Source organism: Treponema parvum, assembly GCF_017893945.1.
GTDB classification, from domain to species: Bacteria; Spirochaetota; Spirochaetia; order Treponematales; family Treponemataceae; genus Treponema_D; species Treponema_D parvum_A.
Window position 1 is genome coordinate 1,960,832 of sequence record NZ_CP054257.1, and the last position, 57,671, is coordinate 2,018,502.

Below are 57,671 nucleotides of genomic sequence, written 5' to 3' on the forward strand. Positions count from 1 at the left end.
CAAGATGCGGAGTAAAAATTATGTTTACTTCTTTGTTTGCGGCAAAAGAACAATTACGCTCGATTTCAGGCTTGTGCCGGTGAGAGCCTATTTTATAAGCGCTTAGCGATTCGCCGCAGGATGAAAAATTATTCGTATCCGTAGGAGTCCGTCCTGAACCGGTAACCCCGCTCTTGCTGTCAACAATTACGGCCGAAGTATCGATAATACCCGCCTTTAAAGCGGGTAGCAGAGCCAGCGTGGCCGACGTTACATAACAGCCCGGATTGCCGATGATCCTGGCGTTTTTTATTTCCTCCCTGTTCATTTCGGGAAGTCCGTAAACGCTTTCTTTATGCACTTCAGGAAATTTCCAGTCTTCTTTATACCATTTTTTAAAAGTCGCTTCATCAGTTCCGAATCTGAAATCGGCGCTGAGATCTATAAGTTTTTTTCCGTTTTTCACACAGTAGTCGGCATGTTTTTCGGCAATTCCGTGCGGCAAGGCCGTAAACACTACGTCGGATCTTTCCGCAACTTCTTCGGGAGTGAGCAAAAGTCCGTCCGTCTTATTCTTATACTGCCTTATAAGCGCCGGATACACATCCGTTAAATTTTTGCCTTCAAAGTTCACGGAACCCGTAAATATTTTTTCAACTTCAGGATGGCCTAAAAGAATACGGACAAGTTCTATTCCCGCATAGCCTGTTGCTCCGATAACGCCTGCCTTTATCATTGTTTCCCCTTCGCTTCAAACATATCATGCATATTGGAAAAATCAATATCACCTTGAAACGGAAGCAGGGTAATGTTACACTACCGTCATGAAACTTGCAATATTTAACAAAAAAATCACTATGTGCATTGCGGCGGCCGCGGCGTTTTTTCTGACCGCAGCGTGCAGATCGACGCCCGTTATCATAGACAGTTCGATGACTTCGCAAGAATTGATACAAAAAGGTCAGGATTCTTATCAAAACGGAAAGTACAAGGCCGCATTTAAATATTACCAGGCCGTTATCGACATGTACGGCAGCGACAGCGCTTCCTATGTGGAAGCCAGATACGAAATAGGTCACCTTTATATGAAGAAAAAGGATTACAAGTCGGCAAAACCTATATTTGAAGAGATAGTAGAGATTTTTAAAAACTCTATTCCGGGCACGCTCCCTGCGGCGTATAACAAACTTGCCGAAATCGAGCTTGCAAAAATCCCGGTTAAAGCCGCTCCTTCGGAAAAAACACAATAAGAATAATATGTCCGATCTGTTCGACAGCGCAAAAAAAAGCAAAGAACCGCTTGCATCCCGCATGAGGCCGCGGAATCTTGACGAATATATCGGACAAGATCACATCGTAGGCAAGGGAAGGCTTTTACGAAGAGCGATAGCGGCGGATCAGCTTTCGTCGGTAATATTTTACGGCCCTCCCGGATCGGGAAAGACGACTCTCGCGCGGGTCATAGCAAATCACACGAAAAGCAATTTTATCACACTCAACGCGGTTCTTACGGGAGTTCAGGATATTCGGGTCGCGATAAAACAGGCGGAAGAGTATTACAGATTGTACAACCGCCGCACGATCTTATTCGTCGACGAAGTTCACCGCTGGAACAAATCTCAGCAAGACGCTCTTTTGCCTTGGGTTGAAAACGGCACTATAATACTCGTGGGAGCGACGACGGAAAATCCTTTTTTTGAAGTGAATAAGGCGCTCGTAAGCAGAAGCCGAGTGTTTCAGCTAAAGCCTTTGACAAAGGAAGATCTTACACACGCGGCGAAAATGGCGCTCGAAGATGCGGAACGTGGTTACGGCCACTGGAAGATTCAATTTGAACAGGGAGCATTGGAGCATCTTATCGATACGGCGAACGGAGACGCAAGAAGCCTTCTCAATGCTCTTGAACTTGCGGTAGAGACCACTCCCGAAAAATGGCAGCCTGAAGCCGATCCTCCGGTTCCGGCATGGGGTTCTACAATATATATCAGCAAAGAAGCGGCGGAAGAATCCATACAAAAAAAGGTCGTATTGTATGACCGGGACGGGGACTACCACTACGACATAATAAGCGCCTTTATAAAAAGCCTTCGCGGGCGCGACCCCGACGGCGCCATGTACTGGCTTGCGCGCATGGTAAGAGCGGGAGAAGATCCTGCTTTCATTTTCAGGCGCATGCTTATTTCCGCCTGCGAAGATACGGGACTCGCCGATCCTAACGCGATTACCGTAGTGGTAAGCTCTGCCGAAGCTTTCGACCGGGTAGGACTTCCTGAAGGGCGGTACCATTTGGCGCACGCGGCCTTGTATTTGGCAACCGCGCCGAAGTCAAACAGCAGCATGGCGTTCTTTGACGCTCTGGCTTCCGTAGAAAAAGACGGAGCGGAAATTCCCAATCACTTAAAAGATCCCAGCAGAGACGAAGAGGGCTTCGGACACGGCAAAGGATATTTATATCCGCACGCATACCGCGACCACTGGGTTGCCCAGCAATACTTACCCGACGCGCTTGTAGGCCGGATATTTTACACACCGAGCGATCAGGGCTATGAAAAAATAATAAAAAATGACGTGCTTTCGAGGAGGGAACTTCAGATCGCTTCGATTTTGGGCACAAGCAATGCGCAAAACGCGCCGGCCGCCGATGCGCACACAGAATCTGCATCAGATCATTCCGGCAGGAAATCCGGCGGAGAAAAAGAAAAACTTTTTAAAGCCGATTTGAACGAATGGTGGATATCAGGTCAGCCTAAAAACGTCAGAAGCAAGAGCGAAGAAAATCTTACATATACCCCGCCTGACAGCCACAAAGAAACGGCTTTGGACAAGGCCGATATGGCATGGCGGCAGCGGCTGGATTCAAACCGCGCCGAAAACCTGCTCGGTATCCGCGACACAATGACGTCTCTTGCAGACCTGTCGCGCCATCACCGCTGCCTGATTTGGGACGCCGACGACGGACTTTTACTTTGGGAAATAGCGCGCAAAACCCCTGAAGGCGTTACCTGCGGAGTTTGCAGAAATAAAAAAGGAAAGGAAATTCTTGAACAATACGCGCGAACCCTGGACAATCTTGACAAGCCCGTTTTGGAATACCGCCCGGAAACGGATCCCCGCGATCCTATAGATCCGAAAGCGTTTAAAGACATTTTTTTACGCTTCCAATACAACGGAGCTATTTTTGACAGAGTTTTTTTTAGGGATCCTTTTACAAGCGTAAAGGCGATAAAATCCCTTGCGGACTCGTTAAAAGCGCTTTTATCCGGTTCGTCAGATGCCACGGCTTCGCTGAATGCCCCGGATGCGTTGAATTCACCGCCGAACGCTTCATCGGGCGGAGAAAAAACGGAAAGTCCGCTGGCGCCCATGTGGAAGGCGATCGTCGCACAGCGTATTCCCTGCAGCTCGCAGCACATAGGGAAACTTGTGGAAAGACAGGTTCTCACCTCGTCCGGCGCGGAATCGTTCAGGGAAATTCTTACAAAAATGGAAAAGGCCGAGACGGAATTCTTTAGCGACAAAGAAAATCCTCTTTTTAACTGGAACGCAGGCACGGTTTCACAGATATTCGGCGAAAGGGGATTCCGCGTAACTTCGGATTCCCGCATCATAAGCGAAAAACGCCGCGTTTCACAGCAGGAAATACAAAGCTGGTTTAACGCCGAAAATTCGGCTTACGGTTCTTACATATCAAATGCAATAGGAAAAGTTGAAGCGGATAAAATAAAAAATCTTCTGGAAACGGCGGCGAAAACGACAATTTTTAACTGGGAAACGGAGACCGCGTTTTTTACGATAAGCTCGGATCAATGAACCTTTGCCGCTTGATTAACCGCCGCGTCCATGCCGCAAAAATTTCCCAGGCCAAGTTTGCCCAATCCGCCGCTTCATAAAGCTCGACCGCGGCATACACAGCAAGTTTGCGGCGAAAACTCGTTAATGAGCGCAGCGAACGGCGTTCCCGCAGAAAACATAACATCATTAGCCGATATTTTCAAAAGTCGATATTCGGCCTGATTGAAATTTCAGCCTGAAATTTTTACTTGAATTTTCCATTACAAGGCTTATACTTAAATTTATGTCAATAATAAGCAATTCAAATAATTTTATCTGTGAATTCCGTTTTATTTTCCGTGAAAACAACATACTGCTTGAAACGCAAAAAGACGTTCCCCTGCAGGAGCAAATAGCAGACGGCTCCATTATGCCGTCGGAAAAGATTTTCAGAAAATGCATTGAATTTCAGGCGGCGGAGGACTGGTTCAGCGAGCCGGAATATGACTTTTCCGCCATGCAGCTTGAAAGCTCATCCCCCGCTCCAGCCGGCTGCGAGTTTATTCCGCTGAGAGATTTTTTCAACATGAGCGACGAAAAATCCGTACTGCTTTCCACCCGAGCGAAGGGACTTCTTGCATGGCGCGAAAAGATGCGTTTTTGCCCGCGCTGTTCTACAAAACTTGCCGACGATCAAGCGATGAGCGCAAAAATTTGCCCGAAGTGCGGCCACCAGTATTTCCCTCAGATCGAACCTGCCGTCATAGTCTTAGTGAGCGACAAGAATAAATACCTTCTTGTACGGCACGCGCAGCGCATCCAAAATCTTTATGCGTGTATTTCAGGTTTTGTTGAAATCGGCGAAACCGCAGAACAAAGCGTCGTACGTGAAGTAAAAGAAGAAAGCGGAGTGGACATAAAAAATATACGGTATGTAGGAAGCCAGTCGTGGCCGTTTCCCGATCAGCTTATGCTTGCATTCCGCGCCGAATATGCCGGCGGAGAAATAAAAATACAACCGGAAGAAATAAGCGAAGCCGCGTGGTTTGACAAAGACGATTTGCCGACCATTCCGAAGCCCGGCTCAGTTGCGCACAATCTCATAACGGGCGTGTTCGGATAACCGGGAACCTTCGCGGCATCTGCCGGCCGAGCGCCTGCCGGCCACACATTCTCCCGCGGCAGCTTTCAATATCTGTTGCCTCGCACGGCCGACTAGATGCCTGTCGCCCGCCGCTATCTATCCGCGCGATATCCGCCGCTATCTTGCAACTTTTTGCAAAATTCGCTAGATTATTATGCATAAATATACAATTTTAACGGCAACGCATTTATTTAGGGATTATGCGCTCACGCGTATGAATTGCCCAGTTCCTAAATCTGAAGATTTATTCGCTGTGCAATTTTAAGGAAGGAATTTTATGGCGAAAGACAAGGTAGTATTGGCGTATTCCGGCGGACTTGACACAACGGTTATCATTCCGTGGCTTAAAGAAAATTATAATTACGACGTAATAGCCGTATGCATAGACGTCGGTCAAGGAGACGACTGGAAGGCGATTAAAGACCGCGCGCTTCGTACGGGAGCCGCAGCCTGTTATGTAGTAGACGCAAGAGAAGAATATATCGAAGAATATATATGGCCTGCCCTCAAGGGTAACGCCGTTTACGAAGACAGGTATCTCTTGGGCACTTCCACCGCCCGTCCGCTCATAGGAAAGATTTTAGTCGAATATGCACGGCAGGAAAAAGCCATAGCGATCTGCCACGGGGCTACGGGAAAAGGTAACGACCAGGTTCGTTTTGAACTTGCCATAAAAGCCTTCGCTCCGGATCTCAAAGTTATCGCCGCATGGAGAGACGACAAGTGGACTCTAAAAAGCCGAGAAGATGAAATCAAATACCTTGAAGACCGTAATATTCCGGTTCCGGTAAAAAAATCTTCTTCTTACAGTGCGGATGAAAATATCTGGCACATAAGCCACGAAGGGCTTGAACTTGAAGAAACAAAGAACGAGCCGGATTGGCAAAACATGCTTAAAAACACCGTCCGCCCCGAAGACGCTCCCGATAAGGCCGAATACGTAAAAATCGAATTTGAAAAAGGAATTCCCGTAGCTTTAAACGATAAAAAAATGAACGGCCTTGAAATCATAACGGAACTCAATAAGATCGGCGGAAAAAACGGCATAGGCCTCGTGGATCTCGTTGAAAACCGCTGCGTGGGAATGAAAAGCAGGGGCATTTACGAAACTCCGGGCGGAACGATTTTATATTACGCTCACGAGCAGATGGATCATCTTTGCCTCGACCGAGACACATATCACTTTAAACAGCAAGTCGCGCTTAAACAGGCGGAACTTATTTACAACGGGCTTTGGTTTACCGCGCTCATGGACGGAATCAAAGCTTTCAACGACAAGATCGAAGAAAACGTTACGGGCTGGGTAAGGTTAAAACTGTACAAGGGGACTATACACGGCGCGGGAGCGGATTCAAAATACAGTCTGTATAATGAAAGCATTGCAAGTTTTACTACGGGGGAATTGTACGATCACAAGGACGCACAAGGCTTTATAACGCTTTTCGGATTGCCGCTTAAAGTGCGTGCCATGATGGAACAAAGCACGGGCAAGGGACAGGCGGTTCTCGACAGCAAAAGCTTAAAAAAACGTCCGACAGAATAAGTTTTTCGGTTGCAATAAAAAATGCCGGAGCCCAATGTCCTATAAAGGCAGGAGCCCGGCAGTAAATCAATTTTCGCAGCGCTGCCTCCGCCCTGCGGAATAAGTCATTCCTACAAGATCATATCCACATATTCTTGCGAGGCAAGCAATTTATCCAAATCGGAAGAAATTTTTTCCCTGTCAAGCTTTGTGCCTATGATTACAAGTTTAACCATTCGGTCGCCGTATTTTTCATCCCAATTACTGCGCATTTTAGGGTCACGGCTTAAAACCCGTTCCTGAACTTCTTTATCTTCCGAGGCAAGCCAGTTTCCGCTGTATCCGGCGGAAATTTGGTTTCCGGAAGTTTCAAACACCCATGCCATAGCGGGTTCGTCGGCAAACCACATAACGCCCTTGCAGCGTATGATGTTCTTAGGCCAAGTGTCGGCATATTTATCGAGCTTTTCACGGTCGAACGGAAGCCTTCGAGAATAAACGAAGGAACCTATTCCGTATTCATCTTCATCCGCGCCTTCATGGCGATGTTCGTGATGGTGATGTCCTTCTTCATGGTGATGATGGCCGCCTTTATGGTGATGCTCGTGATCATCATCGTGATCGTGGTGATGACCGTGTTCATCGTGATCATGACGGTCGTGTTCATGCTCTTCTTCCTCATGATCTTCATCGTCTCTATTCAATATCGAAACCCAGCCTGCGCTTTCGTACACTTTTTCAAAATCAAACGAATCCGTACCGATAATGTCGCTTACAGGCACATTGCCTTTCGTGGTTTCAATGATTCTCGCATTAGGCTGAAGAATTTTAACTATTGCGCGGATCTTTTTAAGCTGTTCTTCGTTCACAAGGTCAGTTTTATTTATGATCAAAATATTGCAGAACTCAATCTGCTGAACGAGAAGAGATTCTATATCTTCTTCTTTCATATCTTTTTTTAAAAGTTTATTGCCGTAATCAAATTCCGTTGCAAGCCGCATGGCGTCAACTACGGCGACTACGGCATCGATCTTTCCGCCTTCGACGGTGGTCACCGCCTGCGCGATCGGCATAGGTTCGCAGACTCCGCTGGCTTCTATCAAAATATAGTCGAATTTTCCGGTACGGATCAGTTTTTCAATTTGAAGAACCATATCGGACTTTAGCGAACAGCAAATGCATCCGTTTGTGAGCGGAATAAGGCTGCTCGAGTCGGTTATATTTGCATCTTTTGCGATAAGATCGGCGTCGACATTTATTTCGCCTATATCGTTTACGATTACGGCGACCTTGTATCCTTGCTGGTTGTTCAAAATGTGATTAAGCAGCGTTGTTTTTCCGGCGCCGAGATAACCGGTCAACAGCGTGATGGGTATAGTTTTTTTTGCAGACATTATAAAACCTCTTTTAAATAACATAATGAAAAAACGATAAAAAGAAAAGCCGCAACGTTTTTCACTTACGGCTCTTGAAAAGTGCTTTATCCGTTTTCCTCGTTGTGTCTTTTGGCAACGTTTTGCGATTGTCTCTTCCCTACCTCTTTTTGCTTTCGGCGATGACGCCCGAACGGACCCACGCGGCAAAAACTTCAGGCCATATGACGCATTCTTTTTGAATACGCGGAGGATCGCCGGCAGTTTCTTCATTGGCAAGGCTTAACCCGTGCAAACCTTTGGTAAATATATGATATTCCAGAGGGATATTATGTTTTTTAAGTTCGGCTGCGAACAGTAAAGAATTTTCAACGGGAACAAGTTCATCCTCATAAGTGTGCCACATAAATACGGGCGGAACGTCGTCGTTTACATGTTTTTCAAGCGACACAAAATCCCGCATATTTTGATCATCGGCTTGAGAGCCCAAAAGGCAGCGGATAGAATCGTCATGTCTGAATTTCCCCGAAGTAATTACGGGGTAGCACAAACAAAGCGCGTCGGGCCTTATTTGAGCAGGCGTCAGAGGTACGTATTTTTGAATAAAATCCTTATTCCACAATACGCCGAGATTAGCCGCCAAATGTCCCGCAGCCGAAAAGCCAAGCACTATGACATTTTTAGGATCGACGAACCATTCGTCACAGTGCCCGCGGATATAGGCGACGGCCTCGCACAGATCAAGAAGCGCGGCAGGATAGTCCATAGGAGCGATGCTGTAATCAAGCACGCACGCGTGAAATCCGAGCGCGTTCATGCGGATCGCAATCGGTTCCGCGCCTCGCGGACTTCTCCATGAATACCCGCCGCCGGGGCATACGATAATAAGCGGACGCCTTCGGTTCGGGTCGATATATTCGCTGTTGTCAATCAAATAAGTCGTTAAATACGGGATAAAACCGTTATTTTTAATTCCTTTGGAAGCGTACCTAACCGGCAGCTCAATTTTTATGTGTTTCATATGCGTAAATTGTATCGAAGAGCCCTCATCCGGTCAACATAGCGCATTGCCTCACGTAAAATCTAACCGAAAAAAAAGCGGTGAATCACGTAAAAATCTAACCCAAATCTGAGTCACAATAGAAGCCCGAAGGAAGGGCAAAATGGGGTTAGACATGAAAACGAAACAGAAATTAACCGAAGAAACGGCAAAACGCTACTGTACGGCAAGCAAAAAGCACAAGACGAAAATCATCGATGAGTTCATTGCGACCACCGGCTACAACCGAAAGTATGCCATCCACATTTTGAAAAACACGGCGTACATAAAAATAACACACTTTAACAACGTTGAAAAAAAGAGCGTGCAGGTCATTACGAAAGTACGCAAAAAGCGGCGCTATGAAAAATACTACTGTCAAGACGTACAACAGGAAGTTATTCGCCTGTGGATTTTATCGATGTATCTGTGTGCAAAACGCCTTGTTCCGTTCATCCGCGACAACATCGACTACTTTGCTCAAAAGGCAGGCTATGATGAACAACTCAAGCTTAAACTAAGCGCCATATCAAGCGCAACGGTCGCAAGGATTCTCAAGCCGGAAATCCCAAAACATTCAATCCGCGGTATTTCGACCACACGTCCTGCAAAAAATCTGAATAAGCTTATTCCCATACGCACCTATTTCAATTGGGACGAGAAAAAACCAGGCTTTTTTGAAGCCGACACGGTCGCTCATTGCGGTATGAGGAGCGAAGGTCAGTATGTTTGTACGCTCACACTCACCGACGTGCATTCAGGATGGACGGAAAACAGAGCTCTTTTGAACAAAGCCCAACGCTGGACAAAAGAAGCGGTCGATGATGTAAAAGAAAAATTACCGTTTAAGATGAAAGGCATCGACAGTGATAACGGAGGTGAGTTCAAAAATACTCAGCTGTTGCAATGGTGCCAAGAGCATAAGGTTGTATTTACCAGAGGTAGAGAATACAAAAAGAATGACAATTGCTTTGTCGAGCAGAAAAATGACAGTGTGGTACGAAGAATTGTCGGCTATTACCGCTTTGAAGGAGAAGAAACACGAGAAGTCATGGCAGAACTGTATGAATACTATAACAAGCTCGTCAACTTTTTTTTCCCTTCGATGAAGATTATCGCTAAGGCACGAATAGACGCAAAGGTTATAAAAAAATATGATACTGCTAAGACTCCTTACCGAAGGCTTATGGAAAGCAAGGAACTGAGCCCTGCTGAAAAAGAGGAACTGAGACGGAGAATGGTCAACTTGGATTTGCAACTGCTGCTTGAGAAAACACAACAGCTCCAAAGTACGCTTATCTCTATGGCTGTCCCTTGGTCAAAATAGCTACGGTTAGATTTTTACTTGAGGAACCTAAATCATTTGGGTTAGATTTTTATTTGAGGAAATACGCATAGCGGACAATACGGCGACATCTGTGCTATACTTTTTCGAAGGTCGTCATAACATGAATAAAACCGAACTTCACAATTCCATAATTCAAAATATAAGGTTCTCTTTTTCCCGATCGGGAGGAGCCGGCGGACAAAACGTAAACAAGGTAAACACTAAGGTCAGCGCGTCGCTTCCTTTGGCAGATCTTCAAGGCCTTTCAGAGTCGGAATTCTTTGCGCTCAGAAAAAATTTACACAATATAATAAATTCCAACGGCGAATTGTTCGTAAGCGTTCAAGACGAAAGAAGCCAGTCGTTAAACCGTGAAAACGCAATCGTAAGGATCGAAGCAAAAATCGCCGCAGCGGCACGAATCCGTAAAAAAAGACATAAGACCAAACCTACCCAAGCGTCGCGCGAAAAGCGGCTCAAAGCAAAAAAACTTCATTCCAAACTAAAAAGCATGCGCTCGCACTCATCGGAATTTGACACACTATAAAAACACACTTTAAATAAGATTGATATTCCGTTAAATTCTTCTTGTAATTTTGTTTCACAGCGTTTATTTTTATTATAAGAGTCATTATCTGTGCGCAAAGAGCGCACAAAATTACAGGAGTTACGAATGGCACAGAGCAATGTCGTCGATCTGAAAAAACTTTCAAATTTTTTTTTAAAGCCTTCAAGGATCTTATGGATAACAGCGGCGCTCATAGCGCTTTGGGCCGCAGGCAGCTGTTTTTTTAAAGTTGATGAAACGGAACAAGCCGTTATAACGCGCTTCGGAAAGTATTACGCGACGCTCGGGCCGGGACTGCAACTGAAGCTGCCGTTCGGGATCGACAAAAACTACAACGTCCCCGTAAAAGTCGTCCAAACCGAACAGTTCGGTTTTCAGACTATAAATTCCGGTATCAGAAACGAATACAAAAACAATATCACAGACGAATCCACAATGCTTACCGGCGATCTTAACATAGTCGACGTAGAGTGGATAATCCAATACAGGATAACGGATCCCCGCGCTTGGCTTTTTAACGTGCAGGACAAACGGCAGACAATCCGCGATATTTCGCGTTCCGCAATAAACGTTTTGGTAGGCGACCGCGCTATTTTGGACATAATGGGGCAGGAGCGCACGGCAATCGAAAATCTTGCAACGGAATCAATGAACCAAAAATTTAAAGATTTAGGCTTGGGAATAAACGTAAACGCCGTAAAGCTTCAGAACATCGTTCCGCCCAAAGGAGTTCAAGATGCGTTTGAAGATGTGAACAAGGCCATACAGGACATGAACAGATTTATAAACGAAGGAAAAGAAGCATACAATTCCGAAATTCCCAAAACGCAGGGGCAGGCCGATCAGCAGGTGCAGATTGCGGAAGGCTATGCGTCGGAACGCGTCAACCGCGCGCGCGGCGATACCGCCCGTTTTAACTCAGTGTATTCGGAATACAGCCGCTCTCCCGTGATAACAAGGAACCGGCTCTATCTTGAAACTATGGAAGATCTTTTCGGCAGCGAAGACAAATCGCCTTCTCTCATAGATAAAAGACTTCAAAACGTTCTGCCCGTAAAAACGCTGACTTCCGGCGCAGGCACCGTAAAATCAGGAGAATAATATGAAAAAGATAAAAACCGCATACAAAATCCTAATCGGGTTTGCAGTCCTTGTGCTTCTGATCTTAAAAACAGGCCCCGTCTTTATAGTAAACGAAGGAGAACAAGTCGTAGTGACAAGATTCGGCCAAATCGTAAAAACTTACACGGAAGCGGGCTTGCACGTTAAAATGCCTGTCATAGACACAGTCGTCACATATCCGAAATTGATCTTGTCACTCGACGGAGATTCTCAGAGAATTCCAACAAAAGAAAATCAATTCATAATCGTCGACACCACGAGCCGCTGGAAGATCACAGAGCCGGATAAATTCTACCGCAGTTTTAAAACGCTCGAAGCGGCTTACAACCGCTTAAGCGACATAATAGATTCGTCCACAAGAACGGTAATAACGCAAAACAGACTCAGCGAAATCGTCCGCTCGTCAAACATAATCAACGAAAAACCCAACGGGTATGATAAAACCGAAAATGCTCAGGAAATCGCCGAAATAGAATCTCTCGTAAATGTAAGCACGGTAAACGAGTCCGTTTTACGCGGAAGAAACGACCTATGTTTGCAGATGACGGAAGAAGCCAACAAGTCGCTGCTTGAATACGGAATAAATCTTTTAGACATTGTGCCGCGGCAGATCAAATATTCAAACGAGCTTACGGAAAGCGTTTATAACAGAATGATAAAAGAAAGAAACCAAGTCGCGCAGGCTTACCGCTCTTTGGGCGAAGGGAAAAAAGCCGAATGGCTCGGGCGCCTTGAAAATGAAAAACGCCGCATCCGCTCGGAAGCTTACCGCAAATCCGAAGAAACAAAGGGAAAAGCGGACGCCGAAGCCGCGCGCATCTATACGGAATCATATTCAAAAGATCCGGAATTTTATGAGTTCTGGAAGAGTATGGAATCTTATAAAAACACGATGAAAAATTTTGACGCGACTTACAGCACGGACATGGAATATTTCAAATACCTGTACGCGCCGAACGGCAGACGCTGATGTCAACCTTTATTTCGATAAGTTCAAGCGAATTGCGCATGGATTCGGGACTCACCGAATCCGCATTCGGTAAGACAAACCTTGCGCAGTTTTTAACGACCGACAAAGGCCTTCTCGTAAAATTCCGCCCGAAAGCTTTGAAAAACGGCGGCAAGTGCGGCGATGCCGACAAGTACGGCGGCAAACATAGCGGCGGTGAGTGCGGCGACTTTTATCGAACAAATAAAGCTCTCAGCGCATCTTCTGCAGAACCTGCAGCCGCTTCAGGGCTTTTTCAGGAATCGCCGGAGTTCGTAGAATTCAGTCCGTGGACGTTTTCGCACATAGAGGCGGATAAGGATTCAGGCCATGCGATATTCTGCGGACAAATTCCTTCATCGAACGAGAATCCTTTACGCAAAAATCACAATATTTTTTTGATCGTTGCCGCCATGACGGAAGCGTTGAAAAGATCGATAGACGTGCCTGCGGTAGGGCTCGGCGGTATATTGGCTGGCGACGACTACGTTCTTTTTTTGCCGGAAATCACATTTGAAAACTGCACGAACGCGCTCTCCAAAGAAGAAAAAGCGTTGACGGACGGGGTTTATAAATTTAAAGGACTTTCAGGAGCGAAGGCGGTACATTTTACAAGAGCCGTAATAGTTTACGAGGCCTTGGCGAAAAAACTTCCGTTCGCACGGACGGAAGAAGAGAAAAGGCAAAAAGACATCATCGACGGACTTTTCTTGCCGCTGGAATATGCGGTTTTCAACATAGATAAAACGCTCGCAGCCGCAGTGGATGAAGCTCTGTCGCCTGATAAAGTCAAAAGCGCGGAATTTCAAGAAAATTTTCCTATTGAAATTTTAAAAAAGGAATTGGAAACGAACGGCGGTCACGGCAAACCGGACGGAAAAATCACGGAAAGCGCAAACGGCAACCGCAAACAAGAAACCGGCTCCTCAGTTTTTTCCCGCGATGATGCAGGAAACGCAGAAAGCATGGAACGCGAAAAATTTGAGCGCGACGGCAAACTTTTTTTTGAAAAACTTAACAAAAAAATAAAATTCAAGCGTGCCGTACACAAAAATAAGGGACTTATCGCAGCAACCGCAATTGCGCTCATAGTCACGGTGTTCGCATCCGCCGATTACGCAAAAAGGCTTAGCGGTCTTCCTACAACAAAGGGGCTTACCGCTGCAGAAACCGTAAATCAGTTCTACGCAGGAATTCATTCGCTCGATTCCGAACTTATTAAGCAAAGCTGCAGAGGCGCCGAACCTGCGGCCGTCCTTAATTCCGTGAGCACTATTTACGTTACCGTAAAGGCGCGCACGGCTTACGACGGCGGTGACACTTATACGCCCGAACGCTGGGTAAACGTCGTCCTTAATCCGAAATACAAAGGTCACGATTGGATGTACGGGCTTTCACACTTAGCCATGCATAACAGTAACGGCGATACGCTTCCAACGGATATTTATCCTAAAATAATAAAAAGGAATGAAAAACCCGGCCCCGTAAAAGAAGACAGCGCTATTCCGCAGGAAGGCGATCAAAAAAACTTCATAGTCAGCTATTATAAGATCATCACATCGGGAGAAAATCCGGTTATCAACGTGGATAAAACCGAAGACCTCGTTCAGTGTTCTTTTATAAAAGACAGATGGCTAGTAACGGGAATAAAAACTGAAATTCTGGAGTCAAGCAAATTTGAAATGGCGCCGGTCGTCGAAGATCTTAAATATTCGCTTTCAAAAACGGACGGCGGCGGCGTAATCGCCGGCGGACAAAAAAAATATCCTTGGCTTCCGGATGAAAAAATCGTAAACGCCGAAAAAGAAAGAATGAAGGTTTAAAAGGCGCCGCCGAATAGGCACGATTATAAACCGACGTACATCCGTGTGCATTGATTTATGACAGGGACAAAGCCAAACTATCGCTTTTACATATTTTGCCGCCGTCCATGGCGAACTTGAACGGCGGATTTCGGATAAAGCTGAAACACCGCAAATTATATGTGCGCAGCTTGCGCAGAATTTTTGCTTACTCCCCTACCCCGCTCCGCCGCCATATCTCTTAACAGACAAAAATACAATTTTTGTCATATTGACAAACAAAGATAAACGCCGTAAAATAAAATCGTTGAGGTTTGATATGAAATACAATATTGAAAAACAGCATGAAAAAGGAAAACTGCACGCCATAGAGCGTATCAATGCAATATGCGACAAAGACTCGTTCAAGGAGATTTATTCCGGGGTACGCCATAATTGTACCAGCTTCGGTATGGAAAACAAGGATATTCCTTATGACGGCGTCATCACCGGATTCGGAAAGATCAACGGAAGAAAGGTCGCCCTTTACGCGCAGGACTTTACGGTTCAAGGCGGTTCGCTCGGATTAAAACACGGGCAAAAAATTGCGGAACTTATCGATATGGCGATAGAGGCGCGTTGTCCCGTGATAGGAATAAATGATTCCGGCGGAGCGCGCATTCAAGAAGGCGTAGACGCGTTGTGCGGATACGGAGATCTGTTTTATCAGAACGTACGCGCCTCAGGTTCCATTCCGCAGATTTCAATTGTAGCGGGGCCTTGCGCAGGCGGCGCCGTTTATTCCCCTGGAATTACGGACTTTATTTTTACCGTCGACAAAGTAAGTCAGCTTTTTATAACGGGTCCTAAGGTCGTAAAATCCGTCATGTTCCTCGACATAAGCACTGAAGATCTCGGCGGAGCGGCGATTCACTCAAAAAAATCGGGCGTAGCGCACTTCCGCTGTGAAAATGAAAACGACTGCTACGCAAAGGTCAGACAGTTGCTGGATTACATTCCGCATTATTACGGCGACAAGCTTAAAAGCGACGAAAAACCCAAATACAATGCAAAAAAAATGCAAAAACAGATAACTGAAATCTTGCCCGACAATTCCAAAAAAGGATACGATATCCGCGAAGTTATCAAGTGCGTTGTCGACGAAGATACTTTTTTTGAAGTTATGGAAGAATTTGCGGCAAACGCAAGCGTAGGCTTCGGAAAGATCGAAGGACGGACGGTAGGAATAGTCGCAAACAATCCGGCCGGTTTAGGCGGAGTTCTCAACTGCGATGCAAGCGATAAAATCGCCCGTTTCGTCCGCTACTGCGATTCTTTTAATATTCCGCTTTTGACCTTTGTCGATGTTCCGGGCTTTATTCCCGGGCCGGAAGAAGAACAAAAGGGAATTATCCGCCACGGTGCGAAGGTTATTTTTGCATACAGCGAAGCTTCGGTTCCCAAGGTGACGGTCATAACGCGAAAAGCTTACGGCGGAGCATACATAGCGATGTGTTCCAAACACCTCGGCGCGGACTTTGTCTACGCGTGGCCGGCTTCGGAAATAGCGGTCATGGGGGCGGAAGGCGCGCTCGGTATCTTATATGCAAAAGAAATGAGCGATCCGGCAAAAGCGGCCTTCGTCGCCGAAAAATCTCAGGAATATAAAGATACTATAATGACGCCTACGATAGCGGCCCAGCGCGGGTATATAAGCGAAGTAATCAATCCTGAAGAAACGCGCTCCCGTGTGGCGGAAAGCTTTGCCGTTCTTGAAAACAAAACCGCGATGGATCATCCGTTAAAAAAACACGGAAATATTCCTTTATAAAAACAGGCGCGCGCTATAGACATAGGCCGGCGGATTTTGCGATCGCTCGCAAAATCCGCCGGTCATTTTTTATCCCATAAATCCTCACATATGAACAACCCCCTCACCCGTAAACGCAAGAAAAACGAAAATTCGCATAAAAAAAACTTTAAAAGCATAGCGAAATAAACGTAAGAGGCTTATACTTAGCTATCGTTGTCATAAAAAGTTTCTTCATAAATAAAATTTTAAATCGGAGAATAGGTTAAATGAAAAAGATAATTTTAATTCCTGACTCTTTCAAAGGCACCATGAGTTCCGCCGAAATATGCGAAATAATGAAAAAAAGCATTGAAAAATTCCGCCCCGAAACGCCTGTCGTGAGCATTCCCGTAGCGGACGGCGGAGAAGGCAGCGTAGAAGCCTTTCTCGCGGCCTGCGGCGGCCAAAAGAAAAACATAAGGGTAAAGGGTCCGTTTTTTGAAGACGTGCCTTCGTTTTACGGTATTTTGGCCGATAAAAAAACCGCCGTCATCGAAATGGCCGCATGCGCGGGACTTCCGCTCGTAGGAGACGCTCTCGCGCCTGAAAAGACTACTACGTACGGGGTCGGCCAATTGATCATAGATGCGGTCAACAGCGGCTGTTCCAAAATAATCATGGGGCTTGGCGGAAGCGCTACAAACGACGGCGGCTGCGGTGCGGCGGCAGCCTTGGGCGTAAAATTCTTTGATAAGGACAATAAAGAATTCGTTCCCACAGGAGGAAGCCTGCACGATATCTGCAGGATAGACATGTCGTCTCTCGCGCCGGAATTGAAAAAGTGTTCGATAGTTACGATGTGCGATATCGACAATCCTCTGTACGGCGAAAACGGAGCCGCCTATGTTTTCGGACCGCAAAAAGGGGCGGATCCTGACGCTGTAAAGCGGCTGGATAAGGGGCTTAGGCATATGGCACAAATCGTACAAAGCGCTTCAGGCGCCGACGCGGCTCTCACGCCGGGAGCGGGAGCGGCGGGCGGTATGGGCTACGGAATGAACGTATTCCTTAAATCTAAACTGCAGATGGGCATTGAAACCGTTTTGGACACCGTTAATTTCGATTCCATTCTTAAAGACGCCGAATGTGTTTTTTCGGGCGAAGGGAAAATAGACACGCAAAGCCTTCGCGGTAAGGTGGTCATAGGTATAGCCAAAAGGACAAAAAAGGCGGACGTACCGCTCATAGCCGTGGTCGGCGATATAGGAGACGACATTGAAGAGGCGTACACAAAAGGCGTTTCCGCAATATTCAGCACGAACAGAGTCGCGGTGGATTATTCAAAAGCGAAGCTCAGAGCAAAAAAGGATATGGCGCTGACGATGGAAAATATAATGCGTTTTTCAGACTGTGTTTTACAGATGAGAAAAAGATGAGTTCCCTCCGAAAACGCATCTTATAACTGTGCGCAAAGAGCGCACGAATGCGGCATTTTCGAAAATTGATATTTTCTGCAATGCCGCATTTTAAGGTATGCAAAGAATTCAGAACGCATAGGTTCCGTATTTATCCTGCCAAACGCTTCCGTCCGAGTACTTAATTTCGGACACATATAAAAAATCGATGCTGTAAGGTTCTTCGGGCACGGCGGAAATAAAATCGTCAAGGCTTACCGCAATATCGCTCACCGATCTGGCGCCGATAATTTCCTTATTCACGGCGACGACTTGATTTGTTCCGATAAACGGATTTTCGCCGTCGGCGTCGTACAGCCTGAACGAAACGGTAAATTCCGAAACGGTTTTAGGACCGGCGTTGTAGAATGTAAAAAGGATGCCGGCAAAATGATATTTTCCGGAAGATTCTCCGCATTCGACTGAAACGTCGCCGATCACATAAGGACAATTCCTTTCAAGAAGGGTTTTACACGACGGAAAAATCAAAAATAAAAACAAAAAGCATAAAAAATGCCGGACATTCAGAACGCCTTTTCCGATACTTTTCAAGAATGCCGAAATTGTTCCCTTTGCCCTGTGCACCGGCGCATTATGTTCAGAAAACCCGTCCGAAACTGCTTTGCCTCTTAAAGTTGCATATCGCACTAAATCCGGCACCGCAGATTCTGCCGTTTCTTCCGTATTCGAAACCGTTTCTGCTTTATCATTGCCGTAAGATGATGCCGGAAGCCGATTTTTCTTCGCTTTCTTTTTTATCATAGTCCGGTAAAATAATGACAGAGGGGATATTGCGCGGAGTCCTGTCGGGAACGGAAGGATTCGGCTCCTGCATGCAGACCGATCCAACGCCCCAAGCGGCTTTCGATATTTTTCTTCCCGTATACGCTCCGCTTCGGTTATAGGGAACGGAATACAATCAAGGTTTTTGCCACAAAGCCTAAATCGCTGCAAGCTTTTCCGCCCGCCGAAACCGCCGTAAAATATCCTGAAAACCTTACCCGGTCTTTTTATTTTCATAAAAGAACTCCTTGCGCAGCGGCGCCGCAAGACAGCAGGGCTGAGCTACAGTAAGGTTTACAAGGGAAGAATCTGTCTGTTCGTAAAGATACAAAACATAGCGTAAAAGCTGCTGCCGGGACAAAATGGTAAAACTGATCTTAGGAGCCGAAGGATTTTTTTTATCGCGAAGATACGACGAAAACGCGTGGAATAAACGTATTCTGAGCAGAGTATCCTCCGGCCTGGTCAGTCCGAAATGAATCCTGTTTCCGTCTTGGCTGATGATAGCGACTCCGTTATACATACAAAAGGCGGGCGGCAGCATAAACGCGTGAATTTCAGCCATCGACACCTCCGTTAAAATTGCACAGTGAGTAAATCGTCAGATTTAGGAGCCGGGCAATTAGTGCGCTCTTTGCGCATACGTTAATAAGCGACGTTTCGGCTTTGGCCGAAACTCGAAGTTAAATTGAACGGCGATATTTCAGACGTTCAATTTAAACTCTCCCTTAAAATTCAACAGCCGAACAAAATGTCAATTTTTGGAGGCTGTTGAATTAGTGCGCTCTTTGCGCATATTTCAATCTCATAATCTTTAATTGCACAGATAATAAAAAAACTGCAACTTTTGCCCGTCAGTCTGCAACTTTTGCCCGCGCAATCCGCCCTTCTTGCCTTAAAAGTCTCTACAATTTTTATTGCCCTTAAATCGTTTTTTTGCTAAAATAAATAGAAACACATATCTAAAAAACATGTCCGCTTTTGCGGATAAAAATTCCACAAAGGAGGTTCGTTTTATGGACAGCGGCGGTAGTCGTAGTTCAGATTATCATTTATGCAGCTTAAATTGCATAAAAGCCTCTGCAGGACTAAGCCGGAATTAAATACCGCAATGTTCTGCACGCTAATCTTCGCGTAAAAGGACATTTTTATGATCACATATTGGCAGCAAGTCCACGGCAAACTCATCCGTGTGAAAAAAGAAGATCTGGATCCTAAGCTGAAAACGTGGGTCGACGCCCGTTCCGTGACGACCGACGACATAAGCGAACTTGAAAACGATTACCTGATCGAAAACGAACACATCCTTGACATTCTCGACCCGGACGAATTGTCGCGAATAGAAGCGGCCGACGAATACATTCTTGTCATAATGCGTCTTCCGATTTTTGAAATAAACGCCGAAATCCCGTACTTTACGATTCCTTTGGGCGTTATAATAAAAGATAATTTTATCATAACAATATGCTGGACGGATTGCGAAGTGTTAAAAGATTTTTCCGCAAACAGAGTAAAAGGCGCTAGGCTTGAAGATTTTCCCGCTTTTATGATCCAAATTCTAAGCCGCTCGGACATATTATTCTTGCGTTATCTGAAAGAGATAAACCGCAGGTCTGCAAGCATACAAAAGGAACTGCAGGTTTCCATCGAAAATAAAGAAATAATCCAGCTTTTAAACCTTGAAAAATCCCTAGAATTCTTTACGACCTCTTTGAGCAACAATCAGGTTCTGCTTGAAAAATTCAGGAAGACCAAGCTTCTTAAGTTGGACGAAGACGATCAGGACTGGCTTGACGACGTGGACGTGGACAACAGACAGGCCATAGACATGGCGGACACTTACAGCAACATCCTTTCAGGCATGATGGACGCCTTTGCTTCAGTAATTTCAAACAATCTGAATATAGTGATGAAAAAACTAACGATCATAAACATAATTCTTATGATTCCTACTTTTATAGTAAGTTTTTTCGGAATGAACATTCCGCTGCCCTTCCAAAATTCCGGCGGACTCGGAATAATCGTGATCATTTTTATCTGTATAGTCTCAACCATGTTTGCGCGGATTCTTTTCGGCGACAGGTCTTCGCTCCAGCAAGTTTCTCCGGCGCTCAGAAAAAAAGCAAAAGAGCGTAAAAATAAAAAAAGACAGCGCGGAGATTCCAAATGAAAAAACGACGCCCGTTTTTTGTTACAATTATTCTTTTATTCTTTACGTTTTCCGCAGGAGCGCAGGCAAATATTTTCATACAGGATTTCGTCCAAATCGACATGGTAAGGCTCGGCCCGGATGCGAACGCCGTTTACGATGTTTACACGATCGGGGATAACACGCAGTCTTACACAGCCGTCCGCTGGATAACGCCGTTTTTAATGAACAAGTATGAAACGTGCTATGAATTATGGTATACGGTAAGAATTTGGGCGGAAAATAACGGCTATCAATTTCAAAATCTCGGGCAGGAAGGCTCCGGCGGACGGCGCGGACAGGCGCCCACTGAAAAAAACCGTTTTCAGCCGGTCACAATGATAAGCTGGCATGATGCGGCCGTATGGTGCAACGCTTTAAGCGAAATATACGGCAAAACTCCCTGCTACACATACAAGGGCGAGGTTATCAGGGATTCGTGCGATACGGCCGTGCTGGATCTGGCGCAGTGCGACTGGGAAGCGGACGGGTTCCGGCTTCCGTCCGAAGCTGAATGGGAATATGCCGCCCGCCGGACTCAGGCAGGATTTCAGCGCGGCGACTCGGCCAGCGGACAGATCGACCGCTACGGCAATAACGACGAAAGCGTGCTCCAGGACACTGTTGCTTGGTACGACGGCAATTCAGACGGAACAAGAACCGTAGGAACCGCGGGAACGCCTTTTTCGCCAGACGCGCTCCCCGTCCCCGGAAGCGGAAATGCAAACGGATCGGGCATTTTTGACATGAGCGGAAACGTGCTTGAGTTTTGCTGGGACTGGATGGATACGTACAAGGACATGTCTCCGGGAGAGCGCGCCACAGGCCCAGTATACGGATTTGAGCGGACGGCAAGAGGGGGAAGCTGGTCGCCTTATACGGGCTTTATATTCTGCGGAGACCGCTATTCCTACGATCCGAATGCAATATACAACTATCTGGGATTCAGATTTTGCTCGAGCGGCGAAAATCTTTCGAAAAATTTTTCGCACGATTTTTCGGAGTATTTAAAACAGCAGTAGAATTTCCTTAAAGCGTGGCATTGCAGAAAATATCAATTTTCAAGAATGCCTTTGCATTTGCCTAAAAATTACCGCTAAAACTCCGCCTACAGATCTTCCATGGATCTTTGCAAGGCAAGCATTTGAGCCGGAGTTCCTATGGAAATTCTTAAAAAGTCTTCTATCCCCGGCGTAGAAAATATCCTGACTAAAATTCCGTCTTCTTTTATCTTCCGGTAGGCTTCTTGCCCGCTTACCCCGCTTTTTTTTGCAAATACAAAATTTGTCTGCGAAGGAAGAACTTCCCAGCCGCAATCTTGCAAGAACCTAGTGAATTTTTCACGTTCTTCAACTAGGGCTTTTGCGCAATTCACATAATATGCGGCGGATCTGCATGCGGCGCGGCAGGCAACCTGCGTTACCGCATCCACAGGAAAATGATTCAGCGAATTTTTTACGGTCGTTACGGCTCTTACAACTTCCGGGCTTGCAACTATATAACCGCTCCTCATTCCCGCTCCGCAAAGGCTTTTGCTGAATGTACGCACTATTATGAGGTTTTTAAATTCCTGAAGCAAAGGAATGCAGCTTTCTCCTCCGAAATCCGCATAGGCTTCGTCTACGACAAAGGCCTTATCCTTGGGAGCGGCTAAAAGCATCTGTCTTATAAGCGAACGGGGCAATCCTATTCCCGTAGGAGCGTTCGGGTTTGCAAAAATCATTCCTGAATTTGTTTTATTCGCCTCAAAAACCATCTTTTCGCCGTCAACGCTCCAGTCTTTCTTTAACGGAACGGGGCAAAACGGAATATTGTAAAACCCGCAGTAAACAGGATAAAAACTGTAAGAAAATTTCGGAACTATAAGAGGTCTGTCTTCGTCAAAAAAAGCGAAAAATATAAAAGAAAGCACTTCGTCGCTGCCGTTTCCCGTGTAGATCATATCGGGAAAGACGGTAAAAGGTATTTTGTCTTTTTCGGAAGGAACACAGGAAGCGCATTCGATTGAACCGGCGCCAATGCTGTGTTCGTCAGAACCGGAAGAAAAAGACGTTAGCGTCCTTGAAAGAACGCCTCCCGTTTTGTTTATCATAGCGGCTATTTCGGCTCTTAAATCGCCGGAATCGGGGTCGGGATACAGTCCCAATTTTTCAGGGTTTTCGGATAAAAATTTATTTACGGCGGCCGTCACTTCAGGCGACGGGGGATAAGGGTTTTCATTTGCATTCAGTTTTATATAATCCCTGTCTTTAGGCTGTTCGCCCGGAACATAAGGGTGCAAAAAGCTCATACGTTTTGACAGCATATTTTTTCCTCTTGTGTATTTTAAATATTCGGAGGAAGGCCGTCAATGCGCTTTCAAGGCTGCCGGCGCGCTTTCAATGAAAAAATAATTAAATTCCAATCATATGTGAATTTCAGCCGTTAATCGGCCGTCATCCTCTTCCCTAACTCATAGTTTACTGCTATATTAAATTTGACTTATGGCGAAAAAATCTATAATTAATATATTGTTAAAATTTTACGCAAACCGTTTAAACACATACACTGTAGATTACGATGAATTTATCAGTTATGTAAAAAAATATGCACAGATCCACGTTGAAGAGCAGCCCGATCTGGTCATGTATTTAGGGAATGCGGACGCTCAGATTGAAAAAGATCTTGAAGAACTTGAAGCGGACCGCAAAGTACTGATCATTAACAACGATAAAAAACGCACAATTTTCGTCATAACAATGTACGTTCAAAAATTCGAAAAACTGTATCAGGAAATTGTAATAAAACCGACGACTCCTTTTCCAACAATATCCGACCTGCCTAAATCCGTGCCGACCGATATTTTGTACAAAAAAAATGCGTCGGACTATCTTCACGGGGCGCTGAAAAAACAAGAAACTGACGACAAAATCTTGTATTGTCTTTCCTTGCCGCATGAAATTCCGCCTATAATAGTTCCTTCGTCTTTAAAAGTTTCTACGCTCGGAGAAATTTGTATGGCGAAGATCCGCCTTCCTCTTCAAAAAGAAGAATACCGCGGTTATTTTGCAAAAAAACTGCACATTTCAAATCAAGGAAAAGAACTGGCTACAAAAAACTTTTTTGATAAATTTGTAAATTTTTCCAATGACATCATAGACGATCTAAAAGAACCCGGCGATAATTTTTATTTTTGGACACAGTTGTGCTATTTTATCAGGCAGGATTATGAAAGCATAAAAGACCGCACCCCCGAAGACATAAACGTTTTACAGGCGATATACATAGCGGAAATAATCATTTCCTTTTATAAGGATAAGATAAAACAGGAAAATCAAAAGAGGGAAGCGCTTGAATATTTAAAAAAAGCGCTGCAGAAACCTCCTTACTATTTTACGATAAACGACATTACGGGAATCGTAAATGCAAAGGGAGTGCCGCTCACAAAATTATATACTGACGACGATCTTAAAGCATTCCTTGAAAAAGAGACTTCAAATAACGCCGACGAAGGATCGTCTCACCTTCCGGATCTTTTGGTATTTAAAGTACAATCTAAAACGCTCTTTTTTATTTACAAGGACAAGATCTTGCCTCTTATTGTCAGGCTTTGTAACGAAGCTCACGATACTGTAGGAAAGATTATCACCGAAAATTGGATAGAATTGCTTAGGAATTTCACAAAGGTGCCTGAAATGTACAATCAGGCAAAATACGAAGAAATTTTACGCTCGAAGACTGAAAAGATGGCTCCTATTTTGTATGCCCTGCTTAATGCGAATTTTTTGCTTACCCTCACATACGAACTGCGCGCAAAAAGTGCGGAAATTCCTCTTCCCTTATTTGAACACGACCGGTTAGCGCCTTACAGCTCCCTGCTTTTATTAAAACAGCAGGATCTTTTGGCAAGCGCAAAGTTCGCGCTGCCCTTTTGGTATTCGATTCCCATCGTCAGCTGGCTCATATCGCTGTTTACAAAAAAGCCTGAAAAGCACAAGCAAAATCCTTCTGGAACGGCATTTCAAAAAGTCAATTACGATCAGGAACTCGCCCACAGCATAAAACAGCCGGTAAGCAAGGGCAAGGCTTTGGCGCAGGCAGCGCAGGCGCTTGAACGGCACTTTGTTCAGGAAGGTTCTACGGTCGAACGCGATATGGATTCCTATGCCAAAATATGGAACAAGATGATAGACAAAAAAAATCGTGTGAATCTGGAAGAAGACGTAAACGCCTTGATCAGGGACTATATACGAAACGTATTCAACACGCTTAACGGCGTTACGTTCGATGAAAATCGGCTGGAAAATCTTGCAAATACGCTGTGCAATACTCCCAATATGAAACGGATCGGAGAGCCTGAAGCTCTTAACATGTATGTAAGAATGTACATACTGCATCTTTTAAAGGGACTTACATAAGCGACCCTAAAACTTATCCGCTTTAGCAAATATAATTCGCCGTTTCTCTCAGCCGCGCTATTTCGGTAACACAAAATTTTTACAGGTTTAAAGCGTAAATTTATGCAGTCTTGTATCCAAAGCAAAAAAAACACTACCTGAAAGCTGGTCTTTTTAGGCGCTCAGCCGGCGCCTTGCCGGCGATTTTTTGCGTTTTTTTTAAATTCCTGCAATTTTATTTTCCGAAATTCAACTTCGCCGCAATTAATAACAGTGGGAACATTAGGCGCTCGCTGTTATTTTGCGTAAACTGCCGCGGATTGATACACACGGTGAACGGCGTAAGACGCACGGTCGACGGCCGTATGTTTTACTCGAAAGCGCAGCTTTTATTCGTGTCGCATATTGCCGCGCATCGAATATGCGCAAAATGTGCACGAATGTTGCCAATCAACTTACGCAGGAGTTTTTTTATCAGGAGGAAATATGAATAAACTCAATTCGACTATTTTGGAAGGGAATGCCGTAAAAAAGCCCGAACTTAAACTCTCGCCTAAGGGCACAAGCATCTGCGTGCTACCTCTGGCAGTAGACCGTTATTATAAAAACGCAAGCGGCGGGTACGATACGGAAGTTTCATACTTCGACGTGGAAAGTTACGGTAAACTTGCGGAATTTTGCGCCGGCGCAGCCGAAAAAGGCAGAGGGGTTCGTGTAGTAGGAAGGTTAAAACAAAACAGATGGAAGACGCCCGAAGGCGAAAACAGAAGCAAGATCATAGTGATCGCCGAACACATCGAGATGAAACCGCTCAAAAAGACCGACGAAATATCAAAAAACACGGAAAATAATTCGGAAGTTACGGAAGCTGAAGAAGACGATCCGGAAATAATGCAGCTTAAAGAGTCTGCGACGGTTACTCAGCCGGTGTTTTAGCGCGTTATAATCGACAACCTCGCCTCAGATTCAAAGCGAGCCTTCAAGCGGGGCGAGGTATTGAAATCTCCGCACGAATACCAGACAGCCGGCAGCAAGAATACCGACCGGCTGTGCGTTGCGCATTCCGCCCGGACGAAGCGCAATTAGAGGTTACAGGCGGCACAAGGAAATCGGCGCCTGCCGCTTTCAGTTTTTGGACAGCCCGCGTTTTCTCACAATTCTTCACCTTTTGCCAAACCGCGTCTTTTTTTTCTTTGCGGCGCCGTATTCAGGGCGGAAGGTGCCTGCCGCATAAGCGGCCGCGACAGCCTTGCGCTCGTCTATCTTTTCTTGGGAATAAAATCCGTCTTTCCAGTTAAAGCGCGACGTTCCCGGCAAAACCAGATGTTTCAAATATGCGTTTACGATCTGCTTAAAATCGCTTTTAGAAACCTTTGTCTTAGAAAGATCGATGAGCAAACTCTTAAAGCCCGCCGCTCTGATGATTTCCGTCTTATCCAAAATTGAAAAAGGTTCTTCCGGCATGACGAACGAGCCGTCGTTCGTAGAATTCACTTTAAATTCCTTTTCTTCTTTGTCGGTAAAATATGTAAAATCATAGTCGCCGGGAAGTTTAAAGCGCATTCTAAACAAGGCCGGATAGGCAAAGACCGGAACCAAAACCCTCTGTCTGAACTGCCTGTCGTAAGTAGCTTCAAGATTTTTACGGGAATTTTCATAAGGACTTATAAAAGCGCCGATATTTTGATTTTCAAGCCAAGATACGGCCCACCTGTTAAACGTGTAAAGATAAGGCCCCGCCACGATATTTACATTTTTCCCTCTGAGCATGGAAATGTGGGCGATATTATTGACGACCCAAGCGTGAAAACCGTCGTTTACAAGAGAGTCTACCGTTTCTTTTAGAGCGTCGTACGTTCCTTCGGGAACAAACGGATCCAGCGACAAAAAAATCTGCTTTTTTGAAAACGGCGGAATTATCTTCTTTTCTTTAAGAGCGGACGCCGTTTCGCCGTTCAATTCCAATATAACCCTGACAGGACGGGCCGATTGAACAACAAACAAGTCTTCCAATGTAGAAACTTGAACGTACAATCCTTCAGGGAAGTACGACAACTCGTCCTTTTTTATCGGAGTCAAATCAAGGATAGGAAGCCTTCCCGCTCCCGGCTGGCGCCTGAACGATGAAATATCGTTGGGCAAAACGCGGGGATAATGTTTTGACATGGCTTTCGTCTGAAGCAGGTAGACGCTGTCCCCCTTTGAAAAATCCGGAGGAATATCTATCCAGCGGCGCCCGTTTTTGTCTACCGTAACCGCACGGACCTTATGGCTTTTTCTGCCGGAATCGTCTTTTTTATGAAGACGGATGGAATCGCCTATTTCAGGGTCATAGGTTCCCCCGCTTAACAGGGCTGCGTATATATCGCCTTTTTTATCATCAGCAAAAAAGTCTATGTCTTCTCCCGATTCTCTTTCGCCCTCGTCCCCGGAATAAGGAGCGTTAAGTCTAATCGTATTTTTAATAACCTTGAAAGATTCTATGGTCCCAAGAAATATCCCCGTTCCGCCGGCCTGATCGGGATTCAGTATCGCCTTTCCGGCGTTTTCCATTCCTTCTTCGATGCTTTTAAACCCGTACCAGTAAGAAGTTTTGCTGCGCGCAAAATCGGTTGCGAGCATGCGCTTTGCCGCTGCGACGGTTTCTTTTTTATTGTCCTTGTAATGATCGATCACATACCTGTAAGCGGAAACGACGCTTCCGACATATTCGGCGCTCTTCATCCGCCCTTCAATTTTAAACGAATCTACTCCGGCTTCTATAAGTTCGGGTATCCGGTCTATAAGCTGAAGGTCATACGGTGAAAAATAATACCCCTGCTTGTATCCGCCCGGAACATCGGCCGTGTAAAACCTTCTGCAGGCCTGAGTGCACATTCCCCTGTTAGCGGATTTTCCGCCGAGAAAACTTGAAAAAAGACAGAGCCCCGACTCGCTTACGCACAAGGCTCCGTGAACGAACATTTCGAGTTCTGCGTTAGTCCTTGCCTTTATCGCGCGAATTTCTTCAAGTCCCAGCTCGCGGGCGACTACTACGCGTTTTACGCCTTCCTTGCTCAAAAGGTTTACGGCGGCGGCGCTTTCGACGTTCATCTGTGTTGAAGCGTGTAAAACCATACCGGGAAAAAACTGTCTTGCCATGCGCAGCACGGCAAAGTCCTGAACGATAAGACCGTCCGGCCCGACGCGATTTAAATATTCCAAAAAGCGATAAAGGCGCTCAGTTTCTCTGTCTTCGACAACGGTGTTAACCGCCACATATATTTTTTTCCCCAAGCGGTGCAGCGAATACACGGCGGCTTCAAACTGATTCCATGCAAAATTTGAAGAGCGGAGCCTTGCGTTAAAACTTTTTAATCCCAAATATACCGCGTCGGCCCCTTCGCCTATCGCAGCGTCCAACGCTTCGACGTTTCCGGCGGGCGCCAATAATTCAACCATGCCGCAAAATATATCACAATAACGAAGAATTTTCTACCTGTATTTCCGCCTGTGCGCAATCGATTATCTTTCGTCTACCTTCCGGGAGTTACCGAAGAAGCCGTCTTTCTTTCCCAGTCTTCGGGAACGACGCTTATTCCCCCTGCAGGCAGTGTTCCGGATTCTGCGGCCGAATCCAACGCAGATAAATTCTTTCGCGCAAAAATACACTGCATGGAATCGCCCGCTACTTTAAAAGCATTGTCTATAGAAAATCCGCTTTTCCATACGCCGCTTTCATACGCTCTTCGGGCGGCTTCTTCCAAAGGCGCTTTCATCCACTGTGTCTTTGAGTTTTTGGTATATAAAAACGCATCGATCAATAAAGAGCGGTTGCTGTCTTCGAGCAAAAGCACATCCTGCGTGGAACCCAACCGGCTGTCGGTATTAACGATCCAGATGTCGCGTGAAGAGCTGCTTCCCTGAGCCGTTGAAAGCTCCAGATCATCTCCATACTCCGAAATACAACCGTCCCCCGAATTTCTTAAATGCACGACAACAAAATCTCCGGCATCGACTTCTACGGGCGGAAGGCAGACGTCATAGTCTTTTCCGTCGTTTGCGCTTGAAATTACAAGCCCCGACAGATTGCCCGGTTCCAACACGTAAAGCTCTATAAATTCCACACCGCCTTTTTCGGTAGATCTGTCTTGAATTTCACTGAACACGACTCTCGCCGCACGGGGATTAAATCCTATGACCGGTGAAGAAAAGGTAAGCGTATTGCCGTTTTTATCTTCTATTTCTCCGTATAAAACATATTTTCGCCCTATTTCGGTGGGCATAGCGAGATTGCATATTATGAGCCTTCCGCCTTCTTCGCTTTCTATAGAAATCGGTATCGAATTTTCAACGCCGCACGCAGCGTAAAGCGACGCAGGGAAAACGTCCTTGCCGGATTCGCCCCCGGACATAGGAACCGAAGCGTCGGACAAAACGGCGGACTGTCTGCTTAAAGTTAAGCCTATCACGTTCACTTCTTCGGAAAGACTGACCGTTATCTTTTTTTCGGATTCCGCAACTATTGAAAGGATCTTTGGAGATTCGTAATCGCCTGAAAGAATTTGTATTCCCTCGGCTGAGATGCGGCACGAGATATTATAAACCGAAGACAGTACCGCTGAACTCCAAAACAGGGTTTGAAAAAAGATCGAAAAGGATCTTTTTAAAAATGATTTGAAATCTACCGCTTTTGCCGTCTTTTGCATAAGACCTCCGCAATAATAATTGCAAAGAAATGCAAAAACGGAAAAAAATCACCGCAAAAAGCACAAAAATGTGCAAAATATGCGGCGGATCAAGTTTCGCTTACAAGACGGTCAAAATATTTTAGAGCTTTAGAGTTTCAACCATGTATCTTATGGAAATTCCGTTTTTATCTTCGATGATCTTTTCAATTACAAAGACAAGACTTTTTTGATAATCGTCCCGTAGGATTTTTTCGATATTGTATCCCGATACGCCTTTACGTTTTATGTCGGGTGAACCGGCCTTGTATTCTTTTATTACACGCCCTAAAGCGTCCTGCATTTTTACGGAAATATAAAATGAGGAACTCACGTTATCGGCGCGACCTGAAACGGAAGGAATCAGCTCCACAGACCATTTAACCTGATCCGCAAGGGTGGACGCTTCAAAATCTGAAAAAACGATCTTTTCAGAGCCTTTTTTGTTTTCATCGGATGAAAGATACAACAGATTATCCGCATTTGTCTTTTTAAGATCGTATTTTTTTAGTTTAAGAAAATTTTTTGCTTCCAGTTTTTCAAACACGCTCAAGGCGCTTTCGGATACCGAGATCTGTCCCGGTTCGCTTTTAAATATTCCGCCTGAAACAAAATCGTTTTTAGCGACGTCAACGACGAAAATTTCCGCATAAGGTTCAAACGAACGGTCTTTTTTACCGTATTGACCGAAAACATATACCGAACCGTCTTTTGAAAAACCTTCATCTACAAAAACGGCGGCATCTCCCGCAAATATGTAAGTTCCTAAAACGAAAAATAAAAAAGCAAACGGAATGAATTTTTTCATACATCCTCCAATATACTGAAGCGAAAAATTCGGTCATAAACATTATAAAACGTCTATTGTCAGGCGTTTTTACGTTCTCTTTTATTTTCGGAATTTATGAGTAAGTCTTTACTAAAATAAGGCTAACTATTATGATTTTTACATGACTATAGCGACAAGAGATCGTATGTTTTTATTACTCAGGCTGGCTTCGATTATAAGCTGCGTCGCCCTCACCGTTGTTTTTTTCCTTTTTAATTTCAAGGGAAATATTCTGCTCCCTCCAGAAAGGCAGGGATCGAGCGGCTTGTTTTTATTAAAATATGAATTTTACGCAGTGATCGCTTCGGTCTTCGTCTTTATGCTGTATACGGTTATTACGCAGATTTTCGTATACAGTAATTTTGCAAAAACAAAGACTATTGAAATACTTTTTTTCAGCGCATTTTTGATCGGATGCCTCACGGAATCGGCAAGGCTTATCATTCCGTTGAACGGATCGTGGGCTTTTACGTCGCCTTTGGTATTGTTTGCCGGAAGAGTGATAGTTTTAGGCAGAATGCTTTGCCCTTTAAGCTTTTTATTCATAGCCTTGATGAGCGACCCTGAACAGCGGTTAAACGAAGAGCGCAATATGACTATGATCTTTTTTACCTCGATGGTATGCTGCGCCATTATTCCCATAAATTCCGTACAGGTTACTCATCTGTGCACTATAAAGTGGGGCTATCAGACGTTTCTTTTTATCTTCAGACTTTCGGTTTTTTTACTTTCGGGTGTTTCGATCCTTGCAGCCGGCATACAGCAAGGATCGGAAAGGATAAGACAAACCGTCGCCGGCTATGCAACTCTCGTCACAGGCTATTTTATCCTTTGCAATACCGACAATTATTTAAAACTTTTTGCAGGGACTGCTCTTATGGCGTCAGGTACGTACTTATATCTTTCAAACCTGCACAGAAAGTATCTGTGGCAGTGACGGTGCGATACGGCGTAAAACACTTACGGCGAAAGACGCGTTGCAAACTGCCTCAAGGCCGCAAGGCTCCCCTGCCCCCCCAAACCTGTAAAAACGGGACTCAAGAAAAGAGCCGCAAAGTGGTGCGCCGCGCGGCACTATCCAAATCCGCAATTATCAGGACTCAAGAAAAAGGCCGCGGCCGGTTAAAAAAATTGATTTACGATTATAAACTGGGCGATTCCGCCCAGCACGACGGGAATCACAAGGTTGTCCAGATTTTTTAAAGGCAATATTTCAATCAGCATGCCGAAAACGGCTATAAAAAACGCAACCTTAACGGAACGCAGCACTAAAAACGTAGAGCAAAAAATCGCTATAAAACAGGCGAGACTTCCGGCGACGGTCTTTCCCCGTGTAAAAGGAATTTTTATTGAGCCCATCAATTTTCCTACAAGACTTGCAAGACCGTCGCCGAACGCCAGCGCATAAATGCCTACCGCGGCGGGCACTCTTTCCCAAAGAAGAGCACACGCAATAATTCCCAAAACAAGGGTAACGGGGCCTAATACAAATTTGTTTTCATCGCGCTTTCTAGCCGCCGCAGCGGTGATTGCGGAGACAAGCGGAATTTCGCATCCTCTTATCCTCATCGATTCAAAGATCAGGTACAGCATAAGGCACAAGCACAAAAACACGATCGTAAGCACATAAGCCTTGGCAAGAAAAAAAGGAACGAATCCCGCGCATATATGGATGGATTTTCTGAACACTTCTTTTTTCAGATCAATAATATGCTGTTTTATAAGAATGCCGCTTATTCTATCGCTCATCAATAAATTCCTTTAGTCGATTCCCTTTTCCCCGCTCAATGTCCGAGGTATATCGGGATAAACGGCCGGTTCAAAATCCGATACCGGTTTTAAAATATATCTTATATTCTCTTCTGCAAGGTTCGTACCCGGAAGCCGCGTCATCGTCACCTGATTGCGCGTAAGGGCGTCCCAAGCTCTTAAAGATTCTGAAAAATAAACAATGGATCTGGCGTTGAGGTTACTGTTACCCGTGCGTCTTGCAAGATGATACAAGATAACGCCTAAGTTGTTTGAAGCTTTCATATAAAGCTCCACTATGTCGGCATCGTCCGCTTCAACTTGGGGAAGAAGAATTCCCCGGTTTGCGCGCAATACGTCCAAATGCGAAAGCAATTCTTCGTAATATCCCTTTGCGGCGTTATAGCTGTTTCTTTCGGAAAGAACGTTCCCTAAAGCCATGAGCAAATTATTGTCGTCAGGGACAAGCTCCGCTACGGCGATAAAAGCGCCCAAAGCTTCAGGGAAGCGGTTTTTTTCGTACAATATTGCGCCTATCCGATAGCGGATTGAAGGAGTGTCGTTTTCATTTTCAAGCGCGGCTCTGTAATATTCGTAAGCGGCGTCCGTATTATTGAACTTAAAATAATCTATGTCCGCCATATCGCTGTAAAGTTTTCCTATTATGTAATTTCCGGGCAGGGCTTGGCTTTGCGCCTTATACAGTGAAATGCCTTCCGTATATGTTTCAACAGCCTTTATTATTTCATTCTGTTTTACGTAAATTTCGCCCTTCAATCTGTATGAATCTATTCTGCGGTATGCGTCGGCCTTCGTCGTCTTAGGAACGTTTTTAAAAGCTTCTATGGCGGCGTCAAGAAAATTCAAACCGGCGCTGTTGTTCGCCATATTAAGATAATAACGCGCCATATTGTACAAGGCTGTAGGATTATTGGGATCTGCTTGTATCGCCCTTTCCATAAGAGCCTTTACGTCTTCGATTCTGTTGCGAAGATATTCTTCGGCAGGCGTAAGGCCGCCTTGAATTTTATCAAACATGTATCCGCTGAGTTCGGTAAGATCCTGAGCTCCTAAAGATTTTTTCTTCGGGAAGAATACGTCTTTAAGCTGCAAAACTTCGCGTAAATTGTCCGTGCGTATAAAATAACGCAGCATTCGCGAAAGATACAGATCCTTCGCTCCGTAAAGATTCATAAGCGAAGCGTAATTGATCCTGGCTTTTTCATAGTTTTCAGGCTCACCGTTATCGCCCCAGTCAAGGTAAATGTCGCCAAGCTGTAAGAGGGCGTCCGGATCGTTTACATGATATAAAAGCACGCGGTCGTTTATTATCCTTACGGCGCCTTCATAATTGGCAAGATCGCGCCATTCCATATCGGCATACTCAAGCCCCGCAGGTTTGTCGTTGTTAAAGCGCTTTAAAATGTCGTCGTACATTACCCTTGCGCGCTCATACTGTTTGTGCGCTCTATACGCTCTCGCGTACCTGTAAAACCACTTTTTATTTTCCTTATATGTAACCGCCTCTTTAAATTTCTGTTCGGACTGGGGGTATTCTTCGGATTCCAAAAGCTCATAGCCTTGCCGGTAAAGACTTACCGCCTTAAGAGGATTGTAAACGAACTGTTTTACAGTAAAGAAAAGGAAAATCCCGATTAAGCCCAGCGCGACGCAGATCAATCCTAGGGGAATGATTTTATTTTTAAGCTGATATTCAAACGACGCTTTATACGCTTCGTATTCCGCAACGGTGCGGCGCTCAAAATTCCGCGGAACAGGAAGCGAAATATCAAGCATTTTCTCAAGGTGAGAAGCCAACTGTCGGGCGGATTGTTTTTTTAATACCCTTTCTATAACTTCAAAGATCGCATCGTCTTTGAATTCTTCGCTTACGATCAGTTCTTCTACGGCAAGTTTTACGTTAAGAGGATAGCCTGAAAGATTTTTTTTGAACCGCTCGTATTCGTCTTCCGTAAGAGAGTTTTCTTGAGATGCGCCGGCATCGCCTGTTTCGGAATCGGGTTCCTTTGCCGGGAAGATCTTCGATGAGACAGTCCTGTCCAGAGCCGCTTCGTCTATGTCCGAAAAACCGGGAATCGAAAAATCTTCGTCATCCATTGAATCGAAATCGTCACCCGGAGAGCCCATGCGGGCGTCGGTTTCGCTTATGTTAAGATCGTCAAGTCCTGAGCCCGTCTCAGGCTTATGCCCGCTCTCAAGCTCATGTCCCTCGCCTCCGCCGTCTTCTATTCCTGCCTTATCAAAATTCTCTTCATCGTTAAAAGAAGCCTCTCCTGCGCTCAGATCCGCAGAATCGGTGCCGGGAAGATCAATATCGTCCAAGGCCGACAGATCTATGTCGTCGTCAACAGCGGTTTCATCGGTCGAAGGAGGAGTCTTTACATCCGTATCGATGTCGTCAAGGCCGAAATCTCCGCCGAACACATCGCCGCTCGGGGAAGCGGAGTCTTTATCAAAAGAAAAATCATCGGCCCCGAAAGTATCCTGAGCGTCTTTGTGCGGAGAAAAATCATCGGAAACGGAAGCGGTCTGTGCCGATCCGCCTGAAACTTGTTCGGCGGACTCAAGCGGCGTTTTTTGGCCGCCAAAAGTTTGCTCCGTTTCCATTTCCGGAAGGCCGTAATCGTCTTCGGCCTGTGCTGCGCTTGCGCCCGGCGCGGAAGTTCCCGTTTCTTCAAGGTCGCTATCCGAACCGGATTCCTTATTTTTTTCGTCGGCTCCCGCCGCCGTATTTTCAGGAGGAACGTCGTAAGCCCAAGAAGCGGTATAATCGTCGGGAACCTCTTTCGATTCTTCGGAAATGTCGCCCGTCAAATCTATAGCGGAATCCGTGCCGTCAAAATCATCGTCGGCAAACGGATCGCCTTCCCCGCCGCCGGCAGCTGTTCCCTTTCCAACCGGAGGAGCGCCGGCACCTGTTTTGCCGCCTATCTGCGCGTCATCGCCCGCATCCTTTGCAGCCGGAACAAGGTCTTCATCGGAAATGTTTTCCAAATCCGGAATATCGTCAAGACCGAAATCCGAAAAAGACGTATCCTGAACCGGAGAAGTTCGGCTCTCTTTCTCTTCAGGAACAGATTGAACTGCAGAGTCCTGAGCTTTAAGATTATCACTGGTCGGATCTTTACCGTGGCTGCCCCCGGTTACGCTGTCTAAAAGCTGATCCAGATCTATATCGGCGCTGTCGGACTGCTTTCCGGCCGCATTGCCGGAAGATACTACGCCGTTTAAAATAGCGTCCAAATCGGGAATATCGGAAGGGCCTGCGACTATATCTTCGCCTGGCAGCGGAATGTCGGGAACGAAGGCTCCCTCTTCCTCCTGATCTTCGCTTGTTTCAGCCTTTGCTTCGGATAAATCTTGGGTTTTATCTTCTTCCAGCTCTTCCGGCTCAGGCATACCTATCACAAAATCCTGAGAATCGTCGGTATCGGAGATATCCGGAGGGATTTCATAGATCGAAGGTTTTTCGCCGCGCGCAGCGCGAACCTTAACTTCGTCGCCTATATTGAGTACGTCTGAAGAAAATTGTTGTAAGTTTGTTTTTCCAGGCATTCGACTTTGATTTTACCCCACAAAAGATACCGATACAAGGGCAATATACCCTAGTGTATCTCGAAAAACTCTCTTTTTGCTGTTTTTTCAAGATGCAGACGAGTTTTAACTCGCTGTATTATCGCAAGTTAAAACATCGCATTTTAACGGCTCATGAGCCGCAGTTACCTATAAAAACCGAAGTTTTTATAGGTTCTCCCTATATATTTCTATTAACGGATATTTTTTATCCCTTTGTTAATAAATTCCGCATCTAAACGCCGCATAATCAAAACCGCCTTCAAAACCGCCTTCAAAACCGCTTAAGCGGTCGCCCTTTTTGTCGTCGTCGCCAACTCGACGAGCTGTCGAAAAAGGAACAGACTTTTGAGACAGTCTTTAATAATATTAATTTTCTTTCGGATATTACCGATATTCAAAATATGAAGCGCTCTCTATTTGTATTTTTGACAGCGGTATTGGTTTTAGCCGACTCGTTTTTTTTGTCCGCGCAGGAATTTGACAACACACATACGGCAATTACGGATGAACTTTTATCAAAAATCACAGGAGTAAACAGGCCGCAGATAATAAACGATTGCATCGTCTTTACGGCGCCGCACACGGCTCACTCCGTAGGAATAGCGTTCGACTTTGAAAATTTTAAAAAGATCCACGCATTTAAATTGCGCACCTTTACCGACATAGACGGAAAGCCCGTGGATTCCTGGTTCTTTTACATCTTGGACATTCCCAAAAATGCCCCCTCCGTTTCTTACAGATTAATCATCGACGGATTATGGACCATCGATCCTCTCAACCCCGATTCCGAATATAATCTTGAAACGGGCATCCGTCTTTCAAAAGTGAACATCGACCGCACTTCACCTCCGGCAACGGAAACTTCGAAAAACAATGCAGTACGCTTTATTTACAGGGGCGAAAGCGGACAAAAAATCCGGCTAGGCGGCTCTTTTACAAACTGGGATTCATGGATTTATACGATGAACGAAATAGAACCGGGCCTTTACGCGCTCGATCTGCATCTGCCGGAAGGCACATATTATTATTCGTTTTATAGTGGGTTAAAGACAATAATAGACAAAACGAATCCCGAGCGCGCTTACACCGTAGACGGCAGAGTAGCTTCCGTACTCAGGGTTGAATACGGGGCGCAATCTTATTGAAATTTCCTCGCATATCGTTTTTTAAGGAACGTTTGAAAGCCGCCGCTAAATAAGCGCGGCGTCTTTTAACATCGAGTTTGCCCTTAGGCAAACATCGCTTATCAACTGTGCGCAAAAAGCGCACGAATTGCCCAGTTTCTAAATCTGAAAATTTAATCGCTGTGCAATTTTAAGGAACGTTTAAATTGAACCCGGAAAGCCTGCGCCCGGCATTTTTCCCGCGCCGGCAAGCTGCTGCATCATCTTTGCCTGCATTCCACGGTTTCTTCCAAGTTTTTTCATCATCAGCTTGGATTTTTCAAACTGTTTTATGAGTTTATTGACTTCCGCTACCGACGTTCCCGATCCTTTTGCAATGCGCTTACGGCGGCTTGGGCCTATTATCAGGTGATTCGCCCTTTCTTTTTTCGTCATGGAAAGAATTATCGCTTCCTGTCTTTTCATACCGCTCGTGTCTATGTCGCGTCCGCCCATCTGAGCGGCAAGTCCCGGCATCATTTCAATTAAAGACTGAATCGAACCCATTTTTTTAACATTGCGGAATTGTTCAAGCATGTCATCAAGCGTAAATTCGTTTCTGGCCATCTTTTGCTGCATTTTTTCAGCGGCGGCCGCGTCTATCGTTTCCTGCGCTTTTTCTACCAATGTAACAATATCGCCCATGCCTAAAATACGGCTTGCAATCCGCTCCGGATGAAATACTTCAAAGTCTTCGGTTTTTTCGCCCGTACCTATAAATAAAATGGGCTTACCGGTAATGGATCTTAGAGAGAGCGCAGCGCCTCCGCGCGCATCGGAATCGAATTTCGTAAGGGCTATTCCGGTTATGCCGAGTTGTTCGTCAAATGTTTTTGCAATGTCGACGGCGTTTTGCCCTGTCATCGCATCGGCTACAAGTACGGTTTCTTCAGGATTGACGGCTTTTTTTACGGCGGCCAATTCCTTCATCATAACTTCGTCAATTTGCAGGCGGCCGGCGGTATCTATTATAATTATGTCGTGCCCGTTCTTTTTAGCGAAGGCGACTGCGTTTTTTGCAACGCCGACGGCGTCTTTCGACTCTTCTTTATAAACCGGAACACCGATCTTTTCACCTAAAATGCTCAGCTGCTCTACGGCTGCAGGGCGCACCAAGTCGCAAGCGGCCAAAAGCGGATGACGGCCTTCTTTTTTAAATCTTGCGGCCAATTTGTGCGCGGCGGTAGTCTTACCTGAGCCCTGAAGCCCGAGAAGGAGTATGACTGATTGCGTGTCGGGGCCTTTAAGCGAAAGATCCGTCTTTGTAGAACCTAACAGAGCGCAAATTTTATCATAAATGATCTTTACAAACTGCTGCCCGGGATCCACTGCTCGAAGAACTTTTTCACCTTTAGCTTCTTCGATCGTACTGTTTACAAAACGGCGCACTACGCGCAGGTTGACGTCCGCTTCAAGCAGAGCCATTTTGATTTTTTCTACGGTTTCTTCAATATTTTTTTCGGTAATCGACGATTTTCCGCTTATAGTGCGCACAATGTCGCTGAAAGTATTTGTCAGTTTTTCAAGCATATTATCCTCGCATCAAAAGATTCGTTAAAAAGTCTTCAGGCTCTATTTCTCTGTTCAGTATTCTATACAAACCGTTGCATATCGTAAGACGCAGGTTATGTTTTTCCGCGATCTGTGCTACATATTTACAGGCGACGACGCCCTCAGGAAGATAGCCTATCGACGATATGTTTGTTATAAGATCGTCAAGGTTTTTGAACCTCGTGAGAATTGCATTTTTTATTATGTCGTGCCCGAAGCGGCGATTCCTTCCGTATTTGCTTTTGCAGCTCACGTAAAGGTCTCCCACGCCTGAAATGGAAGTAAACGTTTCTGCGTGTGTGGCGCCCATGGCAAACCCGATCGTTTGAATTTCATTCAAGCCGGCGGCAAGCAAAAGAGATTCCGCATTGTCGCCGAATATCGCGGAATTTTCGGCGATCGCATCCAACGAACCGTAAACTACGGCTATCACGTTTTTTACCGCAGCGCAAACCTGCACGCCGATCACGTCGAAACTCGAATAGACCATGAGCCCGGGAACGCGAAGCAGGTCGCGGAACATAATGGAATTTTTAGGATTTTCCGATGCGGCGATCAGACCTGTAAGTTTTCCCACCGCAACTTCTTCCGCATGGCTTGGGCCTGCGATATATACCAGATTATGACGGAAAGGTTCGGGAAGAATCGATTCAAGGGTTTCCATTATCAGCTTGGGCCCGTCGTCGGTCGAAAAAAAGCCCTTCGTCAAAATTCCTATATTCGTTTTGGCGCGGGATACCGACGGAACATTTAAAATACGGTTCACATTGTCGAGCAAATACAGCGAAGGGCTTGCCAAAAACAGAAAATCTTTGTCGTCGGCCACTTCCGCAATATCGGTAGACGCCGTAACGTTTTTTGAAAGCGCATAACCCGGAAGGTATTGCAGATTTTCGTGTTTATCCCTTATCGCTTGGACAAGCTCCGCACTGCGGGTATAAAGCTGAACGTGATGCCCCGCACGGGCAAGAGCCTGCGCTATCGCGGTACCCCATGCGCCGGAACCTATTATTCCGACTTTTTTACGTTCCATAATGAGTCTACTATACCCAATAATCTTTAGGTATTCAACTCCGATATTTGCCGTTATTTTTTATTGCCGCCAGTTTGAGCTTTCTTCGCTCCAACAACAACGCGAATCTCCGGAAAATTTCTAAAGGAGAGTTTTTTTAGATGTCTTTAAGTATCTTTTAAGACGTTCTTTTACTAAGGCGATCTTCCACGGCGTCGATCATTTCATCGGGTGTGCTGGCGCCCGCCGTAATACCTACGGTCTCAAGCAAATAAAAGTCTTCGGGAATTTCTTCAGGATTTTCCACGAGGGCTGCGTGAGCGCACATGTTTTTAGCCTTTAAAAACAGCCTTTGCGTATTTGCGGAATTTTTTCCGCCGACCACTAAAACACCATCCACTTGGGAACACAGCTTTGTAAGCGCGTCCTGGCGTTCCTGAGTAGCCGAGCAGATCGTGTTGAACACTTCGATCCACGGGATTTTGTTTTTCAGAATTTCGGCAATCGACGTAAATTCTCCGGGACTGAATGTGGTCTGCGCCAATAAGATGACTTTTTCGGGCATAGGCCGCCCTTCTTTGATGTCTTTTGAAAACAGATTTTCGGCTTCTTCTTTATTTTTGACGAGCAAAAAGTTTTTTCCTGCAAAGCCCGCAATGCCTAAAACTTCGCCGTGCCCGCCGTCTCCCGCTAAAATTACCTTGTATCCTTTTTTTGAATACTCTTCCGCCCGCCTTTGACTCACTTTTACGCGCGGACAGGTGGAATCCTTTATGACGGCCTTTTTTTGCCTAAGTTTTTCATATATTTCAGGAGGAACTCCGTGAGCGCGGATGACAACGACGCTGCCAGCTTCAAGATTATCAAGCGCTTCGTCTTTTAAGATCCCTACTCCCTGCTCTCCCATTTTTTTTAAAACGCCCGGATTGTGTATGAGCGGCCCCATCGTAAACAATTTGGCCGCCCGGCCGGATTTTTCGTTTTCATCTACGGCCTTTTGAACACAATCCACGGCACGGCAAACTCCCATGCAAAAACCTAGGACGTCGGAGCGAATGATCTTCATGACCTAACATTATCCGCCGGAGAGACTACTGTCAAGCGAGGCATACGGCAAAGACCGCTACGGCGCAAATTATTACGGTTAGATATACGGCAGGTAGGATTCCCCATAAAAGGACAATGCATGGAAATTTCCTCCGTTACGCGTAAATAAATCATAGGCAAAAGATCCTTCCATACGGAAGATTGTATTCACTTTTGATGAAAAATAAGGCAGAATAAAAACGGCGTCTTAAATATCGCCGTCGTAAAAATCTGGAGATGAAAAACGCTGAAGCGTTTTTCTTTTATAAGAGGCACTCGCGATTTCTGCGCATTGCTCGAAATCGCATCGCTCTTTGAGCACAGGTGCTAAAAAAGTTTTTATAGGAGTTAAACAATGAAAGCTGTAAAAATCGTAAAACCAAAAGATGTTATAATTGAAGAAGTTAAAATGCCCGTCCCTAGAGAGAACGAAGCGCTCATAAAGGTTAAGGCCGCAGGCATTTGCGGTTCGGACATAGGAGCTTTCCGCGGAACAAACGGACTGGTAACTTACCCCCGTATAATCGGCCATGAAATTGCAGGCGAAGTGGTTTCAGTCCCGAAATCAAATCCTAAAAATATAAAAGTCGGAGACAAGGTTATAGTCGATCCGTATTTATATTGCGGGCACTGCTATCCTTGCGGCATAAAGAGAACAAACTGCTGCGAAAGCCTTAAAGTATTAGGCGTTCATGTAGACGGGGGAATGTCTGAATATTTTTGTCATCCAGCAAATATGCTCATAAAAATGCCCGACGAAATGAGCTGGGTACAGGCGGCGCTTGCGGAACCGCTTACAATTTCAACGCACGGAATACACCGCGGCAAGCTCAAAGCGGACGAATATTGCGTGATTATCGGCGCCGGCCCCATAGGAATGGCGGCGGGAATGGTCGCACAAAATTACGGAGCTCACGCCATACTGTTGGATCTTGTTCAGGAAAGGTTGGATTTCGCCCGTTCGCTTGGCATTGAACACACGATAAACATAAGCAAAGAAGATCCGGTAAAACTCATACACAAGATAACAAACGGCGTTATGGCTCAGCAAGTGATGGAATGCAGCGGTGCAAACGCAGCCATAAGGAATACGCTCGATTATGTTTCTTACGCCGGACGTATCACTTTAACGGGCTGGCCTAAAACGGAAACTTCTTTACCCACGGATATGATCACAAAAAAAGAACTGGATATAAGGGGCGCAAGAACAAGCGCTGGAGAATTTGAAGAAGCCGTCGACTTAATATGTTCTAAAAAAGTTGACATGCTTAAACTGCTGACAAAAACCGTTCCTATCGATGAGGCTGCGGACGTAATTAAAGATATAGAGCGTAATCCGCAAAATTACATGAAAGTAGTCGTATCGATGGAATAAAATGAAAGCGGCATTTTCGAAAATCGATATTTTCTGCAATGCCGCATTTTAAGGAAGGTTTAACAAGACCGCTGAATAGGCGCGGTCTTATTAAACGACGAGTTTGCTGCGCAAACATCGCTAATTAACGTATCGCCGCTCGAAACTTCGCGCTTACGCGCTCGTTGCGGGGATCGCGCATCAATGCAACAACTTCCAAAGTTCATACTTTGTTCAGTTGTTGCATTTTAAGGAAAGTTTACACTCTCACCCCGTCGTCGGCTGCAACCGCAGGTCTTGCGCTCACAGCCTTTTTAAAGGAATGATGCATACCCGCTTCAGGGCTCCAATTACGGCGCACAAACGATATGAACGCGCTGCTTATATAAATAGACGAATAACATCCGCTTACCAATCCTACCATCAGGGCTAAAGAAAAATCTTTTATTCCGCCGGTAGTAAAGATAAACAAAGCAAAAACCGCGAACAATGTTGTTATCGTAGTTATGAGCGAACGCCCCAAGGTGTCGGACAAAGAAGCGTTAAGTATTTCATCAAATTTCTTAACGTCGAGCAATCTCATATTTAATCTTACGCGGTCCAAAATAACGACCGTGGCGTTAATCGAATAACCTATAATCGTAAGGACTGCGGCCAGAGTTGTCGTACTGAATTCAATTTGCGTCCACGAAATAAAGGTGATCATGATCAGCGCGTCGTGAATAAGGGCAATTACCGACCCAAGCGCGAAATCCCAATGGAAGCGGATCGTGGCGTAAAGCCATATGAGAAGCAGCGTAGCCAAAACCAGAACAACCGACTGCCAGACTAAGGACTGTGAAAATTGCGAAGCGATAAAGTCCGTCTTAATCACTACGACCTTATCCGCGCCGAATCTGTCCTCAAGAGCTTTCTTAATGCCGTCTTGGAGCGTCTTTCCCGAATCTCCGCCGCCGTTATCTCTCATACGGATCTGAAAACTTCGCGCACTTTCGGTACCCAGCGCCTTTACGGCGACGCCTTTAAATGAATCCACGGCGGAACGTACATCTTCTATCGTAGTAGTTTCCGTACCCGAAGCGTACAATCTAAACACGTTTTCCGTAATTACATTTGAAAGCGCAGAATTGACAAACAATCCGGATGAAGCTGTATTTTCTGCAATAACAATCCTTGCGCTCAATCCGTCGATCTTATTAAGATTGGAAGCAAGCTCTCCTACAGTAGGATTTTTATCATAGCTAAAGGTTTCCGTGCGGTTATCCGCGCCGGAACCGCTTATTATGACATCCATTCCGTTTTCCGCCATATCTACGGTAACCTTTGCCGAACCGCTATAAGTCAATTCCAAAGCCGGAGGAGCTATGCGGATTTCTTCAACAAGACCGGGCTGAAAATCAATACCGAAATTTATGCCGCGCGTAAAAACGCTTACCACGCCGCTTAATATCAAAAGAGCGCTAAAGATCGAGGCGGGAAGAAACGCCTTGCTGAATTTTATGACCTTTTTCATTACTTTATCCTCCAGCTGATGCTCACTTTCTTGTACCCTGCAACGTCTGTATTCACATCAAATATCAAGCGCGAAACAAAAAGCGCCGTAAACACCGACGAAACAACGCCTATTGCCAAACTTACGGCAAAGCCCTGTATGGAACCTGTGCCCAGCTGTGAAAGGAAGATAGCCGCTATGAACGTTGTAATGTTTGAGTCCATGATCGCCCAAAACGCATTGTCGAATCCCGCGGATATAGCCGCGGCACGGCTCTTCCCGTCGCGGAGCTCTTCTTTGATGCGTTCAAAAATGATTACGTTTGCGTCTACGGCCATACCGATCGTAAGAATCATACCGGCAATGCTTGAAAGAGTGAGCGTCAAATTAAAGGCCGACAGAACGCTGAACAAAATATATAAATTCAATATCTGTGCTACGATCGCATTGAATCCCGCGCCCTTATAATAGATAAGCATGAATACCATTACGGAAAGAAGCCCCACAAGCAGCGCGAGCATTCCCTGCCGTATAGCCTGATCTCCCAGCGACGCTCCTATGACCTGCTGACTTTCAACCAAAAGAGGAACGTTAAGCCATGCGGTTTGCAAGACCTTTTGAAGGTTGTGAGCTTCTTCAAGCCCGAAGCCTGAAATCGCTACGCGGCCGCCGGTAATTGCGCTTTCTATGCGCGCGTTGGATTTTATCTGATTGTCGCTGACAATGGCCAGATAATCGCCCACATGAGCGGAAGTAAATTCCGCAAAGATCGCGGCGCCTTCGGAATCCAGCACAAAGTCTACTTCAGGCTTATTCGTAATATTGTTTGCGCTCACCTGTGCGGAAGAAATATGCTGACCGTCAAGCGCAATTTCTTTTTTTACCGCAAGAAATCCTATCCTTTCATCAAGGCCGTAATCGTCCTTTGTGTAAAGTCCTAAAACTTCACAATCCGAAGGAATAATCGAAGGATCCAACAAGGCTCCCGATGCCGTAAAAGCGGTAGCGGAATTGGCGGCGTAATACGCTTCAAACGCCCTAGTCGCTTCCATGTCTACGAGGCGGAAATTAAGAATTCCCTTACCCATTATGATCGTGTTGATTGCATCCGCTTCGGCGGCGCCGGGTATTTCTATGTATATACGGTCTTCACCCTGCTTACGGATAACCGGCGAGGAAAGCCCGAACCTGTCTATCCTGTTCGTAAGAGTTTCAACTGCCTGAGCCATCGCGTCGGCTTTAAACTGAACAATGTTGTCGGTCGTAACCGAATCGCCTTGAGAAGCAATGGCTGCGTCAAGATCCGCTTTAACGATAATGTTCATTCCGCCTGAAAGATCCAATCCGAGTTTTACGGAATTTTGGTAGCGTTTCTTCGCAGCTAAAATATCGTCGCGGTAGCGTTCCTGTATGACAGCGGATAATTCCCGCTCGTTGTAAAAAGAACGCAGCATATCGACCACAGTCATAGGAGAAGGAACGTCTTCTCTCATCTGCTTGTAATTTTTCTTTGCAATTTTTTCAAGCCATGCGTATTCGGCTCCCACGACGGCGGACGGATCGGCGTTTGCCGAAGCTTTTAGAGAGTTCACATCTTCATATGCCCGTGCGGTTGCATAGTCTTTTATCTTTTCAAGGGAACCCAGCGCCAGCGTTTGAACTTCTTTCGGGGTATACATATACCAGCTTATAGAAGGCCATAGAAACGCAAAGCAAATCCCCAAAACAATAAGAATCAGAAGGAAACGGCTTCGCTTTTTCATTTTTTACTCCGGCTCCTTTATTTTTTTTCGGTATCTTCGGACAAAGACTCATCAAAAGACGCCGGCTGCCCATCGGTTTTTTCAGCCTTTGATTTATCGGCTTTCGCTTTTTCGGTGGACGCCGCTTTTTTACCTTTTTCAGCGGCGGCCGGCTGATCCTGAACTACGCCCGAAACTGCGGAGCGGTTAAACTCAATCTTCGTATTGTCGTCGACTTTTACTACGACTGTTCTTTCTTTGACGGAAGAAATAACTCCGTGAATGCCGCCGATAGTTATTACTTTGTCGCCCTTTTTAAGCGCGTCCAACATTTTTTGCGTTTCTTTTTGTTTTTTACTCTGCGGACGTATTATGAAAAAATAAAAAATAAGAATGATAAGAACGAACGGTGCAAACGACACGAGAGAATTTGCTCCGCCTGCTGCCTGTAAATACGGAATAAAAGACATAAATTTTCCTTCCTAAGCGTATAAGTTTAAAATCTGAAAAAAATCAGGTTCTAATAACATACCATGCTAAAAGTCTGACAGTCAAGGTGGAATTCAACATGCTTCTCGTAAATCGGCTATACGGCAATCTAGTCTGAGCCGAACATTACCGCATTTTTGTCATACGAAAACGTTTCTTTGATTTTATCGGTTTTATCGATTTTACCGAGCGCCGCCGTTCGGCTCTTTTTTGTGGGCGAGCTGTTTGTTTTTGTAAAGTATTTTATCGGCTTCAGTGATAAGCTGCGTCATAGTAGTGTCAGCTGAAGCGCACTTTGTGTAGCCGATACTCGCAGAAAATTTGTACTTAATATTTTCCGCCTTGACGGCAGTTTCCCAGTTTTCATATATGTCCTTTATAAAGTCTTCGGGCGTAAGATCTTTTGTATCATGCAAATTCGACTTATATACGATGACAATAAATTCGTCCCCGCCCCAGCGCGCCGTAAACGACTGATAATTCATGCAAACCTTTTTAAGTATGTCGGCGACCAGCCGCAGAGCGCGGTCTCCTTCCGCATGACCGAAGGTGTCGTTTATGTATTTAAATGAATTTATATCGAGAATAAAAAAATAAAACGGCCTTTCCGGCACGACGGAATTGATCGATTCAATAATATACTGTTCGGCGCGCCGCCGGTTGTTAAGTCCAGTCAAAGCGTCGTTGTAAATTTTCAATTCCTGCAAGGTAATAAATACAAAAAAAATCGATGAAAATATTGCGGGAGCCACGACGGGAGTCGAGCTTATAAAATTATTTATTACGGCACATATGAGAGGAAAAAAAACAAACAGAATCAGCGTCGCATATTCTTTTTTATTTATAGTCGATTTTTCTTTACGGATACGATAGAACGCATGCAAGGCGACGAAGGTAGGATACATACTTATTATTACGACTGAAATCCAATAGCACGGACCGGTTTCAAATCCCGCATTATCCGATATTGAAAAAAATATGCCCGTCTTTATGGAAACAAGATACAATACCAACAGCAAAAGCACCGGAGAAAAAACGATCAGGTTAAAGCGTAAGGAAGTTATAAACCTGTTTTTAAGTTTTATTTCCGCAAAACAAAACCAAAAATATGAAGTCACGGCTACAAACATTATGTTTAAGATCATCACAAAATTCTTTACCATGCGTGGAGGGGAAAAAACTTTAAACTGTATCAATATCCAAATTATGTCGGAAAATAAGTAAAGCAAATATGCGTATACGAGTCTTTTAAAAAATTTTATTTCGCTCTGGCTACCTATGTCATGCGTCAGCTTATCCAAAATGGAAACGGAAAAAACCATAAAAAAGAATTCAACGGCGACGTATGAAAAAACATATTTAAAATCCAACATAATTCGACCCTCCCGTTTTTTCTGAAAATGCGCTTACAAACCGCGAGAACCCGCGTTAATTGCATTAAAAAAACGCAAAACTACGGAATTCTGCACAGATCGCCGAATACAACTTTGATGTTTTTATTAAACATATCCGTTTTATTCTTCAATTCCAGCAAAAAAGAGTTACTTTCTACGGAACCTAATACGGCCGTCATTTCCTGATAATTATGATAAACCATTTTCCTAAAATAATCCGTAAAATCTTTTTGCCGTGAAGAAAGCGACGACTGATACATTTCGTCGGATACGACCGTAACGTCAGTAATAATATCCCTAAAAATTTCGGAAGTAAAATCTCCTATCGGTCTGGAATACAATTGTTCAAGAAGATATACCGAATACCTTGCTTTAAGCTCGTCGTATTCCGCCTGACACTTGTCGTAAAATTTATGAACTTCCTGCCAAGTTCGGACGGTGCGGTTTTTTATCTTTTTAAAAAGCGCTTGAATTTCTTTTTTAGGAATTATCTGTCCGCCGACGTTTTCCCACTCGGTATAAAGTTTGATACGGTTTATGCTTTCCAAATGCTCCGGTTTAAGGCTTAAAATATTTTTGCGACCGCAATATTCGACAAGGGTTCTGGCTGCAAAATATTTTACAACTTTTCGGTAAGCTTTATAAGCCTTTACCGGTTTTAAAATTATTGCGCCGTATTTTTTTTGAGCGGACATGTCGGTAAGAGTAAAATCCGCATCCGGATGCGTGTGCAGATAATCCTTTGCAGCCTGACGCATTTTTTTGCCGTCGCCCAAAGAATCGTAGGGAATTTCATGCATGTCGGAAAGAAAATAGCCGCTCAATTCAATTATGCGATCAAGGGCGGAAAAAATTTCCTGCATCGTGTCTGGGGCAAAAGGATCCGTTTCTATATGCTGAATTTTTACCGCGCGCCTGTCGCGTTTTAAAAATTTATCGTTATTGCGGGCTATTGCAAACATATTATACAAAAACCAAAACGCAGGTATGATTCTTATAGGCTTGTCGGGCGCTTCAGAGGCTATAAGAGAAAACGGATAAGCTATGTGAAGTTCGTGCTGATAAGAGCCCTTTTCTGCGAGAGTAAAAGAAGCGAATTTTGAATTGTGTTTAAAATCCGAACAGAGCCCCGGCCAAAATCCTCTCTTAGCGAAAATTTCACCGTCGGGGCTTCGGGAATTGTGATTGCTGCCAACAGTTGCGCCGGCGGCGATATTCGATTGTCCCATAACCGTAGTGGCGATAAGAAAGGAAGAATTGTGATGCTGTTCATGAAACGGAAAAATAAGGTTGTTTAAAAGCTCGCAGCATGAAACGGTAGAATTATCGCCTAAAACGGTATTAAGAACGCGCACGCCGTATTTGAGCTGACAATTGCGTCCGATCACAAAACGCACTGCGACGGCCTGATAAAACACGCGGCTTCCGTAACCCATTATTCCGTTGACCATTTCAACTCCTTCTCCGATCTGAGAAGGTTCTTGGGCGCTCGATAAAACGGTAATGTTTTTAAGTTTAAAAGCTCCCTTAATGTAAGCCCTGCTTCCGACTTTTACGTCTTTTATGAGAGTCGTGTTTTTTATAACCGCATCGTCTTCCACGATCCCGAAAGTGTCAAGCTTTTTCGTATTGCCGTATTCGGTCATTTCAAAAAAGCGCTGCAAAAGTTCTTTATCGTCACGGTAATGCGACCATAAATACGCATCCGCAGTAATCATCTGTTCGAACGGCAGTACGGAGCGGCCGTCGTTTTCATTTGCGACGCCTATCCAAATCCTGTTTGACTCGGGTTCTCCTTCCTTCAATATTCCGTTGCCGAATTTACTGTGCAAAGTACAGTTCATTTCCTGTATGTTAAAAAGGATAACTCTGTCATGAATATGGTAGTTTTCAAGATAACTTACGTTCCTTATCACACAGTCGTCGCCGAATACAGAGTCTTTTATATAGGAATTATAAAATCCGCACTCCAGCTCAAGATCGTGATATTTAAGCTTTGCGGGGCGAAGTTTTCCGATCACAACGAAACCCGAAAATTCGCAATTTTTTATAAGTTCGGGATCGAATTCTCCGTGCGCCTTACACACGCGAAAGTTCTGCCAGCCGCACAGCGACGTACAGGAATTACCGTTTTTTTGAAGAATTTCAATTTCAGTTTCGGTTAAAGCTCTTTTTCCGGCTTCATAAGCGGCGGGAACAAGATTTTTTGTTTTTTTTGACGATGAAAGCAGTGTTAAAGACGACATAAAGATCCTGATTATAATCCGGTTTACAAGGGCTTTCGCCCTAACCGAAATCCTAAAAAAAAATCGCTAAAGGCGAGCTTTCCGAGATACCCACTAATATTACCTTCCGATGCGGCACTTTGTCAAACACGGCTCGGCCTGATATACTTTAATATCATGAAAGTTTTTTTTGAAAAACCGCTTAAAAAGCAGTTAAAAACGCTTTTTAAGATCGCAGCAGCAGCTTTTATATTTTTGTTCAATAATACGAATACAGGTGCGAACGCAAATACAGTTGCAAGCGCCGGTACAGATGTGAATGCCGGTACAAGCGCAAACGCCGACACGGGCGTGAGCGCCGATGGGAACGCGGATACAGATGACTACGCGGTTTTTCCTTCGGAAGAACAAAATTTCATATTTTCGCAAAAACTTCCCGACGGGTTTAGAGAATACACTCTTGAAAACGAACTGAAAGTCTTTGTGCTTGAAGACTTTTCATCGGCTCCCGTAAGGCTTGAACTTGCCGTAAGAGCAGGTTTCAGTTCTCAAACGCCTAAGACGGCGGGATTTTTTCCGTTGTATACGCAGCTGTTTTCAAATGCCGGTAAGGCGGCCGCAGGCTTTTTATTCGACGGATCCAATCGATTCGATGGAAAAGAAAATCCTGAAAAATTTACGGAACGCACATGGTATTTAAACGGAGTAAACAAAGAATGCAACGCCGATTTCGCCCGTTACATAATCGTCGCCGCTCCCGCGCAAACCGAAGAAATCCTAAAACAGCTTTCATACTCTTTCTTTTCACCCGTCTTCAGCGACGCCGATCTCATGAAAGAATTTTCCGCGCTCAAAACCCAAGTCATGCAAAATGCGTTCGGAACGGCGGGCTTTATAAACAGCAGCATAGATTCGCGCGTCTTTGCCTCGGAACCGTGGAAGCAGGACTCGGGAATATATCCCGCTCTGTTTGTAAATACGCCTCTTGAAGAAGCGCGCACCATACTTACCAGCATAGGAAGAAACTATTACACGCCTAAAAATTCCGCGCTTTTTATTTCAGGGGCGATCAAAGCGGAAAACGCTCTGGAACTGGCTAAAAAATATTTTCAAAAACCCGCAGCCCTTTCAGCGGGAAATCTTTCTGACGGCGAAGTGCACATTGCTCCGTCAGGGCAGAAAAAATTCGTAATGCACGACGCTCTTTTCACTCCGGAAATGTCGCAAATCGTAATTCAATATACGGGTCTTTCAATGCACCAAGCCGATATCGCCGCAGCAGCGCTTAACGAATACGATTCTTCATTAAAAAAAGCGCTTACGGACATAAAGGAACTTGCAATCCGCGGCCAAGACTATGTAAACGCGGCTTCAGCCCATAAAAACGGAAGTTCCCGGCTCATATTTCAATCTCTGCTTGAAAAATCAAAATCCAATCCGGCCGCCCAAGCCGAAACTTTTTTAAAAACGGTAGAAAACGCCTTTCCGCTTTACGCGTCGGAAAATGACATAAGGGCGGCAAAAGAAAAACTTATAAGTCAGTACAAAACAAGGTTTAAAAATTCTTCGGTATTCATGGACATGCTTTCGCAGTTTTGGGCTATAAGCGCGGTCACGCAAATTCATACTGAAAGCGTTTCTCAAGAGCTCATACGGCAGCCGGACATAATAATGCGCACACAGGGCGACAAAATTTTTACGGCCTACCAGGCTGAAAGTCCCTTTGTCTTTGTGCTTGTAAATTCTTCGGTATACAAAAAAAATGAAAAAGCGTTTAAAAAGGCGGGCTATGAAGAAATTACAAGCAAAAATGGCTCGTGGTTTTTACAAAAACTGTACGAGACGCTGAAAAAACAGCTTGAAGCGGGCGACGGTTATGAAAGCGAAAGCAATCCTTACGCTGAAAACATTCCGCCTGAAAATATCCAGATAATTGCGGCCGAAGCCTTCGCAGCTGAAAATAAAAAACAATTTTCATATTTTAAACTTTCAAATGAAATTCCCGTAATAATAAAGCGGAATGAAAACGCTGCGACGGCCGTAATATCGCTCGCCGTTTCAGGAGGACGACTGTCTTCGGCAAAAATAAATAACGGGCTTACGGAAATAATGACAAACGCTCTTGCAAGGAACATTCAAAAAGATATTCTGCAGGCGTCGCTTGAAAAAAGAATTCAAGGCGAACCTGAAGTTCTTGCGGAGACAGGACTGGCAGGAGGAATAATAACCGTCGAATGTCTTGAAAGCGACGTACTTCCCTGTATTTCATGTATTTCGCACGCAATAATACACGGCAATATAAAACCGGCGGAAGCCGACGGCCTAATATACGACAGGCGGTCGCAGCACCGCATACAAAGAGCGTCGGGACAATATCAGCTTTTCAGCACGGCGATTTCGCTTCTTTACGAAAACACGGACTATCCGCTCGTATACACGCAAAAAGCGGAAATTCTTGAAAATACTCAGTACATGGAAATACTCGCTTCCTATCCTTCCCTTTTGGACGCTTCAAAGTACAGCCTTGTTCTGACCGGAAACATTCCGAAAAACGGGCTGGAACAGATTCTTGAAGAAGGACTGGGCGTTCTTGTAAAACAGACGCAAAACGTTTACCGCCTGTACAAAGAATTCCCCGCACCCGATTTCAGCCCTTTTATAACTGCGGAAACGGCCGGTGCCGCACCGGCGGCCGAAAAAACCAATGGCACGGCTGCGGCGGCCGACAACGCACCGGCAGGCAAAAACGGTGCGACAGCGAAATCAGCCGAAAAGCCCGCGGCCAATGCTGCACCGACGGCCGAAAAAACCAATGGCACGGCTGCAGCGGCCGACAACGCACCGGCGGGCAAAAAATCTGCCGCACCAACAGCAGCCGGCCGCGCGGATACCGCTACCTCCTCAGGCCGCACGAAACCCGCTTCCGGCAGAAAAATCGTCGCCCTCGAGCACCTGTTCTTTACAGATCAAAGCGCCGAGCCGGCCGGCCCCCGCCCTGAAATTCTCATTCCCACAGCGGAATTCTTAGATCCCGTACAGTTCTGGCTTCCGTCTCCCGCTCAAAGCAGTCCCGAACTCATCACATTCAATTCGCTTTTATTCGAACTGGAAGATCGCCTTTCACAGGCTCTGGAACTGCAAGCTGAAAACGAAGGCGCATTCGTAAAAATAACGCCCGCAAGCGCGGAAATTCAGGCGGCGGTAATAACGTTCATAAACGTGCGCCACACGGGCAAGATAGATTCTCTTTATAAGGAAGTCGTAAATCAGCTTCTCTCGTCCTTACAAACTCAAGCGGTTTCGGTAAAAAACAGGTGGATATTGCAGTCGCTCTCAAAAACGCAGACAAACCGCGGCACAGCTCTTTTAATCCGAAGCGGCCTTGAACAAGGCCCCATAAAAGCCGCGGACAAAGACAAACATTCCGCAGAGCAGGAAGACGGACACATGGCCGAAACGCTGCCGGAACAAAGCGAACGAACGTCGCAAGAGGCGGCGGAACAAAAAGACGGGCAAAAGCAATCTCCATCGTCGCCAAAAACCGAAGACGCTTTCAACGACGCCGGCCTCGACAGCGCATGGCGCTATATAACCGAATACGAATTTATTTCAAAGCTGACCGCAGAAGATATGTTCGAAACGGCTAAAAAATACATTCTTGAAGAAGCTCCCCTCAGGCTGTATTCAAAAGATTCCAAGCGCTAAAAACGGCCGGACGCCGCAGTTGTCTCATAGCCAAATAAAAAATAAGGGCGTTCCGTCGGAAAATCCGACGTCCCGTGCTCCGTGATTCCGCGCCCAAAGCGCTCCATCCCGCCGCTAAGCGCCGGGACGCTCCGCGTCACTCCGCCCGGTAACGCAAAATATCACGGTTCAGAATCCCGGCCGCGGTCGGCACAATCTATAATGCCCGACTCGCTTATGATATGAGAGACGTTCGCGTCAAAATTATCGTGCGGAACTTCCGGAATTATTTGAACGTCAAAGCAAAATCCGCACCGCACCGGCGGCAAAAAACGCGAAAAAAATCCGTCGTAAAATCCCTTTCCTCTTCCGATTCTGTGCCCGTCTTTTGAAAACGCAAGACCAGGAACGAGCATGGTCGTCTTTTTACCTGCCGCATCAGAAACTTCAAACCGCTTTAAAAGTTCCGTCGGCTCAAGAATACCGAATATTCCCGGGCTGAGCTGGTATTCAAAAGGCTTATCCCTTTCCAAATAAAAAAAATCCATCCTAGTATCGGAGATAACGCGGGGAACGGCAACTTTCTTCTTATCCGAAAGCGCCTCATGCAGGATCCGTAACGTATTTATTTCCTCTTTTGACGAAACAAAGGCCATAAGTATGTCGGCTTCTTTGTAGAATTTCCAATTCAAAAAAAATTCGGCAGCTCTTTTTGCGGCTTCACGAACTTTAGAGTCGTCGTTAAGGAGATCTTTCAGAGTTTTTTGCATCTGACCGCGCAGTAATTTTTTTTGCACGTCGATATCGTGCGTTAAAATCGATTTACACATTTGAGAAAGAGTTAATAATCACCTGTCGTAACAGCTTTTCTTAAAATACTGTTTATTATAGTCTGATAACCTTTGCTTAATGACTTAAGGGCGGCAAGTATATCCGCATCTATTTTTATAGAAATTGTTTTTTTAACGGGACTTACGTTCCGATGCGCTTCATGAGCCGGTCTCAGCCTTGCAATTCCTTCCTTTATCAGCAACAACAATATATATTCGCAAAGCTATATTGTCAAATATGGTCAAAGCCGCTGGGGCAAATGACTTAGGAAAATAATTTGCTCTTTTTTTATGCCTTCCGACGGAAGTTCATCGCGGAACATTTCCGGAATCATGGATTTTCCGCAACGGCAGCCCCCCGTTACAATTTTTATCAGTTTTTTGTGACGCAGATTCCTTAAACGCTCCAAAAATTCGCCTGTTTTTTGCAAAAAATATTTTGCAGTGTCATTCTTTGACACTATAGACGATTTATAATGCAATCGTCAGTGTGGGAAAGAAGATTCTGAATGGGTAACGACAGATTTGTCGAACTCAAAAAGAAACTCTTAAGGTTTCAATAAGAATTAAAACTTTTTATCGTAGGAGTTGTTTATGGCGAGACAGAACAGAGACACAGACGCTTCGATCAAACGTGAAATCATGGGGAGTGCATTTTGGGCGCACTACCATTGCTTAGACACGGTTAGAAGAGGCGGGTGCAAGAAGGAATGTGACAGGTGCTTATTGAACGTCAGCAATTTCAAGCTGAAACCGGAAGAAGAAGCGAGCGTAATTTTCGACGCACGGAACAAATACCGGGTAGACAGAGAAAGAAAGCAATATGCCGACATCGAGTCCACTGCACATCTTATCGTAAGTATCCTTTTTATAAGCCTTACTCTTTTCATAGGTGCGAAGATCGTAGCCTTTCTTAAAGCTGTCGGTCGAGCGATCATGTGGAATGAAACCGTGCTGGATGAGCAGTTTGAGCCGGTGACAGAAGCAGATGACGAAGTTCCGACATGGGAAATAGGTATATATAAAGACATGGAGCAGAAAAACGGAAAGATGTTTTTCTTTTTCTTGCAAGACGATTTGGACACTGTACGTGAGTGCGTTACAGACAGGATCAAAGACGGAAAGATTAACTGCATGGACTATGCGATTGCTTTTTATATTCTGGCAAACAATTCACGAGCGCCTATGGGCAGTGCTAGGATCATTGCCAACGATAAAATCAATCATGTATTCATAGGCGTAATAATAGACAATGAATGGGTGTTCATAGAACCGCAGGCAAAGAGCGCCGACTGGTGCCGCATGGAGCAGGTGTGGAAGGACAGGACGGATTTGGTTTATGATCCCAGATACAACTATGACGTTACCGAGTATATGTGGCATAAGTACAAGTTTGACAGGTGGGATAATACGCTTTTGGTTCGCCCGCCGATATACAACGGGAAAGAATAAACATGGAACATCAAAACTGACAGGAGGGAAACTATGTTTTACGACGTTATCGACAAGAAACTAAACGAGAAATGCCACGTGAAGTTTTACAACATGGCGCCATTAATTATGGAAGAAATTATGACGCCGATGGAAAAAAAGTTATCTCGTCCTTATGGGGACACTCTCTTTGCCCGCATGGTTAAGTATATGGCAGCAGATAAGGCTGCAAAAGACCTGTTTAATTAGGGGATCCGGTATGCGGAAAGGAGGCATCCATGAACTCAAATTTGCATGACATCGTTTTTTCGACGTTCTACGGCAGCATTGCAGGCGATGCGATCGGCGTTCCATACGAATTCGGCTGGAGAGGAAAGTTTAAAGCCGAAACAATGACCGGCTACGGCGCACACAATCAGCCTGCAGGTTCATGGTCGGACGATACTTCGTTGACGCTCTGCCTTATTAAAAATATCACCGAATACGGCGACAGTTACGACTTGATGGATAAATTTTCGGATTGGTTTGAAAAAGGCAAATACACGCCGCACGGTAAAGCGTTCGACATCGGCAGGACGACGCAACTTGCCGTTCTCAAGTATAATATGGGTGTGCCTCCCGAAATGTGCGGCGGTACGGATGAAAATTCAAATGGGAACGGTTCTTTAATGCGCATCGCCCCGATTGCATTTACGCTCCGTGCCGTCGAAGATTTCGGTAAACGCGTACAAAGGGTAAAAGCATGTTCGCGTCTAACACACGGCCATCCGCGCACCGTATTAGCATGCGTCATCTATATCGAAACGATGATCCGCCTTTTTGATACCGACGATTTGGAAGTCGCTCTGCAGAAAACATCGCAGACCTGCCTTGACAACCTTAAAGGCACCGAATATGAAAACGAATTTCAACATTACAAGCGGATATTCGACGGAAGCATAAAAGACGCGCCGGTCGACAGCATCGAGTCGAACGGCTATGTCGTGCATACGCTCGAAGCGGCGCTGTGGTCATGCTTTCAAAACGCGGGCGTAAAAGACGCAATCCTTACCGCCGTCAATCTCGGCAGGGACGCGGATACGGTAGGAAGCATCGCCGGTTCCATAGCCGGCATGCGCTGTAAAGATCCGGCTGCGCTTCCCGCCGAATGGCTTTCCGTAATCGCACGAAAAAAAGCTATCGATAAATTGCTGGACGACTTTTGCGAATGTTTGGAAATGAATTATTGATGGATGCGACAGGCATGCACCCGCTCGGAACAAGATGATTGACACGGGTGCTCGATGTCTTTTTAGTTACAAATTTCTATGGACAATTTTTCACAAATTCTTGCTAAAGCACCATCGTTTGTGATGAGCGTTGCATCATTTCTTCTTGCTAAGATAGCATAATACATATCATAAATCGAATGATTGTTTTTAATTCCTTCCGCTAAAGATTCTTTCCATAGTTCTTTAGCATCAAGAAAATCATCAATCATATCAATTCCATCTTGAACGTATTGAATACAGTCCTTATGGGTTATTAATCCGGCCGTATAATATTTCCATAAAGCATTTGTAATTTCAGCTATAAATAAATCAGGTGCAATGATCCAACTACCCTGATTATATACGCTCTTAAACCTATCTGCTTTTTCTCTTTGAAATAGAATTTCTATTGCGGCACTTACGTCTAAAACTATAATCATTTGTCACGATCCTCTCTTATGAGAGAAACAGGATCAATTTTTTTAATTTCGGATGGAATTTGTCTTTTTTCAAGTTTCTCTATTAATCGTTTACGTCTTTCCACATTTGATTCGTGTTGATTTAAACCCTTTTCTAATAAAACCACTACTTGTTGAGCTATAGTTCTGTTTTCGCTTTTTGCAACATACGAAATTTTCTTATAAATTTCCTCAGAGCATTCTCTTACTTGTAATAAAGGCATATAACTACCTCCTGCATACAATCTACAGCTATTTGTATGTTGTATCAAGTAGTTTTGTGCCTTTGTATTTTTTTGCTCCTCTCGTCAATTCTTTTAATCCTGTAATTCCCTGACTACATCTTCTTCTAGAAGCATACTAATCAACATTACATTCCAGCCTTCTTTTCGTCGTACCACAAAAAACACCCCACTCAACCT

Annotated in this window: 45 protein-coding genes (1 of these 45 cut by a window edge); 22 read left to right on the forward strand and 23 right to left on the reverse strand. The window is 45.1% G+C overall.

Annotation, left to right across the window (positions count from 1 at the left end; translation table 11 throughout):
• Nucleotides 1-715, reverse strand: partial view of an N-acetyl-gamma-glutamyl-phosphate reductase gene (gene argC, locus HRI96_RS08635; protein WP_256729199.1) — the 5' portion only. The gene continues 377 nt to the left of window position 1, outside the view; 715 of the gene's 1,092 nt are visible here — the first part of the coding sequence; its start codon is at nucleotides 713-715; its stop codon lies beyond the left edge, outside the window.
• 88 nt (nucleotides 716-803) lie between these two features.
• Between argC and HRI96_RS08640 the strand changes: the two genes are divergently transcribed.
• The 4 genes from HRI96_RS08640 to HRI96_RS08655 all read left to right on the forward strand — a co-directional run bounded on the left by HRI96_RS08640 (nucleotide 804) and on the right by HRI96_RS08655 (nucleotide 6,437).
• A complete protein-coding gene (locus HRI96_RS08640; protein WP_210116976.1) occupies nucleotides 804-1,229 on the forward strand; it encodes a tetratricopeptide repeat protein in 426 nt (141 codons plus the stop codon).
• Between the two features lie 7 nt (nucleotides 1,230-1,236).
• A complete protein-coding gene (locus HRI96_RS08645; protein ID WP_210116977.1) occupies nucleotides 1,237-3,789 on the forward strand; it encodes an AAA family ATPase in 2,553 nt (850 codons plus the stop codon).
• Between the two features lie 265 nt (nucleotides 3,790-4,054).
• Nucleotides 4,055-4,873 (forward strand): NAD(+) diphosphatase, encoded by an 819-nt coding sequence (gene nudC, locus HRI96_RS08650; protein ID WP_210116978.1) that lies wholly within the window; start codon nucleotides 4,055-4,057, stop codon nucleotides 4,871-4,873.
• A gap of 298 nt (nucleotides 4,874-5,171) precedes the next feature.
• Nucleotides 5,172-6,437 (forward strand): argininosuccinate synthase, encoded by a 1,266-nt coding sequence (locus HRI96_RS08655; protein WP_210116979.1) that lies wholly within the window; start codon nucleotides 5,172-5,174, stop codon nucleotides 6,435-6,437.
• Between the two features lie 110 nt (nucleotides 6,438-6,547).
• Here the strand turns inward: HRI96_RS08655 and HRI96_RS08660 are convergent, their stop codons facing one another.
• Nucleotides 6,548-7,810, reverse strand: coding sequence for a CobW family GTP-binding protein (locus HRI96_RS08660; RefSeq protein ID WP_210116980.1), 1,263 nt, complete (start codon nucleotides 7,808-7,810; stop codon nucleotides 6,548-6,550).
• Between the two features lie 139 nt (nucleotides 7,811-7,949).
• Complete coding sequence (locus HRI96_RS08665) at nucleotides 7,950-8,810, reverse strand: alpha/beta hydrolase (protein WP_210116981.1); 861 nt, start codon at nucleotides 8,808-8,810, stop codon at nucleotides 7,950-7,952.
• Between the two features lie 142 nt (nucleotides 8,811-8,952).
• Here HRI96_RS08665 and HRI96_RS08670 point away from each other — a divergent pair, with 142 nt between their 5' ends.
• From HRI96_RS08670 to HRI96_RS08700, 7 genes are all read left to right on the forward strand, one after another.
• Nucleotides 8,953-10,155, forward strand: a complete 1,203-nt coding sequence (locus HRI96_RS08670; protein ID WP_210116713.1) for an integrase catalytic domain-containing protein — start codon at nucleotides 8,953-8,955, stop codon at nucleotides 10,153-10,155.
• A 121-nt stretch (nucleotides 10,156-10,276) separates the two neighbouring features.
• Nucleotides 10,277-10,702 carry an alternative ribosome rescue aminoacyl-tRNA hydrolase ArfB gene (gene arfB, locus HRI96_RS08675; protein WP_210116982.1) on the forward strand — a complete coding sequence of 142 codons (426 nt, stop codon included), beginning with the start codon at nucleotides 10,277-10,279 and terminating at the stop codon, nucleotides 10,700-10,702.
• Between the two features lie 126 nt (nucleotides 10,703-10,828).
• Nucleotides 10,829-11,824: an FtsH protease activity modulator HflK gene (gene hflK, locus HRI96_RS08680; RefSeq protein WP_210116983.1), complete on the forward strand. Its 996-nt coding sequence runs from the start codon at nucleotides 10,829-10,831 to the stop codon at nucleotides 11,822-11,824.
• A 1-nt stretch (nucleotide 11,825) separates the two neighbouring features.
• Nucleotides 11,826-12,815, forward strand: a complete 990-nt coding sequence (hflC, locus tag HRI96_RS08685) for a protease modulator HflC (RefSeq protein ID WP_210116984.1) — start codon at nucleotides 11,826-11,828, stop codon at nucleotides 12,813-12,815.
• On the forward strand, nucleotides 12,815-14,656 hold the full coding sequence (locus tag HRI96_RS08690) for a hypothetical protein (RefSeq protein WP_210116985.1): 1,842 nt from the start codon (nucleotides 12,815-12,817) through the stop codon (nucleotides 14,654-14,656). The genes hflC and HRI96_RS08690 overlap by 1 nt, the downstream gene beginning before the upstream one ends.
• 298 nt (nucleotides 14,657-14,954) lie before the next feature.
• Entirely contained in the window at nucleotides 14,955-16,445 is a 1,491-nt protein-coding gene (locus tag HRI96_RS08695) for an acyl-CoA carboxylase subunit beta (protein WP_210116986.1), read from the forward strand.
• Between the two features lie 248 nt (nucleotides 16,446-16,693).
• The gene (locus HRI96_RS08700) at nucleotides 16,694-17,842 is read left to right on the forward strand and encodes a glycerate kinase family protein (protein ID WP_210116987.1); all 1,149 of its coding nucleotides are present in this window, start codon (nucleotides 16,694-16,696) and stop codon (nucleotides 17,840-17,842) included.
• A gap of 108 nt (nucleotides 17,843-17,950) precedes the next feature.
• Here the strand turns inward: HRI96_RS08700 and HRI96_RS08705 are convergent, their stop codons facing one another.
• Nucleotides 17,951-18,880 carry a hypothetical protein gene (locus tag HRI96_RS08705; protein ID WP_210116988.1) on the reverse strand — a complete coding sequence of 310 codons (930 nt, stop codon included), beginning with the start codon at nucleotides 18,878-18,880 and terminating at the stop codon, nucleotides 17,951-17,953.
• Nucleotides 18,858-19,208 (reverse strand): hypothetical protein, encoded by a 351-nt coding sequence (locus HRI96_RS08710; protein WP_210116989.1) that lies wholly within the window; start codon nucleotides 19,206-19,208, stop codon nucleotides 18,858-18,860. Before HRI96_RS08710 ends, HRI96_RS08705 begins: the two co-directional genes overlap by 23 nt.
• Before the next feature lie 585 nt (nucleotides 19,209-19,793).
• Between HRI96_RS08710 and HRI96_RS08715 the strand changes: the two genes are divergently transcribed.
• Together HRI96_RS08715 and HRI96_RS08720 are read left to right on the forward strand one after the other, a co-directional pair.
• Nucleotides 19,794-20,813, forward strand: a complete 1,020-nt coding sequence (locus HRI96_RS08715) for a magnesium transporter CorA family protein (protein WP_210116990.1) — start codon at nucleotides 19,794-19,796, stop codon at nucleotides 20,811-20,813.
• On the forward strand, nucleotides 20,810-21,853 hold the full coding sequence (locus HRI96_RS08720; protein ID WP_210116991.1) for a formylglycine-generating enzyme family protein: 1,044 nt from the start codon (nucleotides 20,810-20,812) through the stop codon (nucleotides 21,851-21,853). The genes HRI96_RS08715 and HRI96_RS08720 overlap by 4 nt, the downstream gene beginning before the upstream one ends.
• 86 nt (nucleotides 21,854-21,939) lie before the next feature.
• Here the strand turns inward: HRI96_RS08720 and HRI96_RS08725 are convergent, their stop codons facing one another.
• Complete coding sequence (locus HRI96_RS08725; protein WP_210116992.1) at nucleotides 21,940-23,136, reverse strand: pyridoxal phosphate-dependent aminotransferase; 1,197 nt, start codon at nucleotides 23,134-23,136, stop codon at nucleotides 21,940-21,942.
• Nucleotides 23,137-23,314: 178 nt separating this feature from the next.
• Here HRI96_RS08725 and HRI96_RS08730 point away from each other — a divergent pair, with 178 nt between their 5' ends.
• Both HRI96_RS08730 and HRI96_RS08735 read left to right on the forward strand, forming a co-directional pair.
• Nucleotides 23,315-25,228: a hypothetical protein gene (locus tag HRI96_RS08730; protein WP_210116993.1), complete on the forward strand. Its 1,914-nt coding sequence runs from the start codon at nucleotides 23,315-23,317 to the stop codon at nucleotides 25,226-25,228.
• 465 nt (nucleotides 25,229-25,693) lie between these two features.
• Complete coding sequence (locus HRI96_RS08735; protein ID WP_210116994.1) at nucleotides 25,694-26,143, forward strand: single-stranded DNA-binding protein; 450 nt, start codon at nucleotides 25,694-25,696, stop codon at nucleotides 26,141-26,143.
• 225 nt (nucleotides 26,144-26,368) lie between these two features.
• On the opposite strand, the gene HRI96_RS08740 is transcribed toward HRI96_RS08735, so the two are convergent.
• The 3 genes from HRI96_RS08740 to HRI96_RS08750 all read right to left on the reverse strand — a co-directional run bounded on the left by HRI96_RS08740 (nucleotide 26,369) and on the right by HRI96_RS08750 (nucleotide 30,721).
• Complete coding sequence (locus HRI96_RS08740; RefSeq protein ID WP_210116995.1) at nucleotides 26,369-28,648, reverse strand: peptidase U32 family protein; 2,280 nt, start codon at nucleotides 28,646-28,648, stop codon at nucleotides 26,369-26,371.
• A 74-nt stretch (nucleotides 28,649-28,722) separates the two neighbouring features.
• A complete protein-coding gene (locus HRI96_RS08745; RefSeq protein ID WP_210116996.1) occupies nucleotides 28,723-29,895 on the reverse strand; it encodes a lipoprotein TP_1001-related protein in 1,173 nt (390 codons plus the stop codon).
• 121 nt (nucleotides 29,896-30,016) lie between these two features.
• Nucleotides 30,017-30,721 (reverse strand): DUF2259 domain-containing protein, encoded by a 705-nt coding sequence (locus tag HRI96_RS08750; RefSeq protein WP_210116997.1) that lies wholly within the window; start codon nucleotides 30,719-30,721, stop codon nucleotides 30,017-30,019.
• Between the two features lie 166 nt (nucleotides 30,722-30,887).
• Between HRI96_RS08750 and HRI96_RS08755 the strand changes: the two genes are divergently transcribed.
• Nucleotides 30,888-31,679: a hypothetical protein gene (locus HRI96_RS08755; RefSeq protein WP_210116998.1), complete on the forward strand. Its 792-nt coding sequence runs from the start codon at nucleotides 30,888-30,890 to the stop codon at nucleotides 31,677-31,679.
• Between the two features lie 185 nt (nucleotides 31,680-31,864).
• Here the strand turns inward: HRI96_RS08755 and HRI96_RS08760 are convergent, their stop codons facing one another.
• Entirely contained in the window at nucleotides 31,865-32,491 is a 627-nt protein-coding gene (locus HRI96_RS08760) for a diacylglycerol/polyprenol kinase family protein (protein ID WP_210116999.1), read from the reverse strand.
• 12 nt (nucleotides 32,492-32,503) lie between these two features.
• Entirely contained in the window at nucleotides 32,504-36,067 is a 3,564-nt protein-coding gene (flcA, locus tag HRI96_RS08765; RefSeq protein WP_210117000.1) for a periplasmic flagellar collar protein FlcA, read from the reverse strand.
• Nucleotides 36,068-36,489: 422 nt separating this feature from the next.
• Between flcA and HRI96_RS08770 the strand changes: the two genes are divergently transcribed.
• Complete coding sequence (locus HRI96_RS08770; protein ID WP_256729200.1) at nucleotides 36,490-37,233, forward strand: glycogen-binding domain-containing protein; 744 nt, start codon at nucleotides 36,490-36,492, stop codon at nucleotides 37,231-37,233.
• A 180-nt stretch (nucleotides 37,234-37,413) separates the two neighbouring features.
• On the opposite strand, the gene ffh is transcribed toward HRI96_RS08770, so the two are convergent.
• The 3 genes from ffh to ispH all read right to left on the reverse strand — a co-directional run bounded on the left by ffh (nucleotide 37,414) and on the right by ispH (nucleotide 40,880).
• Nucleotides 37,414-38,781 (reverse strand): signal recognition particle protein, encoded by a 1,368-nt coding sequence (gene ffh / locus HRI96_RS08775; RefSeq protein WP_210117001.1) that lies wholly within the window; start codon nucleotides 38,779-38,781, stop codon nucleotides 37,414-37,416.
• Nucleotide 38,782: 1 nt separating this feature from the next.
• A complete protein-coding gene (locus tag HRI96_RS08780; RefSeq protein WP_210117002.1) occupies nucleotides 38,783-39,835 on the reverse strand; it encodes an NAD(P)H-dependent glycerol-3-phosphate dehydrogenase in 1,053 nt (350 codons plus the stop codon).
• A 157-nt stretch (nucleotides 39,836-39,992) separates the two neighbouring features.
• On the reverse strand, nucleotides 39,993-40,880 hold the full coding sequence (gene ispH, locus HRI96_RS08785; protein ID WP_210117003.1) for a 4-hydroxy-3-methylbut-2-enyl diphosphate reductase: 888 nt from the start codon (nucleotides 40,878-40,880) through the stop codon (nucleotides 39,993-39,995).
• 375 nt (nucleotides 40,881-41,255) lie between these two features.
• Here ispH and HRI96_RS08790 point away from each other — a divergent pair, with 375 nt between their 5' ends.
• The gene (locus HRI96_RS08790) at nucleotides 41,256-42,275 is read left to right on the forward strand and encodes a zinc-binding alcohol dehydrogenase family protein (RefSeq protein WP_210117004.1); all 1,020 of its coding nucleotides are present in this window, start codon (nucleotides 41,256-41,258) and stop codon (nucleotides 42,273-42,275) included.
• A gap of 238 nt (nucleotides 42,276-42,513) precedes the next feature.
• On the opposite strand, the gene secF is transcribed toward HRI96_RS08790, so the two are convergent.
• From secF to HRI96_RS08815, 5 genes are all read right to left on the reverse strand, one after another.
• The gene (secF, locus tag HRI96_RS08795) at nucleotides 42,514-43,767 is read right to left on the reverse strand and encodes a protein translocase subunit SecF (protein ID WP_210117005.1); all 1,254 of its coding nucleotides are present in this window, start codon (nucleotides 43,765-43,767) and stop codon (nucleotides 42,514-42,516) included.
• Nucleotides 43,767-45,509 (reverse strand): protein translocase subunit SecD, encoded by a 1,743-nt coding sequence (gene secD, locus HRI96_RS08800; RefSeq protein ID WP_210117006.1) that lies wholly within the window; start codon nucleotides 45,507-45,509, stop codon nucleotides 43,767-43,769. Before secD ends, secF begins: the two co-directional genes overlap by 1 nt.
• A 17-nt stretch (nucleotides 45,510-45,526) precedes the next feature.
• Nucleotides 45,527-45,958: a preprotein translocase subunit YajC gene (gene yajC / locus HRI96_RS08805; RefSeq protein ID WP_210117007.1), complete on the reverse strand. Its 432-nt coding sequence runs from the start codon at nucleotides 45,956-45,958 to the stop codon at nucleotides 45,527-45,529.
• Between the two features lie 201 nt (nucleotides 45,959-46,159).
• A complete protein-coding gene (locus HRI96_RS08810; RefSeq protein WP_210117008.1) occupies nucleotides 46,160-47,350 on the reverse strand; it encodes a GGDEF domain-containing protein in 1,191 nt (396 codons plus the stop codon).
• Nucleotides 47,351-47,430: 80 nt separating this feature from the next.
• Nucleotides 47,431-49,617, reverse strand: a complete 2,187-nt coding sequence (locus HRI96_RS08815) for a DUF4954 family protein (RefSeq protein WP_210117009.1) — start codon at nucleotides 49,615-49,617, stop codon at nucleotides 47,431-47,433.
• A 156-nt stretch (nucleotides 49,618-49,773) separates the two neighbouring features.
• Here HRI96_RS08815 and HRI96_RS08820 point away from each other — a divergent pair, with 156 nt between their 5' ends.
• Nucleotides 49,774-53,301, forward strand: coding sequence for an insulinase family protein (locus HRI96_RS08820; protein WP_210117010.1), 3,528 nt, complete (start codon nucleotides 49,774-49,776; stop codon nucleotides 53,299-53,301).
• Nucleotides 53,302-53,462: 161 nt separating this feature from the next.
• Here HRI96_RS08820 and HRI96_RS08825 read toward each other — a convergent pair whose 3' ends face one another.
• Together HRI96_RS08825 and HRI96_RS08830 are read right to left on the reverse strand one after the other, a co-directional pair.
• Nucleotides 53,463-54,110, reverse strand: a complete 648-nt coding sequence (locus HRI96_RS08825; protein WP_210117011.1) for a 5-formyltetrahydrofolate cyclo-ligase — start codon at nucleotides 54,108-54,110, stop codon at nucleotides 53,463-53,465.
• 11 nt (nucleotides 54,111-54,121) lie between these two features.
• The gene (locus HRI96_RS08830; protein ID WP_346267160.1) at nucleotides 54,122-54,319 is read right to left on the reverse strand and encodes a BrnA antitoxin family protein; all 198 of its coding nucleotides are present in this window, start codon (nucleotides 54,317-54,319) and stop codon (nucleotides 54,122-54,124) included.
• Between the two features lie 385 nt (nucleotides 54,320-54,704).
• On the opposite strand from HRI96_RS08830, the gene HRI96_RS08835 reads away from it, so the two are divergent.
• The 3 genes from HRI96_RS08835 to HRI96_RS08845 are packed head-to-tail and all read left to right on the forward strand — an operon-like array spanning nucleotide 54,705 to nucleotide 56,770.
• On the forward strand, nucleotides 54,705-55,562 hold the full coding sequence (locus HRI96_RS08835; RefSeq protein WP_210117012.1) for a hypothetical protein: 858 nt from the start codon (nucleotides 54,705-54,707) through the stop codon (nucleotides 55,560-55,562).
• 33 nt (nucleotides 55,563-55,595) lie between these two features.
• Nucleotides 55,596-55,790: a hypothetical protein gene (locus tag HRI96_RS08840; protein ID WP_210117013.1), complete on the forward strand. Its 195-nt coding sequence runs from the start codon at nucleotides 55,596-55,598 to the stop codon at nucleotides 55,788-55,790.
• Nucleotides 55,791-55,819: 29 nt separating this feature from the next.
• Complete coding sequence (locus HRI96_RS08845; RefSeq protein WP_210117014.1) at nucleotides 55,820-56,770, forward strand: ADP-ribosylglycohydrolase family protein; 951 nt, start codon at nucleotides 55,820-55,822, stop codon at nucleotides 56,768-56,770.
• Between the two features lie 62 nt (nucleotides 56,771-56,832).
• Here the strand turns inward: HRI96_RS08845 and HRI96_RS08850 are convergent, their stop codons facing one another.
• On the reverse strand, nucleotides 56,833-57,231 hold the full coding sequence (locus HRI96_RS08850; protein ID WP_210117015.1) for a type II toxin-antitoxin system VapC family toxin: 399 nt from the start codon (nucleotides 57,229-57,231) through the stop codon (nucleotides 56,833-56,835).
• Complete coding sequence (locus tag HRI96_RS08855; protein WP_210117016.1) at nucleotides 57,228-57,473, reverse strand: ribbon-helix-helix domain-containing protein; 246 nt, start codon at nucleotides 57,471-57,473, stop codon at nucleotides 57,228-57,230. The genes HRI96_RS08850 and HRI96_RS08855 overlap by 4 nt, the downstream gene beginning before the upstream one ends.
• Nucleotides 57,474-57,671: the final 198 nt, after the last annotated feature.

What these genes read in the sequence shown, in the direction of transcription:
- HRI96_RS08710 (WP_210116989.1), bottom strand. Translation starts at nt 19,208, where the DNA reads ATGGCTGAAATTCACGCGTTTATGCTGCCGCCCGCCTTTTGTATGTAT.
- HRI96_RS08815 (WP_210117009.1), bottom strand. Translation starts at nt 49,617, where the DNA reads ATGTCGTCTTTAACACTGCTTTCATCGTCAAAAAAAACAAAAAATCTT.
- HRI96_RS08645 (WP_210116977.1), top strand. Translation starts at nt 1,237, where the DNA reads ATGTCCGATCTGTTCGACAGCGCAAAAAAAAGCAAAGAACCGCTTGCA.
- HRI96_RS08835 (WP_210117012.1), top strand. Translation starts at nt 54,705, where the DNA reads ATGGCGAGACAGAACAGAGACACAGACGCTTCGATCAAACGTGAAATC.
- HRI96_RS08780 (WP_210117002.1), bottom strand. Translation starts at nt 39,835, where the DNA reads ATGGAACGTAAAAAAGTCGGAATAATAGGTTCCGGCGCATGGGGTACC.
- HRI96_RS08720 (WP_210116991.1), top strand. Translation starts at nt 20,810, where the DNA reads ATGAAAAAACGACGCCCGTTTTTTGTTACAATTATTCTTTTATTCTTT.
- yajC (WP_210117007.1), bottom strand. Translation starts at nt 45,958, where the DNA reads ATGTCTTTTATTCCGTATTTACAGGCAGCAGGCGGAGCAAATTCTCTC.
- HRI96_RS08670 (WP_210116713.1), top strand. Translation starts at nt 8,953, where the DNA reads ATGGGGTTAGACATGAAAACGAAACAGAAATTAACCGAAGAAACGGCA.
- HRI96_RS08695 (WP_210116986.1), top strand. Translation starts at nt 14,955, where the DNA reads ATGAAATACAATATTGAAAAACAGCATGAAAAAGGAAAACTGCACGCC.
- HRI96_RS08690 (WP_210116985.1), top strand. Translation starts at nt 12,815, where the DNA reads ATGTCAACCTTTATTTCGATAAGTTCAAGCGAATTGCGCATGGATTCG.
- secF (WP_210117005.1), bottom strand. Translation starts at nt 43,767, where the DNA reads ATGAAAAAGGTCATAAAATTCAGCAAGGCGTTTCTTCCCGCCTCGATC.
- HRI96_RS08760 (WP_210116999.1), bottom strand. Translation starts at nt 32,491, where the DNA reads ATGAGCGATAGAATAAGCGGCATTCTTATAAAACAGCATATTATTGAT.
- HRI96_RS08850 (WP_210117015.1), bottom strand. Translation starts at nt 57,231, where the DNA reads ATGATTATAGTTTTAGACGTAAGTGCCGCAATAGAAATTCTATTTCAA.
- flcA (WP_210117000.1), bottom strand. Translation starts at nt 36,067, where the DNA reads ATGCCTGGAAAAACAAACTTACAACAATTTTCTTCAGACGTACTCAAT.
- HRI96_RS08810 (WP_210117008.1), bottom strand. Translation starts at nt 47,350, where the DNA reads ATGTTGGATTTTAAATATGTTTTTTCATACGTCGCCGTTGAATTCTTT.
- HRI96_RS08845 (WP_210117014.1), top strand. Translation starts at nt 55,820, where the DNA reads ATGAACTCAAATTTGCATGACATCGTTTTTTCGACGTTCTACGGCAGC.
- HRI96_RS08715 (WP_210116990.1), top strand. Translation starts at nt 19,794, where the DNA reads ATGATCACATATTGGCAGCAAGTCCACGGCAAACTCATCCGTGTGAAA.
- HRI96_RS08745 (WP_210116996.1), bottom strand. Translation starts at nt 29,895, where the DNA reads ATGCAAAAGACGGCAAAAGCGGTAGATTTCAAATCATTTTTAAAAAGA.
- HRI96_RS08825 (WP_210117011.1), bottom strand. Translation starts at nt 54,110, where the DNA reads ATGTGTAAATCGATTTTAACGCACGATATCGACGTGCAAAAAAAATTA.
- HRI96_RS08740 (WP_210116995.1), bottom strand. Translation starts at nt 28,648, where the DNA reads ATGGTTGAATTATTGGCGCCCGCCGGAAACGTCGAAGCGTTGGACGCT.
- HRI96_RS08790 (WP_210117004.1), top strand. Translation starts at nt 41,256, where the DNA reads ATGAAAGCTGTAAAAATCGTAAAACCAAAAGATGTTATAATTGAAGAA.
- HRI96_RS08770 (WP_256729200.1), top strand. Translation starts at nt 36,490, where the DNA reads ATGAAGCGCTCTCTATTTGTATTTTTGACAGCGGTATTGGTTTTAGCC.
- HRI96_RS08840 (WP_210117013.1), top strand. Translation starts at nt 55,596, where the DNA reads ATGTTTTACGACGTTATCGACAAGAAACTAAACGAGAAATGCCACGTG.
- HRI96_RS08750 (WP_210116997.1), bottom strand. Translation starts at nt 30,721, where the DNA reads ATGAAAAAATTCATTCCGTTTGCTTTTTTATTTTTCGTTTTAGGAACT.
- arfB (WP_210116982.1), top strand. Translation starts at nt 10,277, where the DNA reads ATGAATAAAACCGAACTTCACAATTCCATAATTCAAAATATAAGGTTC.
- HRI96_RS08735 (WP_210116994.1), top strand. Translation starts at nt 25,694, where the DNA reads ATGAATAAACTCAATTCGACTATTTTGGAAGGGAATGCCGTAAAAAAG.
- hflC (WP_210116984.1), top strand. Translation starts at nt 11,826, where the DNA reads ATGAAAAAGATAAAAACCGCATACAAAATCCTAATCGGGTTTGCAGTC.
- hflK (WP_210116983.1), top strand. Translation starts at nt 10,829, where the DNA reads ATGGCACAGAGCAATGTCGTCGATCTGAAAAAACTTTCAAATTTTTTT.
- HRI96_RS08755 (WP_210116998.1), top strand. Translation starts at nt 30,888, where the DNA reads ATGTTTTTATTACTCAGGCTGGCTTCGATTATAAGCTGCGTCGCCCTC.
- HRI96_RS08655 (WP_210116979.1), top strand. Translation starts at nt 5,172, where the DNA reads ATGGCGAAAGACAAGGTAGTATTGGCGTATTCCGGCGGACTTGACACA.
- HRI96_RS08725 (WP_210116992.1), bottom strand. Translation starts at nt 23,136, where the DNA reads ATGCTGTCAAAACGTATGAGCTTTTTGCACCCTTATGTTCCGGGCGAA.
- nudC (WP_210116978.1), top strand. Translation starts at nt 4,055, where the DNA reads ATGTCAATAATAAGCAATTCAAATAATTTTATCTGTGAATTCCGTTTT.
- HRI96_RS08705 (WP_210116988.1), bottom strand. Translation starts at nt 18,880, where the DNA reads ATGAAAATAAAAAGACCGGGTAAGGTTTTCAGGATATTTTACGGCGGT.
- HRI96_RS08730 (WP_210116993.1), top strand. Translation starts at nt 23,315, where the DNA reads ATGGCGAAAAAATCTATAATTAATATATTGTTAAAATTTTACGCAAAC.
- HRI96_RS08855 (WP_210117016.1), bottom strand. Translation starts at nt 57,473, where the DNA reads ATGCCTTTATTACAAGTAAGAGAATGCTCTGAGGAAATTTATAAGAAA.
- ispH (WP_210117003.1), bottom strand. Translation starts at nt 40,880, where the DNA reads ATGAAGATCATTCGCTCCGACGTCCTAGGTTTTTGCATGGGAGTTTGC.
- HRI96_RS08820 (WP_210117010.1), top strand. Translation starts at nt 49,774, where the DNA reads ATGAAAGTTTTTTTTGAAAAACCGCTTAAAAAGCAGTTAAAAACGCTT.
- HRI96_RS08700 (WP_210116987.1), top strand. Translation starts at nt 16,694, where the DNA reads ATGAAAAAGATAATTTTAATTCCTGACTCTTTCAAAGGCACCATGAGT.
- secD (WP_210117006.1), bottom strand. Translation starts at nt 45,509, where the DNA reads ATGAAAAAGCGAAGCCGTTTCCTTCTGATTCTTATTGTTTTGGGGATT.
- HRI96_RS08640 (WP_210116976.1), top strand. Translation starts at nt 804, where the DNA reads ATGAAACTTGCAATATTTAACAAAAAAATCACTATGTGCATTGCGGCG.
- HRI96_RS08660 (WP_210116980.1), bottom strand. Translation starts at nt 7,810, where the DNA reads ATGTCTGCAAAAAAAACTATACCCATCACGCTGTTGACCGGTTATCTC.
- ffh (WP_210117001.1), bottom strand. Translation starts at nt 38,781, where the DNA reads ATGCTTGAAAAACTGACAAATACTTTCAGCGACATTGTGCGCACTATA.
- HRI96_RS08665 (WP_210116981.1), bottom strand. Translation starts at nt 8,810, where the DNA reads ATGAAACACATAAAAATTGAGCTGCCGGTTAGGTACGCTTCCAAAGGA.